This window comes from Bradyrhizobium sp. URHC0002 (genome assembly GCF_054059515.1).
In genome coordinates this window covers 3,070,619-3,126,587 of the sequence record NZ_JBSSCF010000001.1, presented here as the reverse complement: position 1 = coordinate 3,126,587, position 55,969 = coordinate 3,070,619, and the positions used below count along the sequence as shown (strand labels likewise).

General features: G+C 63.3%; 54 protein-coding genes and 2 pseudogenes (2 of these 56 cut by a window edge). 21 read left to right on the top strand and 35 right to left on the bottom strand.

Translation table 11 applies throughout. The features are described 5' to 3' along the window. On the bottom strand, nucleotides 1–1,390 hold the 5' portion of the coding sequence (locus tag ACVWVY_RS15095) for a methyl-accepting chemotaxis protein (RefSeq protein WP_456627099.1). 296 nt of this gene lie to the left of the window's left edge; the window shows 1,390 of its 1,686 coding nt (coding positions 1–1,390); it begins with the start codon at nucleotides 1,388–1,390; the stop codon falls past the left edge of the window. 252 nt (nucleotides 1,391–1,642) lie between these two features. Between ACVWVY_RS15095 and ACVWVY_RS15090 the strand changes: the two genes are divergently transcribed. The 5 genes from ACVWVY_RS15090 (at nucleotide 1,643) to ACVWVY_RS15070 (ending at nucleotide 7,165) form a co-directional block, all read left to right on the top strand. After that, a complete protein-coding gene (locus ACVWVY_RS15090; RefSeq protein WP_456627098.1) occupies nucleotides 1,643–2,686 on the top strand; it encodes a C-terminal binding protein in 1,044 nt (347 codons plus the stop codon). Between the two features lie 65 nt (nucleotides 2,687–2,751). Then, nucleotides 2,752–4,089 carry an ABC transporter substrate-binding protein gene (locus ACVWVY_RS15085; RefSeq protein ID WP_456627097.1) on the top strand — a complete coding sequence of 446 codons (1,338 nt, stop codon included), beginning with the start codon at nucleotides 2,752–2,754 and terminating at the stop codon, nucleotides 4,087–4,089. 144 nt (nucleotides 4,090–4,233) lie between these two features. Beyond that, the gene (locus ACVWVY_RS15080) at nucleotides 4,234–5,193 is read left to right on the top strand and encodes a carbohydrate ABC transporter permease (protein ID WP_456627096.1); all 960 of its coding nucleotides are present in this window, start codon (nucleotides 4,234–4,236) and stop codon (nucleotides 5,191–5,193) included. Then, nucleotides 5,186–6,085 carry a carbohydrate ABC transporter permease gene (locus tag ACVWVY_RS15075; protein ID WP_456627095.1) on the top strand — a complete coding sequence of 300 codons (900 nt, stop codon included), beginning with the start codon at nucleotides 5,186–5,188 and terminating at the stop codon, nucleotides 6,083–6,085. Before ACVWVY_RS15080 ends, ACVWVY_RS15075 begins: the two co-directional genes overlap by 8 nt. Before the next feature lie 111 nt (nucleotides 6,086–6,196). Further along, on the top strand, nucleotides 6,197–7,165 hold the full coding sequence (locus ACVWVY_RS15070) for an MBL fold metallo-hydrolase (RefSeq protein WP_456627094.1): 969 nt from the start codon (nucleotides 6,197–6,199) through the stop codon (nucleotides 7,163–7,165). Between the two features lie 7 nt (nucleotides 7,166–7,172). Here ACVWVY_RS15070 and ACVWVY_RS15065 read toward each other — a convergent pair whose 3' ends face one another. From ACVWVY_RS15065 to ACVWVY_RS15040, 6 genes are all read right to left on the bottom strand, one after another. Next, entirely contained in the window at nucleotides 7,173–8,000 is an 828-nt protein-coding gene (locus ACVWVY_RS15065) for a TonB family protein (RefSeq protein ID WP_456627093.1), read from the bottom strand. A 4-nt stretch (nucleotides 8,001–8,004) separates the two neighbouring features. Further along, complete coding sequence (exbD, locus tag ACVWVY_RS15060; protein ID WP_456627092.1) at nucleotides 8,005–8,442, bottom strand: TonB system transport protein ExbD; 438 nt, start codon at nucleotides 8,440–8,442, stop codon at nucleotides 8,005–8,007. 18 nt (nucleotides 8,443–8,460) lie between these two features. Further along, entirely contained in the window at nucleotides 8,461–9,225 is a 765-nt protein-coding gene (exbB, locus tag ACVWVY_RS15055; RefSeq protein WP_456632215.1) for a tonB-system energizer ExbB, read from the bottom strand. Nucleotides 9,226–9,280: 55 nt separating this feature from the next. Then, the gene (gene hutX, locus ACVWVY_RS15050; RefSeq protein ID WP_456627091.1) at nucleotides 9,281–9,796 is read right to left on the bottom strand and encodes a heme utilization cystosolic carrier protein HutX; all 516 of its coding nucleotides are present in this window, start codon (nucleotides 9,794–9,796) and stop codon (nucleotides 9,281–9,283) included. Between the two features lie 14 nt (nucleotides 9,797–9,810). Further along, nucleotides 9,811–10,146, bottom strand: a complete 336-nt coding sequence (locus tag ACVWVY_RS15045; RefSeq protein WP_108521446.1) for an antibiotic biosynthesis monooxygenase family protein — start codon at nucleotides 10,144–10,146, stop codon at nucleotides 9,811–9,813. Between the two features lie 137 nt (nucleotides 10,147–10,283). Then, nucleotides 10,284–12,656 carry a TonB-dependent hemoglobin/transferrin/lactoferrin family receptor gene (locus ACVWVY_RS15040; RefSeq protein WP_456627090.1) on the bottom strand — a complete coding sequence of 791 codons (2,373 nt, stop codon included), beginning with the start codon at nucleotides 12,654–12,656 and terminating at the stop codon, nucleotides 10,284–10,286. Nucleotides 12,657–12,913: 257 nt separating this feature from the next. Between ACVWVY_RS15040 and ACVWVY_RS15035 the strand changes: the two genes are divergently transcribed. The 5 genes from ACVWVY_RS15035 to ACVWVY_RS15015 all read left to right on the top strand — a co-directional run bounded on the left by ACVWVY_RS15035 (nucleotide 12,914) and on the right by ACVWVY_RS15015 (nucleotide 17,436). Further along, nucleotides 12,914–13,120 (top strand): hemin uptake protein HemP, encoded by a 207-nt coding sequence (locus ACVWVY_RS15035; RefSeq protein WP_456627089.1) that lies wholly within the window; start codon nucleotides 12,914–12,916, stop codon nucleotides 13,118–13,120. A 7-nt stretch (nucleotides 13,121–13,127) separates the two neighbouring features. Further along, nucleotides 13,128–14,078, top strand: a complete 951-nt coding sequence (locus ACVWVY_RS15030) for a heme/hemin ABC transporter substrate-binding protein (protein WP_456627088.1) — start codon at nucleotides 13,128–13,130, stop codon at nucleotides 14,076–14,078. Nucleotides 14,079–14,188: 110 nt separating this feature from the next. Continuing rightward, nucleotides 14,189–15,172 carry a FecCD family ABC transporter permease gene (locus ACVWVY_RS15025; protein WP_456632214.1) on the top strand — a complete coding sequence of 328 codons (984 nt, stop codon included), beginning with the start codon at nucleotides 14,189–14,191 and terminating at the stop codon, nucleotides 15,170–15,172. Further along, on the top strand, nucleotides 15,169–15,975 hold the full coding sequence (locus tag ACVWVY_RS15020) for a heme ABC transporter ATP-binding protein (RefSeq protein WP_456627087.1): 807 nt from the start codon (nucleotides 15,169–15,171) through the stop codon (nucleotides 15,973–15,975). The genes ACVWVY_RS15025 and ACVWVY_RS15020 overlap by 4 nt, the downstream gene beginning before the upstream one ends. Nucleotides 15,976–16,083: 108 nt before the next feature. Next, nucleotides 16,084–17,436 carry an esterase-like activity of phytase family protein gene (locus ACVWVY_RS15015; protein WP_456627086.1) on the top strand — a complete coding sequence of 451 codons (1,353 nt, stop codon included), beginning with the start codon at nucleotides 16,084–16,086 and terminating at the stop codon, nucleotides 17,434–17,436. Nucleotides 17,437–17,492: 56 nt separating this feature from the next. Here ACVWVY_RS15015 and ACVWVY_RS15010 read toward each other — a convergent pair whose 3' ends face one another. Further along, nucleotides 17,493–18,359 (bottom strand): hypothetical protein, encoded by an 867-nt coding sequence (locus tag ACVWVY_RS15010; RefSeq protein WP_456627085.1) that lies wholly within the window; start codon nucleotides 18,357–18,359, stop codon nucleotides 17,493–17,495. Between the two features lie 4 nt (nucleotides 18,360–18,363). On the opposite strand from ACVWVY_RS15010, the gene ACVWVY_RS15005 reads away from it, so the two are divergent. Further along, entirely contained in the window at nucleotides 18,364–18,576 is a 213-nt protein-coding gene (locus ACVWVY_RS15005) for a hypothetical protein (RefSeq protein ID WP_456627084.1), read from the top strand. 59 nt (nucleotides 18,577–18,635) lie between these two features. Further along, entirely contained in the window at nucleotides 18,636–19,211 is a 576-nt protein-coding gene (locus ACVWVY_RS15000) for an alpha-ketoglutarate-dependent dioxygenase AlkB (RefSeq protein WP_456627083.1), read from the top strand. A 139-nt stretch (nucleotides 19,212–19,350) separates the two neighbouring features. On the opposite strand, the gene ACVWVY_RS14995 is transcribed toward ACVWVY_RS15000, so the two are convergent. From ACVWVY_RS14995 to glmM, 11 genes are all read right to left on the bottom strand, one after another. Further along, nucleotides 19,351–21,036: a mucoidy inhibitor MuiA family protein gene (locus ACVWVY_RS14995; protein WP_456627082.1), complete on the bottom strand. Its 1,686-nt coding sequence runs from the start codon at nucleotides 21,034–21,036 to the stop codon at nucleotides 19,351–19,353. Between the two features lie 179 nt (nucleotides 21,037–21,215). Next, nucleotides 21,216–22,805, bottom strand: coding sequence for a phosphoglycerate dehydrogenase (gene serA / locus ACVWVY_RS14990; RefSeq protein WP_456627081.1), 1,590 nt, complete (start codon nucleotides 22,803–22,805; stop codon nucleotides 21,216–21,218). A gap of 17 nt (nucleotides 22,806–22,822) precedes the next feature. Further along, nucleotides 22,823–23,593, bottom strand: coding sequence for an enhanced serine sensitivity protein SseB C-terminal domain-containing protein (locus ACVWVY_RS14985; protein WP_456627080.1), 771 nt, complete (start codon nucleotides 23,591–23,593; stop codon nucleotides 22,823–22,825). A 67-nt stretch (nucleotides 23,594–23,660) separates the two neighbouring features. Further along, nucleotides 23,661–24,833 (bottom strand): phosphoserine transaminase, encoded by a 1,173-nt coding sequence (locus ACVWVY_RS14980; protein WP_456627079.1) that lies wholly within the window; start codon nucleotides 24,831–24,833, stop codon nucleotides 23,661–23,663. Nucleotides 24,834–24,912: 79 nt separating this feature from the next. Continuing rightward, nucleotides 24,913–25,149, bottom strand: a complete 237-nt coding sequence (locus tag ACVWVY_RS14975) for a hypothetical protein (protein ID WP_456627078.1) — start codon at nucleotides 25,147–25,149, stop codon at nucleotides 24,913–24,915. Between the two features lie 259 nt (nucleotides 25,150–25,408). Continuing rightward, nucleotides 25,409–25,879, bottom strand: coding sequence for a GNAT family N-acetyltransferase (locus tag ACVWVY_RS14970; RefSeq protein ID WP_456627077.1), 471 nt, complete (start codon nucleotides 25,877–25,879; stop codon nucleotides 25,409–25,411). A 17-nt stretch (nucleotides 25,880–25,896) separates the two neighbouring features. After that, a complete protein-coding gene (locus ACVWVY_RS14965) occupies nucleotides 25,897–26,487 on the bottom strand; it encodes a glutathione S-transferase family protein (RefSeq protein WP_456627076.1) in 591 nt (196 codons plus the stop codon). An 81-nt stretch (nucleotides 26,488–26,568) separates the two neighbouring features. Beyond that, on the bottom strand, nucleotides 26,569–27,333 hold the full coding sequence (locus ACVWVY_RS14960; protein ID WP_456627075.1) for an outer membrane protein: 765 nt from the start codon (nucleotides 27,331–27,333) through the stop codon (nucleotides 26,569–26,571). Between the two features lie 214 nt (nucleotides 27,334–27,547). Further along, the gene (locus ACVWVY_RS14955) at nucleotides 27,548–28,372 is read right to left on the bottom strand and encodes an outer membrane protein (RefSeq protein ID WP_456627074.1); all 825 of its coding nucleotides are present in this window, start codon (nucleotides 28,370–28,372) and stop codon (nucleotides 27,548–27,550) included. 289 nt (nucleotides 28,373–28,661) lie between these two features. Then, nucleotides 28,662–29,924 (bottom strand): MFS transporter, encoded by a 1,263-nt coding sequence (locus ACVWVY_RS14950; RefSeq protein WP_456627073.1) that lies wholly within the window; start codon nucleotides 29,922–29,924, stop codon nucleotides 28,662–28,664. Between the two features lie 150 nt (nucleotides 29,925–30,074). Next, nucleotides 30,075–31,421, bottom strand: coding sequence for a phosphoglucosamine mutase (glmM, locus tag ACVWVY_RS14945; RefSeq protein WP_456627072.1), 1,347 nt, complete (start codon nucleotides 31,419–31,421; stop codon nucleotides 30,075–30,077). A gap of 513 nt (nucleotides 31,422–31,934) precedes the next feature. Between glmM and ACVWVY_RS14940 the strand changes: the two genes are divergently transcribed. Next, complete coding sequence (locus tag ACVWVY_RS14940) at nucleotides 31,935–33,071, top strand: alpha-hydroxy acid oxidase (RefSeq protein WP_456627071.1); 1,137 nt, start codon at nucleotides 31,935–31,937, stop codon at nucleotides 33,069–33,071. A 216-nt stretch (nucleotides 33,072–33,287) separates the two neighbouring features. Here ACVWVY_RS14940 and ACVWVY_RS14935 read toward each other — a convergent pair whose 3' ends face one another. Beyond that, complete coding sequence (locus tag ACVWVY_RS14935; RefSeq protein ID WP_456627070.1) at nucleotides 33,288–34,238, bottom strand: AraC family transcriptional regulator ligand-binding domain-containing protein; 951 nt, start codon at nucleotides 34,236–34,238, stop codon at nucleotides 33,288–33,290. 296 nt (nucleotides 34,239–34,534) lie between these two features. On the opposite strand from ACVWVY_RS14935, the pseudogene ACVWVY_RS14930 reads away from it, so the two are divergent. After that, a pseudogene (locus tag ACVWVY_RS14930) lies at nucleotides 34,535–35,053 on the top strand (LabA-like NYN domain-containing protein); the annotation flags it as partial. Between the two features lie 97 nt (nucleotides 35,054–35,150). Here ACVWVY_RS14930 and ACVWVY_RS14925 read toward each other — a convergent pair. The 9 genes and pseudogenes from ACVWVY_RS14925 to ACVWVY_RS14885 all read right to left on the bottom strand — a co-directional run bounded on the left by ACVWVY_RS14925 (nucleotide 35,151) and on the right by ACVWVY_RS14885 (nucleotide 43,965). Then, nucleotides 35,151–35,777, bottom strand: coding sequence for a hypothetical protein (locus ACVWVY_RS14925; protein ID WP_456627069.1), 627 nt, complete (start codon nucleotides 35,775–35,777; stop codon nucleotides 35,151–35,153). 77 nt (nucleotides 35,778–35,854) lie between these two features. After that, entirely contained in the window at nucleotides 35,855–36,481 is a 627-nt protein-coding gene (locus ACVWVY_RS14920; protein WP_456627068.1) for a hypothetical protein, read from the bottom strand. A 78-nt stretch (nucleotides 36,482–36,559) separates the two neighbouring features. Continuing rightward, nucleotides 36,560–37,402: a shikimate dehydrogenase gene (locus ACVWVY_RS14915; protein WP_456627067.1), complete on the bottom strand. Its 843-nt coding sequence runs from the start codon at nucleotides 37,400–37,402 to the stop codon at nucleotides 36,560–36,562. A gap of 132 nt (nucleotides 37,403–37,534) precedes the next feature. Further along, a pseudogene (locus tag ACVWVY_RS14910) lies at nucleotides 37,535–39,584 on the bottom strand (elongation factor G). A gap of 195 nt (nucleotides 39,585–39,779) precedes the next feature. Continuing rightward, on the bottom strand, nucleotides 39,780–40,397 hold the full coding sequence (locus ACVWVY_RS14905; protein ID WP_456627066.1) for a TetR/AcrR family transcriptional regulator: 618 nt from the start codon (nucleotides 40,395–40,397) through the stop codon (nucleotides 39,780–39,782). Next, nucleotides 40,390–41,268, bottom strand: coding sequence for a class I SAM-dependent methyltransferase (locus ACVWVY_RS14900; RefSeq protein WP_456627065.1), 879 nt, complete (start codon nucleotides 41,266–41,268; stop codon nucleotides 40,390–40,392). The genes ACVWVY_RS14905 and ACVWVY_RS14900 overlap by 8 nt, the downstream gene beginning before the upstream one ends. 94 nt (nucleotides 41,269–41,362) lie before the next feature. Then, nucleotides 41,363–41,845 (bottom strand): DUF992 domain-containing protein, encoded by a 483-nt coding sequence (locus ACVWVY_RS14895; RefSeq protein WP_456627064.1) that lies wholly within the window; start codon nucleotides 41,843–41,845, stop codon nucleotides 41,363–41,365. Nucleotides 41,846–42,033: 188 nt separating this feature from the next. Next, nucleotides 42,034–42,549: a DUF992 domain-containing protein gene (locus ACVWVY_RS14890; protein WP_456627063.1), complete on the bottom strand. Its 516-nt coding sequence runs from the start codon at nucleotides 42,547–42,549 to the stop codon at nucleotides 42,034–42,036. Between the two features lie 213 nt (nucleotides 42,550–42,762). Continuing rightward, nucleotides 42,763–43,965 (bottom strand): pyridoxal phosphate-dependent aminotransferase, encoded by a 1,203-nt coding sequence (locus ACVWVY_RS14885; RefSeq protein ID WP_456627062.1) that lies wholly within the window; start codon nucleotides 43,963–43,965, stop codon nucleotides 42,763–42,765. A gap of 668 nt (nucleotides 43,966–44,633) precedes the next feature. Here ACVWVY_RS14885 and ACVWVY_RS14880 point away from each other — a divergent pair. The 3 genes from ACVWVY_RS14880 to ACVWVY_RS14870 all read left to right on the top strand — a co-directional run bounded on the left by ACVWVY_RS14880 (nucleotide 44,634) and on the right by ACVWVY_RS14870 (nucleotide 46,893). Beyond that, entirely contained in the window at nucleotides 44,634–45,287 is a 654-nt protein-coding gene (locus ACVWVY_RS14880; RefSeq protein WP_456632213.1) for a glutathione S-transferase family protein, read from the top strand. Nucleotides 45,288–45,493: 206 nt separating this feature from the next. Then, nucleotides 45,494–45,667, top strand: coding sequence for a hypothetical protein (locus ACVWVY_RS14875; RefSeq protein ID WP_247780862.1), 174 nt, complete (start codon nucleotides 45,494–45,496; stop codon nucleotides 45,665–45,667). A gap of 65 nt (nucleotides 45,668–45,732) precedes the next feature. Beyond that, on the top strand, nucleotides 45,733–46,893 hold the full coding sequence (locus ACVWVY_RS14870; protein ID WP_456627061.1) for a PQQ-dependent sugar dehydrogenase: 1,161 nt from the start codon (nucleotides 45,733–45,735) through the stop codon (nucleotides 46,891–46,893). Nucleotides 46,894–46,930: 37 nt separating this feature from the next. On the opposite strand, the gene ACVWVY_RS14865 is transcribed toward ACVWVY_RS14870, so the two are convergent. Beyond that, complete coding sequence (locus tag ACVWVY_RS14865; RefSeq protein ID WP_456627060.1) at nucleotides 46,931–47,284, bottom strand: DMT family protein; 354 nt, start codon at nucleotides 47,282–47,284, stop codon at nucleotides 46,931–46,933. Nucleotides 47,285–47,486: 202 nt separating this feature from the next. On the opposite strand from ACVWVY_RS14865, the gene ACVWVY_RS14860 reads away from it, so the two are divergent. From ACVWVY_RS14860 to ACVWVY_RS14850, 3 genes are all read left to right on the top strand, one after another. After that, the gene (locus ACVWVY_RS14860) at nucleotides 47,487–48,299 is read left to right on the top strand and encodes a PAS-domain containing protein (protein ID WP_456627059.1); all 813 of its coding nucleotides are present in this window, start codon (nucleotides 47,487–47,489) and stop codon (nucleotides 48,297–48,299) included. Between the two features lie 119 nt (nucleotides 48,300–48,418). After that, nucleotides 48,419–48,880 carry an N-acetyltransferase family protein gene (locus ACVWVY_RS14855; protein ID WP_456627058.1) on the top strand — a complete coding sequence of 154 codons (462 nt, stop codon included), beginning with the start codon at nucleotides 48,419–48,421 and terminating at the stop codon, nucleotides 48,878–48,880. A gap of 288 nt (nucleotides 48,881–49,168) precedes the next feature. Further along, nucleotides 49,169–50,107, top strand: coding sequence for an aldo/keto reductase (locus ACVWVY_RS14850; protein WP_456627057.1), 939 nt, complete (start codon nucleotides 49,169–49,171; stop codon nucleotides 50,105–50,107). Between the two features lie 36 nt (nucleotides 50,108–50,143). Here ACVWVY_RS14850 and ACVWVY_RS14845 read toward each other — a convergent pair whose 3' ends face one another. From ACVWVY_RS14845 to ACVWVY_RS14835, 3 genes are all read right to left on the bottom strand, one after another. Continuing rightward, complete coding sequence (locus ACVWVY_RS14845; protein WP_456627056.1) at nucleotides 50,144–50,395, bottom strand: hypothetical protein; 252 nt, start codon at nucleotides 50,393–50,395, stop codon at nucleotides 50,144–50,146. Nucleotides 50,396–50,536: 141 nt separating this feature from the next. Further along, on the bottom strand, nucleotides 50,537–52,129 hold the full coding sequence (locus tag ACVWVY_RS14840; RefSeq protein WP_456627055.1) for an arylsulfatase: 1,593 nt from the start codon (nucleotides 52,127–52,129) through the stop codon (nucleotides 50,537–50,539). 220 nt (nucleotides 52,130–52,349) lie between these two features. Then, nucleotides 52,350–52,715 carry an STAS/SEC14 domain-containing protein gene (locus tag ACVWVY_RS14835; protein ID WP_456627054.1) on the bottom strand — a complete coding sequence of 122 codons (366 nt, stop codon included), beginning with the start codon at nucleotides 52,713–52,715 and terminating at the stop codon, nucleotides 52,350–52,352. On the opposite strand from ACVWVY_RS14835, the gene ACVWVY_RS14830 reads away from it, so the two are divergent. Then, entirely contained in the window at nucleotides 52,636–53,847 is a 1,212-nt protein-coding gene (locus tag ACVWVY_RS14830; RefSeq protein ID WP_456627053.1) for an AraC family transcriptional regulator, read from the top strand. The two genes, ACVWVY_RS14835 and ACVWVY_RS14830, sit on opposite strands and share 80 nt — an antisense overlap. 63 nt (nucleotides 53,848–53,910) lie before the next feature. Here the strand turns inward: ACVWVY_RS14830 and ACVWVY_RS14825 are convergent, their stop codons facing one another. Both ACVWVY_RS14825 and ACVWVY_RS14820 read right to left on the bottom strand, forming a co-directional pair. Further along, on the bottom strand, nucleotides 53,911–55,143 hold the full coding sequence (locus tag ACVWVY_RS14825; protein WP_456627052.1) for a DUF1501 domain-containing protein: 1,233 nt from the start codon (nucleotides 55,141–55,143) through the stop codon (nucleotides 53,911–53,913). A 5-nt stretch (nucleotides 55,144–55,148) separates the two neighbouring features. Next, a protein-coding gene (locus tag ACVWVY_RS14820; protein WP_456627051.1) for a DUF1800 domain-containing protein crosses the window boundary here: on the bottom strand, nucleotides 55,149–55,969 show its 3' portion. It continues 748 nt past the right edge of the window; 821 of the gene's 1,569 nt are visible here — the last part of the coding sequence; its start codon lies beyond the right edge, outside the window — the gene reads right to left on this strand; the stop codon is at nucleotides 55,149–55,151.

Genomic DNA, 55,969 nt, shown 5'->3' with positions numbered 1-55,969 from the left:
CGGCTTCGCTGGTCGAAGCCTGCATGGCCGCGACCTGCGACGAGATTTCCTCGGTCGCCTTCGCGGTCTGGTTGGCGAGCGCCTTCACTTCCGACGCCACGACCGCAAAACCGCGGCCGGAATCGCCGGCGCGCGCCGCCTCGATGGTGGCGTTGAGCGCCAGCAAATTGGTTTGAGCTGCGATCGAGTGGATCAGCTTGACCACTTCGCCGATCTTCTCGGCGCCGGTCGAGAGCGCGCCGACGGTGGCGTTGGTGCGTTCGGCGTCGCTGACCGCCTTGCTGGCGATCTCGCTGGAGCGCGCCACCTGACGGGAAATCTCGGTCACCGAGCTGGAGAGCTCTTCGGCGGCGGAGGCCACCGTGCCGACATTGTCGGACGAACGCTGCGACGCCGCGCCGACGGTCGCAGCCCGCGCGCTGGCGTCGCTGGCGGTCGCCGTCATGGACTGCGCGGTGGTCTGCATGCCGGCGGCCGCCGTCGACACCGTGCGGACGATGCCGGTCACGCTGCGTTCGAAGTCGCTGGCGATGCTTTCCATCGCCGCCCGCCGTTCGGCCTCGGCGCGAGCCTGCACCTCGGCTTCCTTCTGTTCAAGCCCGCGGATACGAACCGCGTTGTCCTTGAAGATCTGGACGGTCGCGGCCATCGCGCCGATCTCGTCGCCGCGGCCGATGCCGGGAATTTCGCCGTCCAGCCTGCCCTCGGCCAGGTCCTGCATGCGGGTGCCGAGCTGGCTGAGCGGCTTCGATATGCTGCGGCCGATCGTCCAGGCGATGCTGCCTGCAACCAGCCCGATGCCGAGAATGGCGAGCCCGAGCACGGCCGCGATCGGCTTCATCTTGGTGTCGAGATCATCGAGATAGGCGCCGGTGCCGACGAACATGTTCCAGCCGGGAATCGGAACCGCGTAGGAGAATTTGCGGATCAGCGCTTCGTCGCCGGGTTTGCGGAATTCGTAGCGCAGCATGATTTCGCCGTTGGCGGCGATGCCGTCGCGCAGTTCACGCACGAGTTTTCTGCCGCCCGTGTCGATGTCCATGCGGTTCTGGCCGATCTGACCGGGAACCGGCGCCAGCACGGCGACGCCATCCATCGTGTAGGCGAACACGTAGCCGTTGCCCTTGTCGAAGGTCAGCGTGTTGCCGCGCTTGCTGAATTCGGCAATCGCCGCTTCCTTCGTTATCTGGCCGGCCTCGACCTGCTTCTGCAAGCCCAGCGCCATGTTGCGCGCCATGTCGACGATCGCCCTGGTCTGCTCGATCCGCGCATTCAGCATCTCACGCTGCATCAGATACCCCGCAAGTAGCCCTGCGACGCAGAGGCCGAGCAGGGTCACTCCCAACAGAATGCCGAGCTTGGGGGTGATCTTGAGATTGGTGAGCTTCACGGGGATCTCCGGAAATAGACGCCTGGCACGCGATTGGCCGATTGATTTGCCGCACAATATCGTGAGACCCTTTAGCGCTTTGTTACGAAGACCAGCGGAAAGCCGCCGGAGGCGGCTTGCTTCCAATCCAGCCAGCAACCGGCGATTGTAGCGGGCAGCAGTCAGGTCGCGTAAAAGACGAAGTCGCGTAAACGAAAGCGGCGACACTCGCCGCCTCAAACCAACACCGAAGAATAAAATCGGGAGCAGGAAATGCCGAAATACAGGGTGGTGACGCCGAAGGGCGCGAGCTTCACGGTCGCCGGCGGCGGCTACGATTATGAGAAGGAAGCACTCGACCCGATCGGGGCCGAAATCATCGAGGCGCCGGCCAACGAGGCGGAATTCATCGCCGCTGCAAAGACCGCGGACGCGATCTACGCCAAGGGCATGCCGATCACGAAAGCCGTCATCGACGCTCTCGAAAACTGCAAGGTGATCACGCTCGGCACCGTCGGCGTCGACTCGGTCGACATCAAGGCCGCCACCGCCCGCGGCATTCCCGTCACCAACGTCCCCGACACTTTCATCGAGGAGGTCGCCGACCATGCCATGATGCTGCTGTTGGCGGGTTTTCGGCGGCTGGTCGAGCAGGACAAGATGGTGCGCACCGGCCGCTGGTCGGAGGGCCGCCCTGCGCTTTTGAAGATCCCGCGGCTGATGGGCCAGACGCTTGGCTTCATCTCGTTCGGCCGGGTGGCGCGCGCGGTCGCCAAGCGCGCGGCGCCCTTTGGCTTGCGCATGATGGCCTACGATCCCTTCATCCAGGAAACGCTGATGTACGATCACGGCGTCGTCCCCTCGACGCTGAACGAGGTGCTGTCGCAATCGGACTTCGTCTCGATGCACGCGCCGGCGCGGCCCGAGGTGCATCACATGCTCACCGAGAAGCATTTCCGCCAGATGAAAAAATCCGCCGTCTTCATCAATACCGGCCGTGGCGCCACGGTGGACGAGGAATCGCTGATCAAGGCGCTGCAGGAGGGCTGGATCGCCCATGCGGCGCTCGACGTGCTGGAAAAGGAGCCGCCGTCGCACAACAACCCGATGCTTTCGATGGAAAACGTCACCCTGACCGCCCATGTCGCCTCGGCATCGGCACGTTTTGACGAGGCGCGCAAGCGCCGCGTGGGCTACGAATTGTCACTGGTCCTGCAGGGGATGTGGCCGGTAAGCTGCGTCAATCCGTCGGTGCTGCAAGACACCGCGCTCCGCCGCTGGCAGCCCGTCAGCATGGATCGCGGCCCGAACAGCTAGCTACGGAGTCGAACGACAGGGTTCACCGGCGATTCAACGCCGGGAACCGGCACAGGGAGAGAAGCATGAACGACATCACCCGTCGCGATGCGTTGGCTTTGGGCGCATCCGCCGCGGCGCTCGCCGTGACCGGCGCATCGGCGCAGACCGCATCGCTGATCAAGGCCGCCGACGTCCCCGCGCCATCGCTGCCGATCGAGAAGGGCGCGACCTTACGGATGCTGCGCCCGGTCCGGTTCGTGAAGCCGGACGAAGACGTGTTCCGCGCCAATGCGGCGAAATTCACCGAAAAGACCGGCGTGGAGGTCAAGGTCGACTTCGTCGGCTGGGAGGATATCAACCAGCAAACCGCGGTGACCTCGAACTCGGGCGCCGGGCCCGACATCATCATCGGTTTCACGGACGCCCCGCACATCTACGCCGACAAGCTGATCGAGCTGACCGACGTCGCCGACTATCTCGGCAAGCGCTATGGCGGCTGGATGTGGCTCGCCGAGAAATACGGCAAGCGCCACAAGGGCGATGCCTGGATCGGACTGCCGTTCGGCGCAACCGCAGGCCCGCTGATCTATCGCAAGTCGATCATCAAAGCCGCCGGCTTCGACAAGGTTCCGGAAGACCATGCCGGGCTTCTGGACCTGTGCCAGAAGCTGCAAAAGGCCGGCAAGCCCGCCGGCTTCGCGCTTGGTAACGCCGTCGGCGACGGCAACGGCTTTGCCAACTGGCTGTTGTGGTCGCACAACGCCGCCCTTCTCGACGAGGCCGGCAACGTCACCATCAACAGCAAGGAAACGGTGGCGGCACTCAAATATCTCAAGGAGCTTTACCCGACCTTCATCGCCGGCACGCCTTCCTGGAACGACGTCAGCAACAACCGCGCCTACTCGTCGCAGGAAATCTCGCTGACGGCGAACGGCGTATCGCTGTATTTCTCGCTAAAGAACGACCCGGCCACGGCGGCGATCGCGGAGGACAGCGAGCACCAGTTCCTCCCGAAGGGGCTTGCAAAGAGCCCGCCGATGGGCGGCCTTTGCCTGAACGCCATGGTGTTCAAGCACAGCCCCTATCCCAATGCGGCGAAAGCGTTCCTGCAGTTCATGATGGAAAGGGAACAGTACGATCCCTGGCTCACCGCCAATAGCGGCTACTGGGCACATCCGCTTACTGCCTATACGGACAGCGCGGTGTGGTCGAGCGATCCCAAGATCAAGATCTTCCGGGATACGATGGCCAACAAATACTACACCGGATACGCCGGCCCGATTTCAGCGGCCAGCGGCGCCGTCAACGCCGACTATGTGCTGGTGCAGATGTGCGCTTCGGTCGCGACCGACGCCGCAACACCGGAAGCCGCCGCCGCCGAAGCGGACCGGCGCGCCAAGCGCTATTTCCGCCGTTCTTAGCAGGGTGGCAGCCGCTCATTCCGGGCGCTGAAAAGCATCGAACTATGGTGCGCAATTGCGCACCTGAGAATCTCGAGATTCCGGGTCTGGTGCCTGCGCACCATCCCGGAATGACTGCTCCGAATCGGACCAGGACAATCTCCAATGTCTGTGACGACCCTGCCTTCTCGACGCGTGATACAGCAACGGCAACCGGGCTGGATCGTCCGGCTGTTCGACTACAAGCCGTTCCTGATCGTCATGTGCCTGACGCCGGCGATCGGCCTGCTCGCGGTATTCCTCACCTATCCGCTCGGCCTCGGCGTCTGGCTCGCCTTCACCGACACCACCATCGGCCGGCGCGGCATCTTCGTAGGCCTGGAGAATTTCCAGTATCTGTGGACTGATCCGCTGTGGTGGGGCGCGGTGTTCTACAGCGTGTTCTATACCGCGGTCGCGACCTTCGGGAAATTCGCGCTCGGCTTCTGGCTGGCGCTCCTGCTCAACAACCACTTCCCGCTCAAGAGCCTGCTGCGCGCCATCGTACTGCTGCCTTGGATCGTGCCGACGGTGCTGTCGGCGCTGGCGTTCTGGTGGATCTACGATCCGCAGTTCTCGATCATTTCCTATCTGCTGGTCGAGGTGCTGCACATCCGCACCACCAATATCGATTTCCTCGGCACGCCCTGGCCGGCGCGCTTCTCGCTGATCGCAGCCAACATCTGGCGCGGCATCCCCTTCGTCGCGATCTCGCTGTTGGCGGGACTGCAGACCATTTCGCCCTCGCTCTATGAGGCGGCGATGCTGGACGGCGCCAGCGCCTGGCAGCGCTTCCGCTACATCACCTTCCCGATGATGCTGCCGATTCTAGCGATCGTGATGACGTTCTCGATCATCTTCACCTTCACCGACTTCCAGCTGGTTTACGCCATTACGCGCGGCGGGCCGGTCAACTCCACGCATCTGCTCGCAACGCTCGCCTTCCAGCGCGGCATCGCCGGCGGCGAACTCGGCGAGGGTGCGGCAATCGCAGTGTCGATGATCCCGTTCCTCGTGTTCGCGACGCTGTTCAGCTACTTCGGCCTCGCCCGCCGCAAATGGCAGCAGGGAGAAGCCAATGACTGACGCAGTCGCCCAGCAATCATCCAATGTCGCCAGCGCCACGCCTGACACGATGGCGTGGGATTCCCGCGCGCGGCGGGTGATGATGATCTATCTGCCGCTGTCGTGCTTCGTGCTGATCCTGCTGTTCCCGTTCTACTGGATGGTGATCACCTCGTTCAAACCGAACGCCGAGCTTCTGAACTTCAAGGAGCACAATCCGTTCTGGATCTCCTCGCCGACGCTCGCCCATATCAAGCATCTGCTGTTCAACACCGCCTACCCGACCTGGCTGAAGACCACGATGTTCGTGGCGGTCGGCTCGACCACCCTGTCGCTGTTCGCGTCGACGCTCGCGGCTTACGCGATCGAGCGGCTGCGCTTCCGTGGTAGCCCTTATGTGGGGCTCGGCATCTACCTCGCCTATCTGGTGCCGCCCTCGATCCTGTTCATTCCGCTGGCCACCGTGATCGTGCAGTTCGGCCTGTTCGACTCGCCGATGGCGCTGATCCTGGTGTATCCGACCTTCCTGGTGCCGTTCTGCACCTGGCTCCTGATCGGCTATTTCAAGTCGATCCCGTATGAGCTGGAGGAATGCGCGCTGGTCGACGGCGCCACGCGGCTGCAGATCCTGCGGCGGATCACGCTGCCACTCGCTGTGCCCGGCCTGATCTCGGCCGGCATCTTCTCCTTCACGCTGTCGTGGAACGAGTTCATCTACGCGCTCGCCTTCATCCAGAGCGGCGCCAACAAGACCGTGCCGGTCGCGATCCTGACAGAGCTCGTCACTGGCGACGTCTACCAGTGGGGCGCGCTGATGGCAGGCTCCCTGCTCGGCTCGCTGCCGGTCGCGCTGTTTTATTCGCTGTTCGTGGATTACTACGTGTCGTCGCTGACCGGTGCGGTAAAGGAATAGCTCCCCCGTCCTGCGCGATGGTACTGCCTTTATTCAGGCCTGATAGTGTGATGACGGGAGACCGCCCCGTCCGGGCCGTCGATCCCTTGCTGGCAGTTGAGCGAGGACGTCATGAGATATTCAGATAAGCGTTTGTTATCGCGACGAAGCTTTTGCTTGTGCTGTGTGGGTGCGGCTTACGCCGCAACGGGAGGATGGTTTACCCCCCGTCAGGCGTATGCGGAAGCGCGAGGTCTCGTCAGCCTGATCAAGGACAGCGCCGCAGCGGCGCCCATCAAGACATTCAAGCTCCGTAATAATATCAGCGTGCTCGAAGGCTCCGGCGGCAACATCGCCGTGCTGACCGGCTCCGACGGCAAGGTTCTGGTCGACGGCGGCATCGGAGTATCGCGCGCCAGGGTGACGGAAGCGCTCGCCGCACTCAGCCCCGAACCGGTCACGCATCTGATCAACACGCATTGGCATTTCGATCATGCCGACGGCAACGATTGGCTGCATTCGGCTGGTGCGAAGATCATCGCCCAGGAAAACACCCGCAAACATCTTTCCGGTATTCAGCGGGTTGAAGACTGGGACTACAATTTTCTTCCCTCGCCGGCCGGCGCAATCCCAAGCGAAGTGTTTGCCAAAGAGCACAGCCTGAAGCTCAATGGCGCGTCGATCGGCCTCAAATATTACGGGCCGGCGCACACCGACGGCGACATCTCGGTGATGTTTGCGGAAGCCAATGTCATTCATGTCGGCGATACCTACTGGAACGGCATCTATCCGTTCATCGACTATTCGACCGGCGGCAGCATCGGCGGCACGATCGCGGCGTGCGATGCCAGCCTCGCGGCTGCCACGGGCGATACAATCATTATTCCCGGCCACGGCAAGCCCGTGAGCAACAAGGCGGAACTGCAGGAATTTCGCGACATGCTGGTTGCGATCAGGGACAACGTCGCAAACCTCAAGAAGCAGGGACGAACGCGGGATGAGACAGTCGCGGCCAAGCCGACCGCGGCGTTCGACGCGAAATGGGGCCAGTTCGTGATCGATCCCGGCTTCTTCACGCGATTGGTCTATGAGGGCGTGTGAGCGCCTGCTACCGGATATAGAACGCCACCGGCGCGCTGAACGGCATCGAGGCCTGCTTCACATCGGCAGGGAATGCGGGAAACGGCTGGGCGCGGCGCACCATTGCGAGCGTCTCGGCGTCCAGCGCCGGATGGCCCGATGAGCCACCGAGACCGACGGAAAGCACCGCACCGCTTCGGCTGAGCGTGAAGCTGACCCGCGAGGTGCCCTGCTGGCCCGAGGCTTTGGCGGCGGGCGGGTATTGCTTGAAGCGTTGCAGATGGGCTGCGACCATCTGCCGGTAGGAGACAAGAGCCGCCGCCGACGCGCCGGCGCTGACGGCGGACGCGGCCGGCGCCTGGCGCTCCGCCTTGGGCGAGGCCGTCGTTCGCGGCGCAGGCGGCGCGTCGCTCGGCTTCTTCGCGTCCAGGCGAACCACCTTCGGCTTGACCGGCGTCGCCTTGGCCTCCGGGACCGGCTTGGCGGGCTCCGTCACCGGCTTCATTTCCACCTTCTGCTCCGGCGGCGCGACGACTTCGGGCTTCTCCTGCGGCGGGGTCGGCGCGATCTGTTCCTGCACGGCTTCCGTAACCGCGGGCTCCGGCGGCGAGGCATCGGCCTGCTGCATGACGGGTCCCGGCGCGAGATCCATCTGCGTCGGTTGCGGCGCGGAGGAAACCGGCGCCATGTCGACCATGATCGCAGGCAAGGTGACGCCAGGCACCGGCCGCTGCGTGTACCAGTTCAAGGCCAACGCGATCAGCGCGGCATGCGCGACAACGATCGCCGTAGCCGATGCTCCCCAGCGCCGGACGGCGACCTGGTCGGAGATATCGTGCAGCGCGAACGCGTTCACGGCGCTAGCTCCGGCCGTCGAGGCCGACCAGCGCGATCTTGAGATAGCCGGCGTTGCGCAACAGGTTCATCACCTCCATCAGGTCGCCATAGCTGACGGCCTTGTCGGCGCGCAGATAGATGCGTTCGTCCTTCTTGCCATGCGTGGCGCTGTCGAGCGTGGCGGTCAGTGTGTCGCGCGCAATGACGTCCTCGCCGACCGCGACGGAAAGATCAGGCTTCACCGTGACGAACACCGGCTTGTCCGGGCGTGGCTGTGGCTCGACCGCGCTGGCCGGAAGATCGACGCCGAGATCGACGGTTGCGAGCGGGGCTGCGACCATGAAGATGATCAGCAGCACCAGCATCACGTCGATGAACGGTGTCACGTTGATCTCGTGAGCCTCGACGAGATCATCGCCGCCGCGCGCCCTTCCGATTGCTTGACCGAGCTTCGCGCCCATCGCTTTACACTCTGTCGTTTACTCGGCGGCGCGTGCCAACCGGAACGAATCGCGGTCGCCCTCGCGGCTGATCAGCAGCAACACCATCGCCGAGGCGTCGCCGAGCAGCGCGCGGTGGGCCGCGATCGTGCTGCGGGTGAGATGGTTGTAGATCACTACCGCCGGGATCGCGGCCACGAGGCCGAGCGCAGTCGCCAGCAATGCTTCGGCGATGCCGGGCGCGACGACGGCGAGATTGGTGGTGTGGGCTTCGGAAATGCCGATGAACGAATTCATGATGCCCCAGACCGTCCCGAACAGGCCGACGAACGGCGCGGTGGCGCCGATGGTCGCGAGCACGCCGGTGCCGCGCGCGATCTGCCGCGACATCGCGGCCTCCACCCGCTCCAGCCGCAGCGCCACCCGCTCCTTCAGGCCGTCGTCGAAATGACCGCCGGAGAGAGAGGCCTCGCGCGCGGCGGACTGGATGATCTGCGCCACGGCGTCGTGGCCGCCACGGCTTTCCTGCTCGGCCTCGGCCAGCACCGTATCGGCTTCCAGCATGCTGAGGCGCCGCCTGGCGGTGGCCGTCTTGCGGCGGACTTCAATGGTCTTGGCAAGCCAGATCGTCCACGTCACCAGCGAGGCAAAGGCGAGCCCCACCATGACCGCCTGCACCACGATGTCCGCATTCACGAACATGTTCCATGGCGACAGGTTGCGCGGCAGCAGCGCAACGTCGGTAGCGGCGAGCGCCGCACCCGGGAAGGCGGCCACGCCGGCCGCGCCACACCAACGGATCATAATGTTCAGCACTGTTCGCTGCATGATCGTCTCCCCGGCTAACAATGCGGATCCGCTACGCCGCGCGGGCGGGCGCGATCCTCTCGCTAAGCGCGTGAAAGCGCTGCAACTGGTCGCCGCGCAGCGCGCGCGTCTCGTCACGGCCGACGAACACCTTGAACATGATGCCGCCGTCCACATTGATGAAGGCGATGAAGGCCGACGATTTGCCCATGAAGGGACGCTCGACAAAAGCCACAGCCGCGCAGCGCTCGTGCCGGAGATGGCCGTGAAGCCCCTTCGGCTGCATCAGGTTGAAATATCCGCGGCCGACCTCGCCCGCCGGGATCGAGCCGGTGAACTCGAAGATCGCGTCGTCGGTGTGGACGATCAGCGTCACCTCGCCCCATTGCGCGACATCGTTCATGGCGGCGCCAAACTCGCCGCCGGCGCCGATACGCACCATCGCTTCCGGCAGCGCCTCGAGCACGGCGCGCGGGGTGACTTTCCGCTCCCGCGCCACGTCCTCGATGACAGCGCCGGGATTCTCGGCCATATAGGCCTTGAGCTCAGCAAGGTCCGTGCTCAACATGGGCACCCTCCCCGTCACGCGGCGGCGCTGGATTTGCGCTCGCTCAGGATCACGTCGAATCCTTCGAACTTGGGATGGCCGAGGTAGAGGCTTTCGCCGGTCTTGTTGTCGGCGCGGGCGTGCGCCCGGCGGAATTCATCGGATTTGGTCCAGGCTTCGAAGGCTGCCTTGTCGGCCCAGACCGTATGCGACGAATACAGCGTGTGGTCCTCGGCGACGGGGCCCTTGAGCAGATGAAACTCGACGAAGCCGGCCATGCTGCTGAGATAGGACTCGCGCGTGCGCCAGACGGTCTCGAAGGCCGCTTCAGAGCCAATCTTCACCTGGAACCGGTTCATTGCGATAAACATTTCAAAAATCTCCTTGGCTGGGTTGCTGGGGTGCGCCTGGCATACCGTTTGAGTTGGTTGGAAACATGGATGCACCGAAGCCGCGCTGGAACATCAGCGCGGCCCGGTGCAACTTTATTGGTTGTCAGCTCGTCGAACTACGCTCCGCCAAAATGGATCTTCAAGCCGGCCTTGTAGACCCTGCCCGGTCCGGGGCTCGACCACAACACGTCGTTCTGCGTGGTGCCGTCGCCCGAAACGCCGGGGATCGCGTAGGGCCGGTAGTATTGGTTCAACAGATTGTCGATCGACGCCGAGAAGACAATGTCCTTGGTCGCATTCCAGGTCAGATACAGATTGACCAGCTCATACCCGGTGGAGGGCAGATAGCCGACGGGCACGTCGTTGTTGGCGCCGAACGAGGACCATTGCGCGGCCAGGATCAGCCTGCGGTCGAGCAGCCGCACGCCGCCGGTCGTGGTGATCTTGCGCGGCGTGATGGTCGCGAGCCCGATATTGGTCGCGACATTCTTGCCGCGGATCAGGTGGCCGGCGACGCCCACATACCACAGGCCTGCGTCATACACCGTCTCGGCCTCGACGCCTTCGATCCGGGCCTGCGTGATGTTCTGGTACTGAAAGAACTGGCTGAAGAGGCCCGGAACAGGGACGAGGATGGCCGTCCGCGGCGTCGATCCAACGAGATCGATGTAATCAGAGATATCGTTGCGGAACACGTTGAACTTGCCGCGGAAGCTGTCGCCGGATGTGAACACGTCATTGTACTTGAGGTTAAGCCCCGCTTCCTTGTTCTTGCCGACCTCCGGCCGCAAATTCGGGTTGGGCAGGAAACAGAACAGCCCCGCAGTGCCGCCCGGACAGGGAAAGAGCGGCGGACCACCGCCAGTGGCATGCTCGCCGGCGATCAGCGTTTCGGTGATCGCGGGCGCGCGGTAGCCTTCGGCATAGCTGACATAGGGCGTAAAACCCGCCACCGGCGTCACGCCGATGGTGATCTTCGGCGAGAAACGGTCGCCGCCGCCGCCGGTCGCCACCGTCGGCGAATGAAGGTCGTAGCGATCGTAGCGGATCGCGCTGACGGCCTCGAACCAGGTCGAGTAATTCTGCTTCAACTGCGCGAAGCCGCCGGACACGGTGCGCAAGCCGCCGGGCGTGGTAATGTTGGAATTGCCGCGGCTGTCGGAGGTTCTCACGTCATCCTGAAACGCATCGACGCCCAGCGTAACCGCGTTGCGCCAGTCGCCGACATTGAACCGCGTCGTATTGTAGACGTCGATTCCGAGCGTATCGAGCACGTAGCCGCGGCGATCGCCGACGCAGCCCGAAATGTTGTTACCGGGATTGGAGAGCGAGCAAACGCCGCCACCGGTGGTGATGCGATTGTTGTAGGTCTTGACCTGGTCGTTCTCGGTCCGGTTGCCGTAGAGGGACATATTCCAGTCCCACAGATTGTCATCGGGCTTGTTGTACTTCCACGTCACCGTTCCCGTGTAGTTCTTGGCATCCGACGCATAGACCGATGTACCAGCAATCGCCGCCAGTGGCGCCAACGTGGTGGTCGGCCCGCGGTTGAGCTGGCCGATGCTGTATTGGTAATCCTGGAAAATGCCACCGAACTTGATCTCGTGTCCTTCGGCGGGGCGAACGGTGACCTTCATCAGGCCGGCCGCGATCTGGTTGCCGGTATTGCCGATCTCGGTGCCGTTGCCGTCCTTGTAATTGCCCTGCGTGCGGTAGACCGCGCCACCAAAGACATCGACATTGGGGTCAGCACGCAGGCCACCAAAGATCGAGCCGAGGCCACGAGCGCTGTTGGTGCCGCCGGCGCCGGTCATGTCGACGCCCCAGCGTTCGCCCGGGCGCACCACGTCGTTGATGTCCTTGGTGCGGAACGAGACCACGCCGCCGATCGCGCCGGAGCCGTAGATGTTCGCGGTCGGGCCGCGCACCACGTCGACGCTGCCGACCAGTTCGGGGTCGAGGAAGAACGAGCCGTTGGCGTTGTGGCCGGTGCGCTGGTAGTTCTGCCGCGCACCGTCGACGACGACGGCGACGCGGCCGAAATCCTGCAGGCCGCGGATGTTGATGACGGTCGAAGGATCGTCGCCGCGCTCCTGGACCGACACGCCAGGTATTTGGTAGAGGATGCCGGACAGCCGGTTCGGCTGCAGGCCCTGGATCTGTTCGAGCGTCACCACGCTGACGGGCGCCAGTGCGTCGATCGCGCGCTCCTCGGTCTTCGAGGCCGCCACCGTGATCGTATCGAGCGACTGCACCGCCGTGGCGCCAGCCTGCGCGCGCGCATTCATCGCCGCCGCCGTAGCCTGCGCATCCTGCTGCGGTTTGGCTTGCTGGCGTTTGGCCTGCTTCTGTTTCTTCTGCTCGGGAGAGCGCGTGACGACCTCCCCTTCGAGCGCCTGCGTGAACGCTGCGCCTGACGACATCAACGCGAACGAAAATGCCGACGCGCCCAAAACCAAGGCGCGCGAATGCCTGACCCCGAAAGCCATACTGCCCCAACCTGTTATTTATGTCTTGGGTTTGGCTGGCGGGCGCCGCTGGTGATGAGCGGCTGCTTGCTGGCTAACAATTTTCGCGACCGGGCACCCCCGCTCGTATCGCGTTCATCTTGGTTACGCCGCGTTGCGGGACCGGTCAATAACGGCACGGCGCACTTTATATCGATTGTAAAGTGCAGCAGTTGGATTGCGCGTCGATCAAATTATACAAGCAGCTGGTCGGGAACATCGGGGGCACAACAGCAATTATGACGGCACCTTCAGGAGATAATGTCGGAGGCGCCGGAAAACACGCCGAAAATCCGCCGTCTGCGACACGCCTTCTCACCATGAACGGCAGCCGAATCGACAGCCGCGAGCTGTTCGCGACCGAGCGCGAAATCATCATCGCGCATGGCGGGGACAATTATCGCCTGCGGCTGACGTCGCAGAACAAGCTGATCCTGACCAAGTGAACCGGCAATGACAATTTGTCGCACGCTCGCACTATCGGCCGTCACCTGCGGCTTTCTGCTCGGCGGCGCGGCCATCGCTGCAGGCATTACCGTGCATGACGCACGCAATCGCGATATCACGATCTCAGATCCGGCACGGATCGTGTCGATCGGCGGCGCGATCACCGAAATTCTCTACGCGCTGGGTTTCGAAGACCGCCTCGCCGGCGTCGACACCACAAGCCTCTATCCGGCCGCGGCCCGCGACAAACCGAATGTCGGCTATATGCGCCAGCTCTCGGCCGAAGGCGTGCTCGGGCTCAATCCCTCGCTGGTGCTCGCCGTGCAGGGCTCGGGGCCAAAGGAAACCATGGACGTGCTGGAGGCGGCCAAGGTGCCGCTGGTGCTGGTGCCCGAAACCTTTTCCGAACAAGGGCTGCTCGACAAGATCAAGCTGGTCGGCCACGCCATGGGCGCGGACAAGCGGGCCGAGTGCCTGACGGCAGTCGTGACGGACGACCTGGCGCAACTGCGCGAACTGCGCGGCAGGGTGACGAAGCCGGTGCGCGTGATGTTCGTGATGTCGCTGTTGAACGGCCGCGCGATGGCCGCCGGGAAGAACACCGCGGCGAACGAGATCATCGCGCTTGCCGGCGCCGTCAACGCGATCGACGGCTATGACGGCTACAAGATCATCAACGACGAGGCGATCGTTGCTGCAAAGCCCGATGTGGTGCTCTCGATCCAGCGCGGCAAGGATTCGGTGGACGCGGAGACGGTGTATCTTCATCCGGCCTTCGCGCTGACCTCCGTCGCGGCGAGCAAGACCTTCATCTCGATGGAAGGCCTTTATCTGCTCGGCTTCGGGCCGCGCACGGCGGCCGCAGCGCGCGACCTCTCGATCAAGCTCTATCCGGCGCTGGCGCCGCAGGCTGAGACATTCAAGCCGGCGGCAGTCACCGCAAACTGCCGCCTGTGACGGCCCTCTCCGACAGCGCGGCACGTGCGAAGCAGCGCGGCGGGTATGCATTGCGTCCACCCGCTTCGCTGACCCTCATCTGTCTGTTCGCCGCACTTGCCGGTGCAGCGATGGTGGCACTCACGATGGGCGCCGCCGGAATTCCACTGGCGCGGCTGCCGGCCGCGCTCGGCCTGTGGGGCGACGCGGCAGCGGGTCCAACGCTTGCGCGCGACCAACTCGTGCTGTGGTCGATCCGGATTCCTCGAATCGCGGCAGCCGCGATGGTCGGCGCCCTGCTCGCCGCATCGGGCGCCATCATGCAGGGGCTGTTTCGCAATCCCCTCGCCGACCCCGCTTTGGTCGGCGTTTCCTCCGGCGGCGCGTTGGCCGCGGCCGCCGCGATCGTGTTCACCGACAGCCAGATCGGGCAAAGCTTGCGCTTCATGCAGCATCATTTGCTGCCAATCGCGGCGTTTGCGGGTTCGCTGGTCACGACGGTTATCCTCTATTCGATCGCGAGCCGCTCGGGGCGGACGTCGATCGCGATCTTCCTGCTGGCCGGCATTGCGATTGCCGCCATCGCCAATGCCGGTGTCGGACTTCTGGTATTCATCGCCGACGATCGCCAGTTGCGCGATATCACATTCTGGATGCTGGGTTCACTGAGCGGCGCGACCTGGCCCAAGCTCGCCACGCTGGCGCCGGTGCTGGGGCTCGCTTTGATTGCCTGCGTCTCGATCGCGCGCGGCCTCGATGTCCTCGTGCTCGGCGAGGCCGAGGCCTTTCACAGCGGCGTCGATGTCGAGCGACTGAAGCGGATTTCGATCGTGCTGGTATCGGCGATGACGGGCGTTGCGGTCTCGGTCTGCGGCGTGGTCGGCTTTGTCGGCATCGTGGTGCCGCATCTGTTGCGGCTGGTGATCGGGCCGGCGCACCGGCTGCTGCTGCCGGCCTCGATGCTGTTGGGCGCGGTGCTGCTGGTGGGCGCCGATACGCTGGCCCGCACCATCGTGGCGCCCGCGGAAATGCCGATCGGCATCCTGACCGCGGCGATCGGCGCGCCGTTCTTTCTGGGCATGCTGTTGCGCCAGCGCGGGTTGGTCTCGCTATGACCGCCGTTCTCGAAGCGCAATCGATCTCGATGACGATCGGCGGCGCCACGCTGGTCGACGGCATCGACCTGCGCATCAAGGCCGGCGAGATGGTCGCGATCGTCGGCCCCAACGGCGCCGGCAAATCGACGCTGCTGCGGATGTTGTCCGGCGATCTTCGCCCGACGCGCGGGCAGATCAGGTTGAAGCAGCGCGAAATCCGCGCCTATCCGCCGCGCCAACTCGCCCACCACCGCGCGATGCTGTCGCAGCATGTCAACGTCACCTTCCCGTTCACGGTCGAGGAAATCGTCCATATGGGCGCGGGCGATACTGGCCGCGCCGCCGCGCAAAGGCTGGTCGATGCCGCGCTGGGCGAGGTAGGGCTCACGCATTTCAGTCACCGGCAATTGCCGACGCTCTCGGGCGGCGAACAGCAGCGCGCGCATTTTGCCCGCGTGCTGGTGCAGCTCGCCTGCGGCGAACAACAGCACGGCCCTGGCCTGCTGCTGCTGGACGAGCCGACCTCCAGCCTCGACATGCGCCATCAGATCGACCTGGTGGAGACGGCAAGAGGGCGCGCGCAGAATGGCACGGCCGTGATCGCCGTGCTGCACGACCTCAACCTCGCGATGCGCTTCGCCGACCGGATCGTGCTGCTGCATCGCGGCAAGCTCGCCGTCGACGGCGGCTGCGCCGAGGCGATCACGGCCGAAACCATCCGCCGGATTTTCGAGGTGGACGTCACGATCGACTATACCGATCAGGGCGTGCCGTTCCTGCTGCCGCAGACGATGCGGCCCGCAGGCCCGCCAACGGCATAACGCCGCGGGGCTTATCCCACGGCGTTACAGGTTCTTCACAGAACTGTCAGCTAACTGTAACAGCCGCTCCGCAAGACACAGCGCATCGTCATCATGAGGAGATCCGCCATGCGCGTGTCATTGCTCTGCTCCGTCGTATCAGTCTTTCTGGCCAGTGCTGCATTTGCGCAAGGCGAAGGCGAATTTCCGGCCACGCTGAAGGGCCACGCCGTGCTGCCGGCGCAGACCTTCATCGATGCGCCCGCGGACGCGCCTGATGATCTCAAGACCGCGGGCAAATACACCACCGGCAAGCGCGTCGACGCCGTCGGCAGCGTGATGGGCAAATCCTACGAGCGGCCGACTGGCGTGTCGCTGCCGTTCAAGGGCCAGCCGCTGCAGGGCCATTCCGGCATCAAGGTGATGCCGGACGGTTCGTTCTGGGTGCTCACCGACAACGGCATGGGCTCGCGCTACAACTCGGCGGATTCGATGCTCTATCTCAATCGCCACAAGATCGACTGGGCGACCGGCAAGATCGAGCGGCAGGAAACCATCTTCCTGCACGATCCCGACAGGAAGGTGCCGTTCCGCATCTTGCATGAGGATACTGCAAAACGTTATCTCACCGGCGCCGATTTCGACACCGAAGGTTTTCAGATCATCGGCGACGCCTTCTGGATCGGCGATGAGTTCGGTCCCTATGTGCTGAAGGCCGACAGGTTCGGCAAGATCCTGGCCGTGTTCGAGACCACCGCCGACGGCAAGCCGGTGCGCTCGCCCGACCATTGGTCGGTGCAGTCGCCGGGCGCACCCGGTGCGACCTACACCACGGTCAATCTGCGCCGCTCCAAGGGCTATGAAGGTTTTGCGTCGTCGAAGGATGGCAAGTTCCTCTACGGCCTGCTCGAAGGCCCGCTGTGGGACGCCGAGAAGAAGGACTTTGAAAAGGTCGACGGCAAGGAAGCCTCGCGGATTCTCGAATTCGACGTCATGAACGAAAAATTCACCGGCCGCTACTGGCAATATGTGTTCGAGCAGAACGGCAACGCCATCGGCGACTTCAACATGATCGATGCCTCCAGCGGCCTGATCATCGAGCGCGACAATGGCGAAGGCACCGCGGACAAGGCTTGTCCGGCCGGCCAGCGCGCCGAGAACTGCTTTCCGGATCTGGCGAAATTCAAGCGCGTCTACAAGGTCGAGCTCAGCGATGCCAACGTCGGCAAGCCGGTGCGCAAGATCGCCTATATCGACTTGATGAAGATCAAGGATCCCGACAACAAGGCTCGCAAGCCGCTCAACGACGGCGTGCTAACGTTCCCGTTCTTCACCATCGAGAACGTCGACCGCGTCGACGACACCCATATCATCGTCGGTAACGACAACAATTTGCCGTTCTCCTCGAGCCGCGAGCCCAACAAGGCGGACGACAATGAGTTCGTGCTGCTGGAAGTCGGCGAGTTTTTGAAGGCGAAGTGATGCCGTCGCTTCTCCCTCTTTCCGCCCTACGCGGGAGAGGGAGAGGAGAGAAAGCTCTACGGCAGCACGGTCACTCGCCGTCGATCGAGCGCCTTCGACCGCGCCATCCACTCCGGCAGGGACGCGCCGTCGCGATGCCGTCCGCCGGCGCATGCCGCGGCCCAGGCGGCTACAGCGCCGAGCAGGATCGCGGTCGCGACCGAAAAGGCGAGAATGATGGTGCCGCGCCGTGCCCGCGCAATGGCTGTCCTGGCGCTGGCAATCGCATTGTCGACCCGTCGTTCGGCATCCGGCGCCGAAAGGCCCGTCAGCGCACCAACCTGCTGAATGAGATAAATGCGGTCGTCCGCGCTCAAGCCGCTGTGACTTGAGGTGGTGAGAAGGATACGGCCAGCTTCCGCGCGCTCGGCGCTGAGATCGACATTGGGTGCGCGGCGGCCAGCGCGAAGCAGCCGGTCCAGTTCATAGCTCAGCAGCGGTTCGGCCGCGCTGGCCTGCGCTGGGCCACGCATCGACGATGTCCGAGTGACGCTGGCCGCGCCAATCCAGGTGGCGAGGATGGCGCCCATGACCACGGCGAGCGCCCAGGTGCCCAGCCCATGGGCGCCGTCAACGTGTTCTGTTTCCTCCACCGAAGCCGGACTGATTGAGGTGCGGGTATGTCCGGCGATGTAGCCACCAAGGCCAAAGCTAAGCACGGCCTGGATGATCAGATAGAGGCCCGACAGGATCGCCAGCGCGGCTGAAGCATCGCGCCACGTTGGCGCCGTCGACGTGACGCCGAGGCCAATCGTGACCGCGAACGTCAGCAGTACGGAAGAAAGCGCGGTCGCCGCGAGCGCTCCGAGCACGATCGGCGACCATTGCAGGAAGCGCGGCGCGATATCGCTTCGCGCCACCGGCGTGACGTTTTCCATCGACATCTCCATGGCGTCAGCGAAGGCCGAAGAAGGACAAGACCGCCAGAATCACAACAATCAGGCCGACGAGATAGATAAGACCGTGCATGGTTTCCTCCTTATGTCCCGCCCATTTTCTCAATCGACAATCGACCGCAACTGGCAAAGTTCCTCATGCCAGCAGGAAAAAATGGTAACCGGCGCAGCGCGACGGCCGGCTCATGCCGTTGCTGTCCTTTGATTTGGTCGCGCCGGTCCCCATATTCGGGCGATGCGCAACCCCTGTTTGAGGACGCCGGTTTGAGCGAGCAGCTCGCCCTTTTCCCGCAAGCTACAGGCCTGCCGGACGGGCTTCAGTACGTGGCCGAGTTTGTTTCGCCGGCGCTTGAGCGCAAGCTCATTGGCGATGTCTCGGCGTTGCCGCTGCAGCCGTTTCAGTTCGGTGCCTTCGAAGGCAAGCGCCGGGTGGCCTCGTTCGGGTTCCGCTACGATTACACGCTGCAGCGGTTACAGCCGGCTGATGCGATTCCCGATTGGCTTCTTCCGCTGATCGAAAAGGTCGAGGCCTATGGCGGGCCATCGACGCAAATCGCGCAGGTTCTCTGCACCGAATACGACGTCGGCGTTGGAATCGGCTGGCACCGCGACAAGCCGCATTTCGACCGGATCTTCGGCCTCTCGCTCGGCTCGCCGTGCAAGTTCCGGTTTCGGCGCGCCGTTGGCGAAAAGTGGCAGCGCTACGCGCTCGAGGCCGCGCCGCGCTCACTTTACATGATGTCGGGCGAATCCCGGCGGATCTGGGAACACAGCATTCCCGCCGTCGAGGCGCCTCGTTACTCCATCACCTTTCGCACGATGGCTGACCGAAAGACCTAAGAGCGCGAACGTTCAGCTCGAGCATCCACGTTCTTGGCAGTCACACGCAAAGAAAGACGTGGATGGCCGGGACATCTGGCGCGAAGACGCGCTTCGCGCTTCTGCCCGGCCATGCCGGCAACAGGCACGCGCTCGGCGCTCAGCCCGCCGGCACCATCACGACGCCCTTGTCCTTGGGCCAGCGTATCCGCCAGGCGAAGTTGATGTCGCGGACTTCGCCCGCCTTCGCCTCAAACGCCCATTCCAGTACGCCGCGCTTGTCACGCAGATTGGTCGCGGTCGGAGCCGTCGTCGACGGCAGCATCTCGACCACGATGTCCTCGTTCTCGCTGACCGGCAACTGGTCCTCGATCGCGATCCGGATCGGGAAATCGTGACCGTTGCGCACGGTGGTCTTGAACGAACGCTCGTCGGTCTTCGAGGTCGTTACGATCAGGCCGGCAGAGCCTTCGTTGCGTTTGACGACGGTGCGCTCGATCTTGATCTTGTCGTCGGCGCCGAAGCCGAGCCGCACGGTCTCGTCCTTGGCCGCAGCCGCCATCAGCCCACGGCCGACGAAGACGCCGTCGCGATAGATCGCGACCCGGCCCGGCAGCAATGGCGCGTCCTCGGTCTGCTTGAAGCTCGCTTCGAGGAACCCGGTCGGGTCCAGCACCGGCACGGCGCGGACCGTGAGGTCAGGCGCAATGCCCGCACTGGAGATGCGCAGGCTCTTGGCGCCTTCGCTGGCGCCGAGGCTGACACGCCCGGGAATCTTGAACACCACCTGGAAGCCGCTGACATCAGCCACGGCCTGTTGCTCGGCCGCCTTCTCCATCGCGGGCTCATCGCTCTTCCCCCCGCTAGCGCGGAGCTGCCTCTGCCGGTCCGGGGGTGGTGCAGCCAAGGGCATTGCATAATCCGATGCGGACGCCGCGGCCACCGGACGCGGTACTTGCGGGTATTGAACGACGAGCGACTTCAGGTCGGGCGCGCTGCCGCCACGCGCAGTTCGCACGGTGGAAACCGCGAGCGCGACATTCGACCAATCCTCGCCGGTGTTTTGCGTGATCTCGGCGCGGCGCACCAGCTCGAGCGCGGGCTTCCGGTCTTTCGCGCCGGTGTCGAGGCGGGCGTCGTAGAGCGGAATCCAGCGTGCGTTGCGCACGGCATAAGTTACGCGAAGCGTCGCCTTGGTCGCGGCCGCGGCCGCAAGCTCGATCCGGACTTCCAGTCTGCTCGGCGGCTTCTGCGCCCGGTCCTGTTCGAGACGCGCGATTTCGCGGTCGAGTTCGCGCTGCTTGCGTTCGGCATCGCGGACCGCGGCGTCGGCGCTGGCGACTTCCTCGCCGACCGCGGCAAAAGCCGCCCGCCATTCGGCGATCGGCCGCGCCTCACCCTTGTCGCCGATTCCTGCCGGAGAAGTATCCGCAAAGCGCTCGGCGAATTTGCGCCGGGCGGTCGCCGCATCGATCGCGCCCTGCAGATTGACGCGCTCGTCCTTCAGCGCCTCGATGCGCTTGTCGAGTTCGGGCAAATTGACCGGCGGGGCCGCACGCGGCGGTTTTGCGTCGATCGCGCCGATGGTTAGTTTCGCGCCCGCCTCGCCCTCGACGCGCAGCGAGGACGGATCGAGCGTCAGCGGAAAATCCTTGAGAACGGCCGAATTCTCGCCCGCCGGCAGATCGAGCGAGATGACCCGCGTGACGCTCGCGCCATCGGGATAGACGGTGACGGCATCGACCGCCGAGCTGGCGGCCACCTCCGCCGCGCGCACCGGGCCGGCGACAAGCGCCGTGAACACGGCGAGGCTCGTCGTCAAAAAACCGTTCGTAATCAATCGCATGGATACCCTCCTGAACCGGTCGCCTGACGGCAACGCGAGAAAACCGCCCACCACTCCCGGTCATGAGACGCAGCGAGGGAGAAACCGGTTCGATCGGAATTTCCATGTGGCTTCGCCGCGGCGGGACCGCGGCGAAGGGTAAGCAATCCGCCCTCTGAGGGGAAAAGAGCGACGCGCGGTTAGAACACCAGCGCCTTGGCCTGCTTCACCTGGGGCAAGGCTTGCACCTTGGCCAGCACGTCAGCGGGCACAGGGCCGTCGATCTCGACCAGCGCGATGGCGTCGCCGCCCTGCTTGACGCGGCCGAGATGGAAGGTGGCGATGTTGATCTTGGCGGCGCCGAGCAGGCCGGCGAAGCTGCCGATGAAGCCGGGCTTGTCCTCGTTTGTGACATAGATCATCGACTTGCCGAACTCGGCATCGACCCGGATACCCTTGATGTCGACCAGCCGCGGCTTGCCGTCGTGATAAACCGTGCCGGACACCGAGCGTCCCTGCCGTTCGGTGGTCACGGTGACCGTGATCAGGCTTTCGTAATCGCTCTGCGCCGCGCGCACGATCTCGTCCACCACCATGCCGCGCTCTTTCGCGACGACCGGCGCGGAGACCACGTTGACGTCGCCGAGCATCGGCCGCAGCAGGCCCGACAGCACCGCCGAGGTGATCGCCTTGATCTTCATCCCGGCGACATTTCCCTCGTAGGTGATCTCCACCTTGAGAATTCCGCTTTCGGTAAGCTGGCCCGCGAACGAGCCGAGCTTTTCGGCGAGTTCGATGAAGGGCTTCAGCTTCGGCGCTTCCTCGGCCGTGATCGAGGGGAAATTCACAGCGTTCGAGATCGCGCCGGTCAAGAGATAATCCGACATCTGTTCGGCGACCTGCAGGGCGACGTTCTCCTGCGCTTCCGTGGTGGAGGCGCCGAGATGCGGGGTGCAGATCACGTTGGGATGGCCGAACAGCACGTTCTTGGTGGCGGGCTCCTCGACGAACACGTCGAAGGCCGCGCCCGCGACATGCTTGGAATTCAGCGCGTCGACCAGCGCCTGCTCGTCGACCAGGCCGCCCCGCGCGCAGTTGATGATGCGTACGCCCTTCTTCATTTTTGCAATGGCCGCTGCGTCGATGATGTTCCTGGTCTTCTCGGTCAGCGGCGTGTGCAGCGTGATGAAATCGGCGCGCTTGAACAATTCGTCGAGCTCGACCTTCTCGACCCCGATGTCCTTGGCGCGCTCCGGTGACAGGAACGGATCGAACGCGACCACCTTCATTTTCAGGCCGAGCGCGCGGTCGGCGGCGATCGCGCCGATATTGCCGCAGCCGATAACGCCCAGCGTCTTGCCGGTGATCTCGACACCCATGAATCGGTTCTTCTCCCACTTGCCGGCCTGGGTCGAGGTGTCGGCCTGCGGAATTTCACGCGCCAGCGCCAGCATCAGCGTGATGGCGTGCTCGGCGGTCGTGATCGAATTGCCGAACGGCGTGTTCATCACGATGATGCCCTTGGCGGTCGCCGCAGGAATTTCGACATTGTCGACGCCGATGCCGGCGCGGCCGATCACCTTGAGTCTCGTGGCCTTGTCGATGATTTTCGCGGTCGCCTTGGTCGCGGAGCGGATCGCAAGCCCGTCGTAATTGCCGATGATCTCGGCGAGCTTTTCCTTGTCCTTGCCGAGATTGGGCTGGAAGTCGACTTCGACGCCGCGATCCCTGAAGATCTGCACGGCGGCGGGAGAGAGCGCGTCGGAAATGAGGACTTTGGGTTTTGTCATTTGGTTTACCTGAAGAGCTAATGGAGAAAGCCGTGCTTGGCGGCGGTGACGGGAATTCCGGAACGCAAGGTGACGGCGAGTGAACTGCTGTCGAGTGGCATGGCATCGAGCACGCGGCCGCCGAGGATATCGCCAACGATGGCGCGGCCGATCGCATCGCGAACTTCCTGCCAGGCCCCCTCGTGATCGACGCCCAGCATCCAGCTCTGTTCGGCCTCGCCGCCGCGCATCGCCAGCATCAGCCAGGCGCCGCGGACGGATTTGAGGCCCGCGAATTCGCGCGCGAGCGCCTCGATCAGTGCGGTTGGGATTTCCTTGGGATGCGTCAGCAAGATCTGCTGCGGCGCCCGCGTCGTGACAGCCTGCAGGCCGCTCAAGTCGAAATCGCCCGCCAGCATCCGTGCCACCTCGCCCGGCGTATAATCCTTGCCGTAGTCGGAGCCGGGATTGAGCACGAACGGCGCGCCGGGATAGCGGGCAAACAGATCGCGGGTCCGCTCCGGCACCACGACGTGGTCATTCCTGTACCAGGCTTGCGCCCGCGATCGCGCGGTGAAGAACGGAATCAGCCTTTCCTCGCCGCGCACCGCGCTCGGCAAGACCATCTTGGTATCCTCAGGGATAACGGCGTGTCCGTCGGGCCCGGGGATGATCGGATCACCGCCTTCGGGAACCAGCACCAGGACAATTTCTGCATCCATCAACGCGCGGGCGAAAGCCGGCCGTTCAGCCGGCTCCGCCGATGCACGGATCAGCAAGCGCTCGATGTCGTTCTCAGGTTCGAACATGGGATGGCCTGTGAAAGGTATTGCCGTGCGGAAAATCCGCACGGCCGAACTTCACGCTGCCTTAACGTCAAGCCGCCTTCGGCAGCGCGGCCTTGGTCTCGGCGAACGCCCAGTCGATCCACTGCGTCAGCAGCGCGACGTCGGAGGCTTCCACGGTGGCGCCGCACCAGATCCGCAGGCCCGCCGGCGCATCGCGGTAATAGGCGAAGTCGTAACCGGCGCCTTCCTTCTCCACGAGAGCGACGAGCTTCTTGGAGAACTCGGCCTGCGCATCCGCCGTCAGGGAAGTGATCGCGGGATCTGTGAACTTCAGGCACACCGAAGTGTTGGAACGGATCGAGGGTTCCTTTGCCAGGAAATCGATCCACGGCGTCTTCGCCTTCCAGTCGGCCAGCGCCTTGGTGTTGGCGTCGGCGCGCGCGATCAGGGCCTTGAGGCCGCCGATCGATTTCGCCCAGTTCAGCGCATCGAGATAGTCCTCGACGCACAGCATCGACGGCGTGTTGATGGTCTCGCCCTCGAAGATGCCCTGGTTGAGCTTGCCGCCCTTGGTCAGGCGGAAAATCTTCGGCAGCGGCCATGCCGGCTTGTAGGTCTCAAGCCGCTCCACCGCGCGCGGGCTAAGGATCAGCATGCCGTGCGCGGCTTCGCCGCCCAGCGCCTTCTGCCAGGAGAACGTCACCACATCGAGCTTTGCAAAATCGAGCGGCTGCGCGAAAGCGGCCGACGTCGCGTCGCAAATGGTGAGGCCTTCGCGGCTCGCGCTGATCCAGTCGGCGTTCGGCACGCGCACGCCAGACGTCGTGCCGTTCCAGGTGAAGACGATGTCGGACGCCGGATCGACCTTGGAGAGATCCGGAAGATCGCCATAGCCGGCATGCAGCTTGGTGACGTCCTTCAGCTTCAATTCCTTGATGATATCGCTGACCCAGCCCTCGCCGAAGGATTCCCAGGCGATGGTGGTGACGGGACGCGCGCCGAGCAGCGACCACAGCGCCATTTCGACCGCGCCGGTATCGGACGCCGGCACGATGCCGATCTTGTAGTCGGCGGGCACTTCAAGCACTTCGCGCGTCAGTTCGATCGCGAGCTTGAGCTTGGTCTTGCCGACCTTCGCGCGATGCGAGCGGCCGAGGGCTGCGTCCTTGAGATTTTGGGGGTTCCAGCCGGGGCGCTTGGCACAGGGGCCGGAGGAAAAATGCGGCACGTTCGGCCGCGAAGCGGGCTTCGCTACGGTCATGATCTATCCTTCCAGATAGTAAGCCTCCCGTTGGGGGGAGGTGTCCCGCGGCGGTGATTAAGGGAATCGCGCCCGATCGTCAAGGAAGTTCGGCGGCGGGATCAGGGACGTCTCCCGGGGGATCGGGTATGTCCCGGGAATCGCAGCCGATTGATGCGCCTTCGGTCGCAGGCTCGGCCGGCTCCTGCTCCAGCAATTCGGCTGCATCGGTGACCAATTTGGCGGCCTCCCGCCGGCTTGAGACCTTCAGAATGCTCGCTGCGCCGGCCTGCACGACATACTCGTGTCCGATCCGGACTATCGAATAATTTTTCATCGGAAATCCCCCAAGCTGCCCTAAGCCCCATGGGAGACGCTGGCATAGCGGAGACGTTCCGGTCCGTAAAATCACGTACGCACGCGTAGTTTACCGGTTGTTAACCGGATCGCACAGTGACGACTACCTCAGGCATTCGTCGCAAATACACTTCAACCGCAGTTGGCTGACTTTCATTCAGATGCGTCTTCCTTACGCGAACCTGATTCCACCCCCGGATCAAGTTCGAGGGCACGCTTCGTGCGAAAGCGTATGGCGATCAAAATCGCAAGGTCATGCCGACATGGCTGCGCGCAAAGCCCAGCCGCTCGTAAAATCGCTGCGCATCGACGCGGGTGTGATGGGTCAGCAATTCGACCAGCTTGCATCCCTTGGCCCGCGCTTCCACGGCCGCCCACTGCACCATCTGCTCGCCGATGCCGCGGCTGCGGCAATGTTTGGCGACACGGACATCCTCGATCAGGCCGCGCGAGGCGCCCTGTGAGCTCAGCCCCGGCAAGATGCAGAGTTGCAGGCACCCGACCACGGCGCCCTCGCCGTCCTCGGCGACGACAAGCTGAATGTTCAGGTCGCGGTCGACCGCTTCAAATGCCCTGAAATAGGACTGCGGCAGCGGATGTTCGATCCGCTCACGGCCGCCGCCGAGCGGATCGTCCGCCAGCATGGCAACGATGAGGCCTACGTCCTCGCGGCGGGCACGGCGGATGGTGACCTCAGAGATAGCAGACATGACGATTTCCGGTGAGATCAGCGCGCCGGCGGCAGGCCGAGGAATTTTTCGGTCGCGCCGATCCAGCGGCGCAACGCGGCATAGCCGTCGAGATGAAAGCCGCCTTCATGCGCCACGCGGGTATAGGCCAGCAGCGATATGTCGGCGAGCGTGACGGCGTCGCCGGCCAGAAATGGCGTGATGGCGAGCTGGTGCTCCATCCGTGCCAGCGCCGTATAGCCGCGCTTGACCTTGTCGGGATCGAGGTCGGAAGCCGGCTTGCCCAGATAGAACATCTGGAAGCGGCAGACGGCAATGTACGGCTCATGGCTGTACTGTTCCCAGAACAGCCATTCGTCCATCTTGCCTTCCGCGAACGCATCCTGCGGGATGAGGCGAGAACCACGGGCGAGATAACGGATGATGGCGTTGGATTGCGCCAGTGAACGGCCGTCATCGAGTTCGATCGCGGGCACCTGGCCGGCGCCGTTGAGCTTCAGGAACTCCGCGGTGCGCGTCTCGCCCTTGAGGGTGTCGACCGCTATCCAGGTGTAGGGCAGCGCGAGGTGGTCGCACACCCACTTCACCTTCAGGCAGTTGCCGGAATTGGTATCGCCGTAGACCTTCATGTGCCGCCCTCTTTACGGCGGCACTGCAACAGGCGGCGGCGAATCTGTCAACGGTGCCGGATCGGCGCCGTCGCGACGGGATCAGAATTTATAGCCGAGGCCGGCGCGGACCGTGTTGATGTTGGATTCGATATCCGACGTCACCCGGCGATATTCGTATTCGGCGCGCATGAACAGGCCGCCCACCAGCATCACGTCGAAGCCAGCGCCGACGCTGTAGCCATAGACCAGCTTGGTCTTGCTGGCGGCGCTCGTCCCCGGCAGCACCGGATACGGGAAGGCCGAAATGGTGCGGTCGACGGTCTGGCTGCCGAAGCCGGTGCCGGCAAACAGATAAGGCAGGAAGCATCCCATGACGTAGCCGCCGCGGACGCGCAGCGAGCCGAAATCCGAGAGTTTTACGACCGCGTTCGAATGGGCCAGGCTTTGGATCGAGAGGTCGGCATTATGCCGCACCCCAAACGAATCTGAAATCGAACGGATTCCATCATGAATGTAATTCGCCTCGACGCCGACGACGACGTCTTCCCACTGCGAATTGTATCCGACAAAGCCGCCAAAGCCGGTGGTGTTGCTGTGGGCGTTGGGCAGCGGTTGCCAGTTGTAGCCGACATTATTCGGCGGAATGAAGCTCGATTGCAGGTCGCCGTTGGCGCCGGGCGCTACCTTTGAAGTGACCGAGCCGTAGCTCACCTGGCCGCCGACATAGTAGCCCTGCCAGTTGACCCTGGTGCTGGTCAGGCCATCGGTGAAGCTGCCGCGCAGAAACGGCAGGTCCGGCATATCGGCCGCCTGGGCGACACTCGCCGCTCCGCACATCACCGCCACCAACAAAAATCGACGCATTGCAACGCTCCATCCGAAACTCTGAACTTGGCGTTGATCATCGCCTGTTAACCTTAACCAATCGTTGTCGCGGCGTGCGATTGGCGAGATCTTGTCGGAAAGCTGACGCAAATTCTGCGTCGGCCGCCGCGCGCACGATGCCACGCGCCAAAAGCAAAACGGCGCGGGAAGTGCCCCGCGCCGTTCGGCAACCGTTAACGAATGGAAGCTGCAATTAACCTTTGCGGATGATCGGCGGCGGTGCGTAGACCTGCGGGCTGGTGAGATCCCAGCGCACGCCGAGCTTCAGGTCATGCGAGGTGATGTTCTTGAAGGTCATCGGATTGTTGCGCAGGTTAACGCCGTCGAAGGTGCGGAGATCGCCGGTCAGACCGTCGCCCATGTCGAGATAGCGATAGGCGAGTTCGACGGTGAAGTTCGGCGTGACCTTGTAGGCGAGACCGGCATGGGCCGCCCAGGCAAAATTCCACTTCGCGACGCTGTCGCCGAAGGCGAGACCGGGCAGCGCACCGCCGCCATTATTGGCGATGCCCTGATCGGTGAAGCCATTGATCGCAACCCGCGCGCCACCGACGCCGGCGCCGATGAACGGGGTGATGCACCACCAGGTACCGAGATCGACATAGGCGTTGGCGAGCACGACCCACTCGTTCTTTGTCGCGTGATAGGTGTCGGTGCCGACGCCGCCGACATAGGTGATGCGATCGGTGCCGAAGAACTGCGAGTTGCCGCGATATTCACCGGTGACGTCAGCGCGGAACCAGTTGTTGACCCTGTAACCGACGCCGAGGCCGAAGATGCCGGCGGTGTTGAAGTTGTTGGTCTGCACCGACGAGGTAAGCCTGGCGTCATCCAGGTTGTTCAGACGACCGACACGCTGATTAGAGAAGCCGATGTCGCCGCGCAGATACCAGCCGCCGAAATCCTCGACCACGGGGGGCGCATAAGGCGGAGGCGCGATCGCCATGTCGGCAGCAAACGCCGCTTGGGATAACAATGTGGCCGCACCGGCGGCAATGAAAGACTTAACGCTACGCATGGGCTTCGTCCTTTTGTCCGGTGAGGCCGACTGCAATGGGCCCCACTTCAAAAACTCACGGACGGACGATCGCATTAAATGTTTAAGCGGCGCTTAACCCTAATTATTAAGGTTGACAATCTCTGACCATTATTCTGACGCGCCTGTTCGCGACGCGCTAGACGCTGCATTCGCAGCACGAGGAATGGCGAAAATCGCCACACGTCCTAACGATGTATTGAAGCAAGCCGCTCGCTATCGCGTGCTGTTAAGGTTTTGTTGACGCGACCGCAGCGCCGACGACGCACGCCTAACACAAGGAGGGCTGATGCATCTTCGGCAGGAACACCGCGAGCAGCCCGAGCGCCGGCAGGAACGAGCAGAGGTGATAGACGAAAGCGATGCTGGTGTGATCGGCAAGCCTGCCGAGCACGGCTGCGCCAAGTCCGCCGATGCCGAAGGCGACGCCGAAGAACACGCCGGAGATCATCCCGAAACGGTGCGGCACCAGTTCCTGCGCGAACACGATGATCGACGACGTCGCCGACGAAAGGATCAGGCCGATGAACACGGTCAGCACTGCGCTTCCGACCAGGCCGGCGTAGGGCAGCGCCAGCGTGAACGGCAGCGCGCCGAGGATCGAGAACCAGAGGACGTATTTGCGGCCGTAGCGGTCACCGAGTGGCCCGCCAAAGAACGCCCCCGCCGCATTGGCGGCAAGGAAGATGAAGAGATAGAGCTGGGCCGCCTGCGTCGACACCTGAAACCTGTCGATCAGATAGAAGATGTAATAACTCGACAGGCTCGACACGTAGAGCTGCTTTGAAAACAGCAGTGCGACCAGCACCGCGAGCGCGATTTTGACGCGCCGCGAATCCGGGTGGTCCGGATGCCGCTCGACCGCCACGGATTTCTTGGTCGCGATCTGCGGCTTGTACCAGACGCCGATCCGCCACAGGATCACGATCGCCAGAAACGCGATCGATGAAAACCAGGCGATCGAGGGCTGGCCGAACGGCACCACGATCAGCGCCGCCAGCACCGGCCCCATCGACGTGCCAAAACTGCCGCCGAGCTGAAACACCGATTGCGCAAAACCATAACGCCCGCCCGAAGCGAGACGCGCGATCCGCGCCGACTCCGGATGGAACACTGCCGAGCCGAGGCCGACCAAGGCGGCTGCGATCAGGATGACGGGATAGCGCGCCGCGACGCTGAGCAGCAGCAATCCGAAAAACGTAAAACCCATGCCGATCGCAAGCGAGAACGGCTGCGCCTTCTTGTCGGTGAAATGCCCGACGACGGGCTGCAGCAGCGACGCAGTGAACTGGAACGCCAGCGTGATCATGCCGATCTGCCCGTAATCCAGAGCGTAAGCGTCTTTCAGGATCGGATAGACCGAGGCGATCAACGATTGCATGGTGTCGTTGAGGAAATGCGAGAAGCTGATGCCGGTCAGCACGACATAGGCCGGCCCTGCGACAGCCGCTTTGGCGGCAAGGCCCGGCGCAGCATCCGGCACAACCACCGGCGCAGTCAGCGTTTCCTCTGAGACGATGACGGGTTTGTTCAAGGGGCGCAGTCCCGGAAAAAGATTCGTTGACGGCAACTCTTCGAGTTCTACGTCGCGCACGCAAACGCGACCAGCACCAATAGCCGATGGCTGCGATGCATTGCCGCCCACGAGCGATCAGGAATCACGCGCCCTCAGAATAAAGCAGGCTTATGCCGCCGCGGCGTGGCCGAGCGCGGTGACGATCTGATCGACGACGTCCTCGACCAGGATGCGATCGTCGCCCTCGCCCATCACGCGGATTACGGGCTCGGTGCCGGACGAACGGACCAGGAGCCGCCCGTGGCCGTTGAGGCGATTCTCGCCGTCCAGGATCGCCGATTTCACCTCGGCATGGTCGAGCGGTTTGCCGCTGCGGTAGCGCACGTTCTTCAGAATCTGCGGCAGCGGATCGAAACGGTGGCAGACTTCCGACACCGGACGGCGAAGCTTTTGCACCACGGCCAGCACCTGAAGCGCTGCGACGAAGCCGTCGCCCGTGGTGGCGTAGTCGGAGAGAATGATATGACCCGAAGGCTCGCCGCCGAGATTGTAGCCCTGCTTGAGCATTTGCTCGAGCACGTAGCGGTCGCCGACCGGCGTGCGCACCATGCCGATGCCCTGCCCTTCAAGGAAGCGCTCGAGCCCAAGATTGGACATCACGGTGGCGACGATGCCGGGCTTGGCGAGACGGCCGTCGTCCTTCCAGCTTTGCGCGATCACTGCGAGCAACTGGTCGCCGTCGACCACATGGCCGCGCTCATCGACCAGGATGACGCGATCGGCGTCGCCGTCGAGCGCGATGCCGATGTCGGCGCGCATCTCGCGCACCTTCTTGGCAAGGGCTTCCGGCGCGGTCGAACCGCATTCCTTGTTGATGTTGAATCCATCGGGTTCGACCCCGATCGCAATCACGTCCGCGCCCAGTTCCCACAGCGCTTCCGGCACCACCTTGTAGGCCGCACCGTGCGCGCAATCGATCACGACGCGCAGGCCGTCGAGCGAGAGCTCGCGCGGCAGCGTGCGCTTGGCGAATTCGATGTAGCGGTCATGAACGCCGTCGATACGGCGGGCGCGCCCGAGGCTGGCGCTCTGCGCCAGACGGCGGTCGATCGGCTCGTCGAGCAGCTGCTCGATCTGCTTTTCGACATCGTCGGAAAGCTTGAAGCCCTGCGGACCGAACAGCTTGATGCCGTTGTCCTCGAACAGATTGTGGGAAGCTGAAATCATCACGCCGAGATCGGCGCGCATCGACTTGGTCAGCATCGCGACCGCCGGCGTCGGCATCGGACCGAGCAGCAGCACATCCATGCCGACGGAAGTAAAGCCGGCCACCATGGCGTATTCGATCATGTAGCCGGAGAGCCGGGTGTCCTTGCCGATCACGACGCGGTGGCGGTGATCGCCACGCTGAAACACCAGCCCAGCCGCCTGCCCCACCTTGAGCGCAAGCTCAGGCGTAATCAGACCATTGGCACGGCCCCGAATTCCGTCGGTACCGAAATATTTGCGGCTCATGTGACCCCCAGCGATTCCAGGTCTTCGTTCAAGGCCATCACGGCCACGAATCCCCGAACGCCCTCCATCGTAGCGTGCATGGGTTATAATCCCTCGGTGGCTAAAATGGCTTCAAAAAATATGATGAATCATTACCGCCGGAAGCGGCCACGATCAACACATAAGCTTCTGTTATTATTGGAAATTATAGCCACTCACCCGCCCGGGATCACGACCGCCGGCCGCCCCGCTTGACGTGGCTGTCCCCCTTCGAGGCCGCTGGCTGGGTGACATTGACCGGGCCGGACCCCGGAAAGGTCTCTTACAGCCCTCCTCCGCAGCGTTGTCGAGCCGCCCGTTTTCCTCGCGATCGGCCGAGCCGGTCTCGGCAGGGCAACACTGCGCGGTCTGGTCATGGGATGTCCTCCGGTCAGAATGGCGCCCAAGAGATGCGGTGAGATGAGATTTGGCTTGCCAATTAACCGTGCTAGATGACGACCAGCGAAGAAAATTCAACGAGGGCCGGGGACGTCCATGAAGCACATCACCTGCATTGAGGATCTGCGCCAGTTGCACAAGCGCAGGGTTCCCAAGGCGTTTTTCGACTACGCCGACCGCGGCTCCTACACCGAGGACACGCTGCGCGCCAATTCCGAGGACCTTGCGCAGATCAAGTTCCGCCAGCGCATCCTGGTCGACGTCTCCAGGCGCGACCTCTCCACCACGATCCTCGGCGAGCCGGCTGCGATGCCGTTGATCCTCGCGCCGGTCGGCCTGCTCGGCATGCAGCACGTTGACGGCGAGATTCACGCCTGCCGCGCCGCGCAGGCCGCCGGCATTCCCTTTACCCAGAGCACGATGTCGATCTGCTCGATCGAGGATATCGCAGCCGCCGTCGACAAGCCGTTCTGGTTCCAGCTCTACGTGATGAAGGACCGCGGCTTCATCAAGGCGCTGATCGAGCGCGCGATCGCGGCGAAATGCTCGGCGCTGGTGCTGACCGTCGATTTGCAGGTGATCGGGCAGCGCCACCAGGACATCAAGAACGGCATGACGGTGCCGCCGGAATGGTCGCTGTCGAAACTGCTCGACTTCGCCAGCAAGCCGTCATGGGTTGCCGGCGTGCTGCGCGGCAAGCGCCGCAGCTTCGGCAACATCGTCGGCCACGTCAAAGGCACCGAGGATCTCACCAAGCTGTCGGAATGGACGGCGTCGCAGTTCGACACCTCGCTGAACTGGAAGGACATCGACTGGATCCGCTCGATCTGGCCGGGCAAGCTGATCCTCAAAGGCATTCTCGACGTCGAGGACGCCGAGGAAGCCGCCAAGACCGGCGCGCAGGCGCTTGTCGTGTCCAACCATGGCGGTCGCCAGCTCGACGGCGCGCCGTCGTCGATCGAGGTGCTTCCCGAAATCGTCGACACCGTCGGCTCGAAGATGGAGATCATGTTCGACAGTGGCATCCGCTCCGGCCAGGACGTCGTGCGCGCGCTCGCGCTCGGCGCCAAATCCTGCATGATCGGCCGCGCCTATGCCTATGGCCTGGGCGCCGGCGGACAGGCCGGCGTCGCCAAGGCGCTCGACATCATCGCCAAGGAAATGCTCACCACCATGGGATTGTGCGGCGTCAACACCATTGCCGAGATCGACGATAATTTGCTGGCGGTGTGAGGCTGCGGCGAAGCAAACTCTATCGTCGTCCCCGCGAAAGCGGGGACCCATACGCCGCGGTCCATCGGTTTAAGCGATGTGGTAGACGCCTTTCCTCCACAATGAACAGTTGTGGTTATGGGTCCCCGCGTTCGCGGGGACGACCCGTTGAGAGATTTGCACGGACAGCCCTCACATCGGCGGTGTAATCCCGTCGCGACCGACATCGATCTGCAGCTAGTTTGCAGACGGAAGATCAGCCAGACGCAACCGTCTCGGCGTCATTCCGGTCCATCGCTTGCAGGCATGGGTGAACGAGCTCATTTCCCGATAGCCGAGAAGCCACGCTATTTGGGAAACCGGCAATTCCCTTTCCCGCAGATAGCGTTTGGCAAGAGCTTCCCGCAGCTGCTCCAGCACCTCCGAGAATGAAGTCCCCTCGCCCGAAAGCGCACGCGTCAGCGTTCGACGGCTCATTCCAAGCTGCCGCGCGACTTCGAGGGCGCTGGCGCGCCCATGGGGCAACGACTTGATCAGCGCGTCTTCCACCTTTGATCGAGCACCGACAGCACTTAGTGCCGACCGGCGCGCAAGCACTTCGTTCGCATAACCAACGAGAAGGTTGTGCAGATGGGGATCGCCGCCGACGACAGGCAGAGAAAAAATAGTTTTTGAAAGAACGATTTCGTCGGCATTGCTCCGGAAATCGACTTCACATCCCAGGAACGCGTTGAATTCCGGCGGTGCGCTCTTTCGCGAATGCCTGAGACCGACGCGAAGCGGCGCCAACCGGCAATCGGTTATTTTCCGGCAGATCCGGACCAGCGCCACCATCCAGAATTCGATCTGATGGCGATCGGAACTCCGATCAACATTGGCGTACTCAATTTCGATAACCGCGTCGCGATCCTCCCGAACTTTCAGGCGAACGCCTTCATTGGCAACTGCGCTGTATCGCTCGGCGTTGCGCAGAGCCTCCGCGAGAGATTCCGATGATGCCATCACATAGTAGGGCAAGCCGATTTCGCCGAGCTCAAAGTCGCGCGCCAGATGAAATCCAAGAAGATCGTCACCGACCGCCTCCGCCGCCAGCTCAAGCACCTTGATCTGGGCCTTCACCTCCAGCCGTCGGCTCGCATCATTTATCTCGGCGGTCGTGAGGCCCGCGGCCGCCAGCAGAGGCGCCAAGGGTTTTTCCGCCTTGGACAGGACCGTACATGCCAGCCGCGCGATACCGCCAGTTGCGCTCGGTATCGAAGCGAAGCGATTTCGCTCATCAGGACGCATCGGCCCTCGGCGTTTGTTCGGTCAGAATGCTCGTTGCGATCACGAAAGTTGGCCTCAAGAGCCAAATCGTTGGCCAGCAATCACAAGACCTGCTGTTTGGCGTCCAATATAACCTGATGCTCGCATCAACGACGTCATTAGCCTAGCCGCAGTTCGCGACCAGTTCCAGTTGATTTGAATCAAAGCAGTTTTTTCGCATGCCTTCTCGCCACAACAGAATAGCACTCTTCATCGACGGCTCGAATCTGCACGCGACCGCAAGGACGCTCGGTTTTGACATCGACTATCGGCGATTGCGGAATGAGTTCGAAGGCCGCGGCGAGCTTCTGCGCGCCTTTTATTACACCTGCCTCATCGAGGGCCAGAACACCTCCGTCGTCAAGCCATTGATCGACTGGCTGGATTACAACGGATACACCGTCGTCACCAAGGCAACGAAGGAGTTCATCGATGGCAATGGCCGTCGCCGCGCCAAAGGCAAAATGGAAATTGAACTGACCGTCGACGCCATGGAGATGGCGGAGCAGATCGACGAGATGGTGCTCTTCTCCGGCGACGGCGATTATCGGAGGCTGGTTGAAGCGATCCAGCGCCGCGGTGTTCGGGTAACAGTCGTCTCGACGATATCGAGCCAACCGTCAATGATAGCCGACGAGCTGCGGCGGCAAGCCGACGCCTTCACCGATCTGCTGACACTAAAGCCCCATATCACTCGCACGTTGCCGAATTGAGGCGCGTTATCGCCGGCCAGGCGAAGCTTCCTTTCTCCCTTCTCCCCCTTGGGGGAGAAGGGACGTAAGGAAGGGCTCCGCCTCACATCGGTGGCGTGATCCCGTCGCGGCCGACGTTGACGCGATTGGCTTCCAGCGTGCCGTCGTCCTTCTTCACCGCCCCGAAGATGATGATCTTCGCGCCCGGCTTCAGTTCGGACTTGTCGCCGGCGACGAAGGTAACGACAGGCGTACCCTCCGGCACCACGACCTTCTTCTCGCCGTCCTTGTATTTGACCAGGATGTTCTGGCCGTCGGTGCCCTTCACCGTCTGGGCGACGGTGGCATTGGTCATGGTCGAGTTCGGCCGCTGATCCCAAGGCCTAAAACCTTCCGCCGCGCCGCGCTGGTTTTCCGGGAAAATATGCACCGCGACCGCCTTCTGGGTGCCGTCCGGCTCCGGCATCGCGGTGACGCCGATATAGGAGCCTTCCTTGATCTCAGACAATTCGGTCTTGGCCACGCCGAACACCGCGACATTGTCGGTGACACGCACCTTCATGTCGGTGCCTTCGCGCGATTTGACCGACAGCATGGGCCCGTCGACGGCCTCGATGGTGCCACGAATGCGGACCGCCGGCGGCTGCTGCGCCCACACCTCCGTTGCAAACAGAGCGGCAAGGCCGAGCGAGGCCGCGAGCAGGCGCGGCCGTGAAGAAGATTTCAGCATGGTATTCCTCCCGAGATGTATTTGGCGCCCAACTCAACTCAAACACCGCAAGTGAGCAGCTATTCCAGGCGGCTAATTCACATCGGCGGGGTCAGCCCGTCGCGGCCGACGCTGACGCGGTTGGTCTCGAACGAGCCGTCCGGCAGCTTCTTCATGAAGGCGATCACCTTGGCGCCGGGCTTGAGGTCGGACTTGTCGGCGGGAACGTAGGTCACGACAGGTGTCTCCGGGGAGACCACGACTTTCTTCTCGCCGTCCTTGTATTTGATCATCAGGGTATGACCGTCATTGCCGACCACCGATTCCGCCACTGTTGCGTTGGTCATGGTGGAGTTGGGGCGGAGATCATAGGGCCGCGACCCCTCGCCGGTGCCGCGCATGGCTTCCGGAAATACATGCACCTCCACCGCGTTCTGGCTGCCGTCCGGTCCCGGCACCGTGGTGGTGCCGATGAAGGAACCGACCTTGATGTCCGACAGCGAGATTTTGCTGATCCCCACGATTCTGAGATCGCCGGTCATATGCAGCCTGACGTCCTCGCCGCCGCGCGACTTCACGGCGAGCACGTCGCCCTCGACGGCCTCGATGGTGCCGCGAACGCGCGTCGGCGTGGGCGGCTGCTGGGCGATCGCGTAAAGCGTGGAGCCGGCAACCATCGCAACGGCGGCAAGCAAGCGAACGAGCTGAAGGCGATTGACGGACATGCTGGAGTCTCCCGTGGCGGCAGTGACGTAACCATTGACCCCGGCGTTTCAAAAAAATTCCGGCTCAAGTCTCTGCGATCAACCGATCATGTATTTCGTGAGATCGGCCTCGACCAGCGCGCGAAGTTCCGGCGTCACCTCGGGGCGCCGGCCGAACCACAATTCGAAGCCGCGCACCGCCTGGTGCAGCAGCATGCCGAGCCCGTCGGCGGTCTTGAGGCCGCGGGCGCGTGAAGCCGTCAGCAATGGCGTGTCGAGCGGCACATATACGAGATCGGCGACGATGGCGTATGACGGCAACTGCCCGACATCGAGTTGGAGCGGCGGCTGACCCTTCATGCCGAGCGATGTCGTATTCACCACCAGACCGGCGCGCGGCAGCAGATCGCCGAGCGCATCCCACGCCACCGGCAGAACGCTCGCGCCGAACTGATCCGCGAGCGACCGGGCGCGCGCGATCGTGCGATTAGCCAGATGCACGCGCTTGATGCCGCGGTCGAGCAATCCGAACACCACCGCGCGCGCCGCACCGCCGGCGCCGAGCACCAGCGCCTCTTCGCTTGTGTCCCAGCCGGGCGCGCTGGCGTCGAGATTGTTGATAAAGCCTTCGACGTCGGTATTGGTCGAGCGCAACTCGCCATCGGCGAACCACAGCGTATTGGCGGCGCCGACCGCGCAGGCGCGCTCATCCGGCTTCGACAACGAAAGCGCGCGTTCCTTGTGCGGAATGGTGACGTTGGCGCCGGCGAAGCCGCGCAGCGACAGCCGGAAGATGAAATCCTTAAACTCGTCGGGCGGCACCGCCTCGATGACATAGCCGCCCGCGATGCCGAGCGTCCGCAGCCAGTAATGATGGATCAGCGGCGAGCGCGAATGAGCAGCCGGCCATCCGATCAGGCACGCGGCGGGGGGTTTGGGCACGGCAACAACTCCTCAAAGACGTCGATGGCCGGGATCAACCCGGCCACGACGATCAATTTATCTTCCCTTGGAGTGTGTCAAGCCGAACGCGAACCACCGCGGCCGGCCAAGGCCGCGGTGTCCCGCCGTTAACTACGCCGCGACGCGATGCGCGGCGATGATCTGGTCGGCGGCGCGGCCGGTGACTTCGGCCATGCGGTCGAACTGCCGCGTGAAACCGCCGGCGCCAGCGGTGGCCGAGCGCAACTCCACGATCAGGTCGCCGATTTCCGCCTCCGGCATGGTGGCACGGACGCAGTCCCAGCCCGGCCAGTTCTCGCGGGTGTCGAAGCCCAGGATCTGGCCGCGCCGCGCCGACAGGATGGCGTTGATCTTCGCCGTTGCCTCCGTCGGGCAGACGATCTCCACCATGTGGATCGGCTCCAGCAGCACTGGCTGGCACTGCGGCAGCGCTTCGCTCATGCCGATCCGCGCTGCGGTGCGGAAGGCGAGATCGGAGGAATCGACGCTGTGATAGGAGCCGTCGGTCAGCGTGACGTGAAGATCGATGACCGGGAAGCCGAGCGGCCCGCGCACGAGGCTGTCGACCACGCCCTCCTCGACCGCGCCGATATAATTGCGCGGCACCGCGCCGCCGACCACCTTCTCGTGGAACTCGAAGCCGCTTCCGCGCGGCATCGGCTTGATCTCCAGCACCACGTCGCCGAACTGGCCATGACCGCCGGATTGCTTCTTGTGACGGCCGCGCTGGGTGGCCGATTTGCGGATGGTCTCCTGATAACCGATCGCGGGTGGTTGCGATTTGACGTTGACGCCGAAGCGGTCCTTGAGCCGCTCGAGCGCGACGCGCAGATGCATCTCGCCCTGCCCCCACAGCACGATGTCGTGGGTCTGCTGGTTCTGGATCATCGTCAGCGACGGGTCCTCCTCGTTCAGCCGCAGCAGCGCCTGACCGAGCTTGACGTCGTCCTTGCGGTCCATCGCCGCGAGCGACATCGCCAGCACCGGCGGTGTGGGCTCGACGTGGACCAGCGCCGGCGGCGCGGTCTTGCCGCTCGACAGCGAGTCGCCGGTCTTGATCGCGTCGAGCTTGCCGAGCGCGATCGTGTCTCCGACCTCGGCCGCGGCCCGCTTGGTGTCGTGTCCGCCGCTCACCGCGAGAATACCGGAAACCCAGCCCGGCCTCACCGGAGGAAGATTGCAGCGTCGCGCCGTCATCGAGATGGCCGGCGAGCAGCCGCGTCAGCGACAGCTTGCCGCCGTGCTGCAGATGCAGCGTCTTGAACACATAGGCCAACGCTTCCTTTTGCGCTGATACGCCGAGCCGCTTCGCCGTCTCGGCAACGCCGGGCGCTTCATGCCGCAGCGCCTTCATCAGCCGCAGTACGCCGTTTTCGCGCGCGGCTGCGCCCAGCAGCACCGGGCAGATCAGGCCTTCGCGCAATTCGCGGGCGAGATCGTCGAACACCGCGTCGCGCGGCGGCTGGATGTCCTCCAGCAACTGCTCCATCAGGGCGTCGTCGTGGTCGGCGAGCTTTTCCAGCATCGAGAAGCGAGCTTCCTTCTCGCGGTCGAGATTGCCGCCTTCCAATGCGATGACTTCGGACGGCTTGTGTTCGCGATAGACGAAGGCGCGCTCCAGCGCGAGATCGACAAAGCCTTCGATCAAATCGCCGTTCCAGATCGGGATCTGCCGCAGCACCAGCGGCACGCGCGAGGCCGGCTGCAGCGTCGCCAGCGTTTCGCGAATGCGCTTGTTGGCGCGGTCGATCTTGTTCAGAAACAGAAACCGGGGAATGCCGAGTTCCTCGAGCTCACGCAGAATGATCTGCAGTTGCGGCAACTTCTTCTCGTCCGCCTCGCAGACCACGACCGCGGCATCGACCGCGGGCAGCGCGGCGCGCATGTCATGCGCGAACTCGATCGAGCCGGGACAATCGATAAAGGTGTAGCTGTCGCCCATGAAAGTGGTGGTGGCGGCGGAGAGGCCGACGCCCATCTTGTGGCGGCGCGCTTCGGGGCTGGCGTCGCCGACGGAAGTTCCGGCATCGACGCTGCCGGCATTTTTAATGGCCCCGGTTCGGGCCAATATGGCTTCTAGGAGTGTCGTTTTACCGCTTTGGAAAGGGCCCACCAGCGCAATGCACCGTGGACCGCGGGGACTTCTGACGTCTTGTCCCATTGCCGCCTCCTTGTCTGGAGCTCGGCCCATGATTGGGTCGGCGACTTCTGATGCTCCGCCTGTCCTGAGGTTTTGGCAAGCGGGAAAAATTCGCTGCAGTGCATCCAGTTGATTTTTCGACGTCGGACCTCGGCACACTGGGTCTTGGCCCCGCTCACCCGTCTCCCCGATCCGGAACTCAAAGTTAATTCTCGCTCAGCCGGTGGCACCCGATCCGTCCGAACTTGGATCGAGCATGATCCGGAGCGCGACGGCGAAGCGCTCGATATCGACGCGCTCATCCCAGGCAAGCTGCAGCGAAATGCCTTGCAGGACTGCGACCATGACACGGGCGGCCGAAGCTGGATCGAGATGCCGCGGCCAACGCCCCTGTCGTTGCGCCTGTGCGATCATCTGCGCCAGCACGTCCACGGCCTGGGAAACCCCCGCAAGCGCTTCGCGCTTCAATCGTGGATTGGAAAGGCTCTCCGCCCAAAGCTGCACGGCCAGATGGCGCCATCGTCTTTCCTTAGGGTTACGCAATTCGAGCACGAACCCTTCGACGAGCCGCCGCAGGCCGGTGTCGATGTCAGGCGCGGCCAGCGCAAATTCCATGCGCCGGCGTTCCATGGCGTGGCGTTCGGCAGCGATCGCCATCGCGATCTCCGTCTTGCCTTTGAAATAACCGTAGATCGCGCCGGGACTAAGCCCGGACTCCTCGACGATGTCCTGCACGGTTGCCGCATGAAAGCCTTCGCGCGCAAAGCATGTCAGCGCGGCATCCAGGATGCGCCCGCGCTGCTCGTTGGCGCGTGCCGCCGATATCCTAGGCATCGCCTGTTTCCGCAAGCACCGTGTGGTAGAAGCTGTAGCCCTGCATGTGGCGGCCGGCCTGCCCCATCACCCGCTCCCGGTATTGATCGGCGCCGAGGTCGCTTAGCAGTCTCAGTCCGCGCTCGCGCAGGAAGTCCGGCAGCTCGCCCGGCAGCAAGCCGAACCGCCAGGGTTCGCCCGAGCCGTCGACCTTGGCGATGACCTTGTCCGCACCATCGAACGCGACGCTGCCGTCGATCGCGCCCTCATGAACATAGGTGAAGATGAACCGGCTGCGTGGCGCAAGCCGGCCCGCCCAGCGCATCACTTCGCAGACCGCGTCGCCGGTCAGATACTGGCTGACGCCTTCCCACACCACGATCGTGCGCCGCGCGGGATCGAAGCCGGCATCGCGCAGACGCTGTTCGAAATCGTCGATTTCGAAATCGACTGCGACAAAGGTCACCCGGTTCAGATCGGCGCCGGCAGCCCGCAGTCGCTCCCGTTTCACCTTTGCCGTTGCAGGGTGATCCACTTCGAAAACCCTGATGGAATCGAGCGCGGCGAGCCGCCAGGCCCGCGTATCGAAGCCGGCACCCAGCAATACGACCTGCTTGGCCTGCCCGATCGATTCCTCGATCCAGTCGTCGATCAGCCGCGTGCGGGCGATGCCGGAGGTTCGCGCGCCCGGCCATTGCCGGTCGATGTAGCGGGTCAGCATTTCGCCGACGGGACGTACCGCGAGCAGTTTGGCTGGTAGCCGCAGGCTTCTCGGCAACAATGCTGCGGCCAGCGGATCGGTAAACACGCGTTGTCCGGCACCTTTGGCATGCTCGGACGCCCGGAACATGGCCATGTATTCGGCGGTCCGGCTTGGCTGATGCTGCAGCATTTCGCGACCTCCTCAAAAAGAACGTTCATTCTTTTTAAGGCCAATCACGGTCGCAGGTCAAGATGCCCCGTGGTGAAAATGAAGTGCGGTTGATTCAGCGTCCCGGCCGCAGTTCCAGGCTTTCCAATCCGGCAGCAATGCTGACGCCGACCTGGCCCTGCACGCTCAGCGGCTGCAGCGCGATCGAATTGGCGGAGCCGCCGACCAGCACGTTGCCGCCGACGCCGACGCCGAGCGTGGCGCTGCCTTGCGCGCCGACATAGTTGCCGGAGAGGTCGCCCGGCCCGAGCCGAGCTACGGGTGCGAACACGCCCCAGGCCAGCGCCGATTCCTGGGTGATGCCGAGATCGAGCCCGACCTTTCGGATGGTCGCGATATAGCGATCCTCCGGCATCCCTTCCGCGCGCAGCACACAGCCGAGATTGGTGACGGAACCGACGATAAAGCCAACGCTGGCGCCGCCGCGGCACTCCAGCACGCCGACCTGCACGCGCTGCACCTGCTGCGCACTGGCGCCGCTGATCGACGAAGCCAGCCCGGCGAGCGCGGCCGCGGCAAGGATAAGGGAACGACGCATGAAGAAATCTCCGGCTGAAAAACTGTGATGCGAGCAGAGAAACAAAAAAAAGCGCGCCGTGCCCGCGGCGCGCCCGATTCTATGCCACAACGCCTCGGGCGGTGCCAGAATTTGCCACCGGGGCGTGCCGCGCCCCGAAACAAAAAAGGCCCGCGTGAGCGGGCCTTTTCCGGAAATCACGGCAACCGTCAGCCGCGACGATGATTCCGGCGATGGTGGTGCCAGCGCGGGCCGAACTCGACCGGCTGCAGTTCGAGGCCGGCGATACCGGCGGCGACATTCAGGCCGGTCTGTCCCTGCAGGCTGATCGGCTGCAGCGCGTAGGCGTTGGCGGGACCGCCAACCAGGAAGTTGCCGCCGCCGCCGACGCCGATCGATGCATTGGCGCCGACGCCGCCATAGCTGCCGGCGAGTTCGCCGCGCCCGAGCCGGATGTTCGGCGCATTGACGGCCCAGGACAACTGGGTCTGCTCGGTGACGCCGAGGTCGAGACCGATGCGCTGCACCTTGGCGAGGTAGGGCTCAGGCCGGCGGCCTTCGCTGCGGAACACGCATTCGAGACTCGTCACCGAGCCAACGACGAAGCCGACATTCTGGCCACCCTGGCATTGCAGGATACCGGCGCGAACCGGCGGCGCAGCATTGGCGCTTGCGATCGGCGCGATCAGCGCCGCCGTGGCGATAGTCAAAGTCAGAAGTCGCATGTGTCCCAGTCTCCGCATGAAAAATTAAATTGCGGGCGGACAGGAGGGAAGCGCCGTGTCCAAAACATGGCGCTTCCTCAAGAAGCCGTCAAAACATCGCGCTGTAGTTTACGCGCGATATGATTTGACAGCCTTTTTTCTGACGCGTTGTCTTCGACAGAAACCGGAAAACCATCCCGCATCACGTGCGGGACAGGCTTCGCGCGAAAACGCTTATCTCAAATTGCCACAAAAGCGCTGGATGCGCTTGCAGGCCTCTTCGAGATCGGAGGTTTTGGTCGCGTAGGAAATCCGGAACGCCGGTCCAAGCCCGAACGCAGAACCCTGCACGACGGCAACGCCTTCGCTCTCCAGCAGCTCGGTGACGAAGTCCTCGTCATTGGCGATCACCTTGCCTGACGGGGAAGTCTTGCCGATGGTACCGGAGCAGGACGGATAGACGTAGAACGCACCCTCGGGCCGCGGGCATTCGATGCCCTTGGCCTGGTTCAGCATCGAGACCACGAGGTCGCGACGCTCCTTGAACACCTTGTTGTGCACAGGGATGAAGTCCTGCGGACCGTTCAGCGCTTCCACCGATGCCCACTGTGCGATCGATGACGGGTTCGAGGTCGACTGCGACTGAATGGTCGCCATCGCCTTGATCAGGTCGGCGGGACCGCCGGCATAGCCGATGCGCCAGCCGGTCATGCAGTACGCCTTCGACACGCCGTTCACCGTCAGCGTGCGCTCGTACAATTTCGGTTCGACCTGCGCGGGCGTTGCGAACTGGAAGTCGTCATAGACCAGGTGCTCGTACATGTCGTCGGTCATCACCCAGACATGCGGATGCTTCACCAGCACGTCGGTGATCCCCTTCAGCTCGGCGCGCGTATACGCAGCGCCGGTCGGGTTCGACGGCGAACACAGAATGATCCACTTGGTTTTCGCTGTGATCGCCTTTTCGAGGTCTTCAGGCCGCAGCTTGAAGCCGCTCGACGCCGGGCACACCACCGGTACCGTTTCGCCGCCAGCCAACGCCACCATCTCGGGATAGCTAACCCAGTACGGCGCGGGAATGATGACCTCGTCGCCGGGATTAAGCGTCGCCATCAGTGCGTTGTAGAGCACCTGCTTGCCGCCGGTGCCGACGATGATCTGGTTCGGCTTGTAGGTGAGGCCGTTCTCGCGCTGGAATTTCGCGATGATGGCTTCCTTCAGCTCGGGAATGCCGCCGACATCGGTATACTTGGTCTTGCCGGCCTCGATGGCATGGATCGCCGCCAGCTTGATGTTGGCGGGCGTGTCGAAGTCCGGCTCGCCGGCGCCGAGGCCGATGACGTTGCGGCCCGCCGCTTTCAGCGCGCGTGCTTTATCCGTGACCGCGATCGTCGCGGACGGCTTCACACGGGCGAGCGAGGCGGACAGGAAGGGCATCATCATCTCCTGGCAAACGTCGTGAGCTCTGGATTTCACGACTCTTTTTGATGGGAACGCCGCACCCTAAGGCGCTGCGCGCTGCATCGCAAGAAGCTTGGCCGGATAGGGCGCAAACTTTAGGGAACGCCGTGCAGGCTCGGTACGATCGGAGCAATATCGGCGCAATATTCGCAAAGTTCCGCGGCGAATTGACTCATATCTGACAACGGCTGGGCAAGGCTGACGCTCCGACACTGACCCGCGATGCCGCGCGGCTGATGGCCCCCGGGAGCCAACCATCCTTGCATGGCGCCGCGGGAGGCCGCGCCGCTCCGACTTCCCCACCACGCGGAGATGGCGGATGCGCACGCCTCTTCGGCGGCCAATGTGGATTCAACGCCAGGGCGTCTCGCCCGCGATTTTCACCCTCGCTCAAGCCGGATGTTGACGCGGACTTCGTCGCGAAGGCTTGAACGGTTTGCTCCTCCGCTCTCGTCCGCGTGATCCATGCACGGTGGCATGACATGCTGCGCGCGTGCAGTGCAGTAGAGGTTTTCGACTTTTTCCATTCCGCGGGCCTTGCGACGCATTCGTATCGGCATCATTGTTTAGCCGCGTTGCGGCGGGAGAGCTTTCCGCAGTTCGCCTACCGCGTGCGCGATTCGACCCGAGTGAACCCAACGACGATGTACAAACTCTATTCGATGCAGCGCTCCGGAAACAGCTACAAGGTCCGCCTTGCGCTGGCGCTGCTCAACGCGCCGTATCAGGCGATCGAAGTCGACATTCTCCGAGGCGAAAGCCGCACGCCGGATTTTCTGGAGAAGAATCCCAGCGGACAAGTGCCGCTGCTGGAGGTCGCCGACGGACGCTATCTCGCCGAGTCCAACGCCATCCTCTGGTATGTCTGCGGCGGCACGTCGCTGGCTCCGGAGTCACGCGTCGAACGCGCGGAAGCGCTGCAATGGATGTTCTTCGAGCAGCATGCGCTCGAGCCTAATATCGGCGCCGCCTATTTCTGGCTGTCGCTGGTCAAGGGCGGCCGTGATCTGCAGACGCACGCGCTGGAAGACTGGATGGAGCGTGGCTACGCCGCACTTCAGGTGATGGAAAATCATCTCAAGACCTGCAGCTATTTCGCCGCCGGGCAACTGACGGTCGCCGATATCGCGCTGTACGGCTACACCCATGTCGCCGACCGCTGCGATTATGATCTTGCGACCTTCCCCGCCATCCGCGCCTGGCTGCGGCGGGTCGAGCAGACCCCCGGCTTCGTCACCATGGACTGGCGGCCGAAGGCCGAGGTCGACGACCAGGCCGGCATCGCCGCCGGCGCATAACCGCCGCCACGCCTGCGGCCGGCCTCCTCACTTTCGCGCGAGCACGCCGCCAAAGGTTAACAATAGCGGGTACAATATTAACCCTTGCCGCGATTCAGCCATTTTCAGGGAAAGAACGCCGCAATGTTGCCGGTGATCCTTGCAACATTTTCCTGACGTCGCGTGAGTCGCGGGTGATTCGTCCCGCGTTACAAGGATTTAGGCCAATGATACGGTCCCCCGGCGCGGTCGGCTTCGAGAGTAGCCGAGCGCCCGTCGCCTCTTCCCGATTGCTTGGTGCCATCGCCACTTCGCTCGCGATCGGCACGCTGTCGCTTTGCCTTATGGTCACCCTGACGGTGCTATCGATCAAGGCCACCGTCGCGATGCCCTTTCCGTGACAGCCGCGGCTTTTTATTAGCATCATTAGCGAACGCGCGATGACCGGCATCGCGATTGGACGAGCATGAAGACACCTGTCGGCCTCGTGACCGCCACCTTGGCAGTCGCGATCCTGCTTGCCGTCTCGTTCCTGATCGCCACCGGCACCCGCGGCGAAACGCCGGCGTTCGGCTCGTCGGCGGGCGAACTCGAGGTTCGCACCGTCGCCAGAGGCCTGGTCAATCCGTGGGCGCTGGCGTTTCTGTCAGACGGCACGATGCTGGTGACCGAGCGTCAGGGCCGCATGCGCATCGTGACGAGCGAAGGACAGGTCTCGCCGCCGCTCAAGGGCGTGCCCGAGGTGTGGGCGTCCGGCCAGGGCGGCCTGCTCGACGTCGTCACCGACAAATCCTTTGCGCAGAACAGAACCCTCTATTTCTGCTTTGCCGAGCGGACGGAGGGCGGCGGACGCACCGCGGTCGCGCGCGCCAAACTCAACGACGGCAAGGGCCGGCTCGACGACGTCAAGATCATCTTCCGCCAGCAGGGGCCGCTGTCTTCAGGGAATCATTACGGCTGCCGCATCGCGCAGGCCGACGACGGCAATCTGTTCGTCACGCTGGGCGAGCATTTCGCCTTCCGCGATCGGGCGCAAAGTCTCGACAATCATCTCGGCAAGGTGATCCGGATCGCGCCGGACGGTTCGGTGCCGTCCGGCAACCCGTTCGCCGGCCGCGCCGGCGCCAAGCCGGAGATCTGGAGCTACGGCCATCGCAATCCCCAGTCGCTCGCGATCCATCCGGCCTCCGGCGAGCTCTGGGAAATCGAGCACGGCCCGCGCGGCGGCGACGAGGTCAATTTGATCGGCAAGGGCAAGAACTACGGCTGGCCGGTGATCGGCTACGGCATCGATTACTCCGGCGCCAAGATCCACGATGCTACGGCCAAGGACGGCATGGAGCAGCCGCTCAAATATTGGGTGCCGTCGATTGCCCCCTCAGGCATCGCCTTCTATACCGGAAAGCTGTTTCCGAAATGGAACGGCAGCCTGTTCACCGGCGCGCTGCGCGGCGCGATGCTGGTGCGGCTGACGCTGAACGGCAACGCGGTGACGTCGGAGGAACGCCTGCTGCAGAACCTGCACGAGCGTATCAGGGACGTCCGCCAGGGGCCGGACGGCGCGCTGTGGCTGCTGACGGACAGTTCGAACGGACGCGTGTTGCGGGTGGCGCCGGCCGCGAATTGATCGAGGCGTCCGTTGCCGTCATCGCCGGGCGCGCATGTCACGCCCATTTGTGGAAGATCAAAAACGCGCCAATGGCGATGAAGAGAAAACCGAGCGCGTGATTCCATCCCAGCGGCTCCTTCAGATAGAGCACCGAGAAGCAGGCGAATACCACCAGCGTGATCACCTCCTGTATGGTCTTGAGCTGCGCCGCCGAATACACCGCGCTGCCCCAGCGGTTGGCCGGCACCGCCAGCCAGTACTCCACGAAGGCGATGCCCCAGCTCACCAGCACGACCGTGGGCAGCGGGCTTTCCTTGAATTTCAAATGGCCATACCAGGCGAACGTCATGAAGACGTTGGAGGCGAACAGCATCAGGATCGGTAGCAGCGTCGGCGAAATAGTGGGCATCGATGTCCTCTTGCAAAATGTCATGCGGCTCAAGCGTCGGGTGGGGTAGCCCGTTCCTTAACTCGATATCATTTGATTTCAAAACTGCGAAAACCCGCCGCATCGGCGCAACGCTCTCTTAAGACTGGCGGCAGAAAGGCGTGCACAATCGCAACAATCAGGCATGCTTGCGTCTTATTCCCGGCAAGTGGCGAGAACGGGCATGCAGTTAAACTGGCGCGCAATCTCCGGTCCGGCCCTTACGACAGCGACGGCGCTGCTCGCCTTCCTGGTCGACCGGCATTTCTTTCCCATCCCCAATCCCGCGCCGCTGTTCGTCTGCATCGTCGCACTCGCCGCGTCCGTCAACGGCATCGTCTCCGGCATGGCCAGCGCCGTCATTGCCGTGGCGGCTTCAGCGCTGTTCTTCCTCAACCACCGCGCCGCGCCCGGTTACGACCCGTCGGACCTCGCGCGCATGCTGCTGCTGGCGGCGACCGCCGGCGGCACCGCGCTCATCACCGGCCTGCTGCGGCAGAAATGGGTCGACACGTTCGCATGGGAGAAGAAGCATCATGCCACCGCCGACCGCCTGTCGGCGGCGCTCGATCAGGTCGACATCGGCATCGTGCTGCTCGATTCCGATACTCGCGCCGAATTCATCAACCGCGCCTTCCGCCATTACTTCGCGCTGTCCGACGAGCAGGCCGACAGCAAACCACCCTTCATCGCGCTGATGTATCACGGCCGCGACACGGGCGCCTGGCAACTGCCCGAAGACGAGTTGAGCGCGTTCATCGCCAAGCGCACCGAAATGATCCGGACCGGCGATTCCACGCCGATCAACATCAATCTCGCGGATGGACAGGTGCTGCGCTTCATTTGCACGGCGCTGCCCGATGGCGGACGCATGCTGAGCTACACGCCGGTCACCGACCTCGTTCGCCACAGCGACGATCCCGGCAGCGCCGAATACTATCAGGCGTTGCGCGGCAGCGATCGCAGCCTCGCCCACCACCTCGGCGCCGCGGAATAGCTGCGACGGCACTGCGCTCGCTGCGACATTGATCCCCTCCTGCCCTGCCTGTAGTAATGAACGCGCATCCCTGCTGCGCGTCCCGACGCGTCATCTCCCAGCAAAACAGGAACCGCTTGATGTCCGGCGACCTCACCATCCGCTTCGTCACCCGTCAGGACTACGCGCAATGGCTTCCGCTGTGGGATGGCTACAACGCCTTCTACGGCCGCTCCGGTCCGACCGCGCTTGCGCCCGAAATCACGGCGATGACGTGGGCGCGCTTCTTCGACGCCTACGAGCCGGTGCACGCACTGGTGGCCGAGAGCGGCGGCGAACTGCTCGGGCTGACGCATTATCTATTTCACCGCTCTACGACCATGATCGAGCCGAATTGTTATCTGCAGGACCTGTTCACGAGCGCCGCCATGCGCGTCAAGGGCGTCGGCCGCGCCTTGATCAACGGCGTGTACGAACAGGCAAAACTCGCGGGGTCTTCCCGCGTCTATTGGCAGACGCATGAGACCAACCACACCGCGATGCTGCTGTACGACAAGGTGGCGGAGCGCTCCGGCTTCGTCGTTTACCGCAAGCTGCTCTGACACGGTTTCGTGAAGACGGTCCCACCCGGCCGCCTGTGGATAAATCCTGATGTCACGGCTGCGTAACAAAGCGCGGCTAGGTTGCGCCTGCGTCTGATCAGGCCCCCCGTCTCAGATCACGCGCCCCAAGCGGCCCCCGTCAGTCGCCGCGTCTGACCGGGGCCGCATCTTTTTGCACCGCATAGCTGCCAAGCGTGGCGGCCGATAGTGCCGCTGCTTGCAGGTCGAAGCAGCGCGGGTCACAATACCGCCCTCCTCTCCCCCGCGTACTTCCCACAGGATCGATCCATGCAAATTCGCAACCTCGGCGGCTCCGGCCTGCGTGTTTCCGCCGTCGGCCTCGGCTGCAACAATTTCGGCCAGCGCACCGATCTCGAAACCTCGCGCAAGGTCATCCACAAGGCGATCGACCTCGGCATCACCCTGTTCGACACCGCCGACATCTATGCCGGCATGGGCGGCTCCGAGACCGTGCTCGGCACCGTGCTCGGCGACCGCCGCAAAGACATCGTGCTGGCGACGAAATATTCCAAGCCGATGAGCAATGACGGCACCAAGCAGGGCGCCTCGCGCCGCTACATCATGTCCGCCGTCGAGGCCAGCCTGACGCGGCTGAAGACCGACTACATCGATCTCTACCAGCAGCATGATTACGATCCGCTGACCCCGATGGAAGAGACGCTGCGCGCGCTCGACGATCTCGTCCGCCAGGGCAAGGTCCGCTACATCGGCAATTCGAATTTTCCGGCGTGGCGGATCGCCGAAGCCGAGATGATGGCGCGGCAGATGAATGTCAGCCGCTTCGTCTCCTGCCAAGACGAATACAGCCTCGTGGTGCGCGGCATCGAAAAGGACCTGCTGCCGGCGGCAACGGAATACAAGCTCGGTCTGCTGCCGTTCTTCCCGCTGGCTAGCGGCCTCCTCACCGGCAAATACAAGCGCGGCTCCGCCGCCCCCGACGACACCCGCTTCGCCAAGGCACCCGCCTTGAAGGACCGCTACGTCACGGCGCGTAACGAGGACATCGTCGAAAAGCTGCAGGCGTTCGCGCAAGCCCGCGGCCACACCATGCTCGAACTCGCCTTCTCCTGGCTGGCCGCGCGCCCGCAAGTCGCAAGCGTCATCGCCGGCGCCACCCGCGTCGAACAGGTCGAGCAGAACGTGAAAGCGGTCGGCTGGACACTCAGCGCGGAGGAGATAGCGGAAGTGGATCAGATTACGAAGTGAGTGTCTCCTGGCGGCTGCGGTCACGCCATTGAAACGTCAGTACCTGCCGACGCGATTGACTGGCCCACCCCGATTCATGGGTGTTCCAGGGCGCACCGCCTCGCGCGCGGCGGCTCGTGCAACCGGCCTTGGCCGAAGTACGACGCCGGGCCTTACAACGCAGCCGGCGGGATAGCTGACGTACTGGCAGTAGACGACAGCACTGGCTTCCTTGGTGCCTGCGGCTACAAATCCTGAAACCAGGACGAATGCCGCAAGAGCTGTTGCAAGTTTCGTTTTCATCGTCATTCCTCCCAATTGGCGTTGGACTCAACAACGAAAGAGAGCGCTTTCTGCCGCCTCCGACATTCCTGCTCATCGGAGAAACGTTCCCCCCGCGGTACGACGATGACGCGCCAATCGTCGGACCGCAGAGGGTGAGACGACGAGTTAGTTCGCCTCCTTCATCTTCGCCATGACTTCGTCCAGATTGAAGCTGGCTGCCTTCTGCCGCTGCGGGTATTCCCGGAACGATGCCAGGAACTGGCCCACATAATCCTGCGCCGGCACGAGCAGGAACACGTGATCGAATATCCAATCATAGTAGGTGTTGGAGGTCACGTCCGCCCGCTCATAGGGATCGGTACGAAGATTGAAGATCTTCGGAAGGCGCAGGCCGGTGAAGGGATTGGCCCAGAGCAACAGCTGTCCGTTGGCCCGCTGCTCCATGAACACGAACTTCCAGTTGTCATACCGCAATGCGACCACTTGCTGATCGTCGTTGACATAGATGAACGACTCTCGCGGACTCTTTGCGGTCTGCCCGGTCAGGTACGGGACGAGATTGTATCCATCGAGATGTACCTTGTAGGTCATGTCACCAATTTTGTGTCCGGCGCGCAGCTTTTCGGTCACCTGCGGGTCACCGGCAACCCCCAGAATGGTCGGAAGCATGTCGTGGTGCGCGGTCATTTCATTCGACACCTGGCCTGCCTTGATCTTGCCGGGCCATCGGAGGATCGCCGGCACCCGGTAGGCTCCTTCCCAGTTGGTATTCTTTTCGCTGCGGAAGGGCGTCATCCCGGCATCCGGCCAGCTGTTCATGTGCGGACCGTTGTCGGTCGAATACATGACAAAGGTGTCTTGGGCGATGCCGAGGTCATCCAGGGCCTTGAGCACCGTCCCCACGTTCTTGTCGTGATCGATCATCGTGTCGTGGTAAGAACTCTGCCAGCGGCCGGCTTGGCCCACGCTTTCCGGCTTCGTGTGCGTGCGCAGGTGCATGTGGGTGAAATTCACCCAGACGAAAAATGGCTTGTTCGCATTCTTCTGCCTCTTGATAAAATCCACGGCTCGATCCGCCGTGTCGTCGTCGATGGTCTCCATCCGCTTCTTGGTCAACGGGCCGGTGTCTTTGCAGACTTGCTTGCCGATCTTGCCGAAGCGCGGATCAACCGTCGGATCGTCCTTGTCGGAAGCCTTACAGTCCAAAACGCCTCGTGGCCCATACTTGGCTTTGAAGGCGGGGTCCTTCGGGTAATCAGGCAGTTCCGGCTCTTCTTCCGCATTCAGGTGGTAGAGATTGCCGTAGAATTCGTCGAAGCCATGTACCGTCGGCAAGAATTCGTTGCGATCGCCCAGGTGGTTCTTGCCGAATTGGCCTGTGGCATAGCCGAGCGGCTTGAGCAACTCCGCTACGGTGGGATCTTCTTTCTGCAGTCCAAGGGTGGCGCCAGGCAGCCCGACCTTGGTCATTCCAGTCCGCAAGCCGGACTGACCCGTGAGGAACGAGGCGCGTCCCGCAGTACAACTCTGCTCCGCATAGTGGTCCGTGAACATCATGCCCTCGCTTGCGAGGCGGTCGATATTGGGTGTTTGATAGCCCATCATCCCCCGTGAATAGGCGCTCACGTTCGACTGTCCGATGTCATCGCCCCAGATGATAACGATGTTGGGTCTTTGCTGCTGTGCGACTACCGGTGCGGAGGTTATCGCTGCAACGGATATGGTCGTAAGCAAGAACAGCGCCTTGGTGATCTTCATGATGAATGCCTCGTTGCTACAACGACAGTAGTAGTGACGTATCGCAAGATTCCGGTCAGACCGGCTCGGCCATGCCGACTTCAACATGCGAGAGCCTGCAGGCGATTCAATCGAGAGCGCTACTCAGCGAATGCAGTGGCCGGCCTGAAACTGCAAGAAATCGCGGTACATTCTCGAAAAAGATGGATCGGTCCGATCACGTCAGAGGTGGGCGGCGGCGCTAGAGGATGCGCAACCATGCCGCGGCGGCGTCGGCATTCTGTGGCCGCCAGGAGCGGACTTGGACGCCTTCCTTGCGCAAGAATGCAGCCAGCCACGCCGCCTGGCGATTCAGGCGAGGTTGATGAACCAGAGCGGCGCGCGCGATCATTTTGCGAGCCCTGCGCCACGCGGTTACACCACCGGCAGTCGGGACTGAGAACGCCCAGCGGTCGATCCCAACCCAGTCGAGGTACACTAGAACCCCGTCCGCTGATCCGAAATTGGCGATCGTTGCCGCCAGGTCAATGAATTCGCGGTTTGTCACTGCTCCGCGAAAGCGGACTGTGACAACCCCTTCCTCCAGATTGGCATCGACCTCGATCATTGAAATTGGTCCGCGCCGGACCGCGACATTTTGTTACGTTGAATTGCCGACCAAGAGTTTCACCCGATGGCCGGCTTGCGCTACTCTGTTACTGCAACGTTCGGCCCAATCGTGCCAAACCTTTTTCAGTTTGCGAGACGCAGGGGTGAAAACCATGCGGACCGAGCCGTTAAGCCGATTTCCGGCGCTCCGCACACGCGACGTTGACGAACTCCGCCAACGCATGTCGGGCCTTTTTTCTGTGTGGTCGATGGACCTGGGAAGCGGGGGCCAAACGAGTTTCGAGGGATGCCTCAACCATCGGCAAATGCAGGATGTTGGCGTGACTTACGCCCGCTATGGGTCCCCGATGGCAGTCTGTCTTTCGCACGGCGATACCTACCTCCAGGGCTTTCCGGTTCGCGGTCGCGGCTCCGTTGTTAATGACGGGACCGAGGGAGAAGTATCGCCCGGCCATGGGACCGCCTGCGGGCCGAACACAGATTTGCGGCTCAAATATTCAAGCGATTTTGAACACCTAATCGTCCGAATTAGACCGCAGAAGCTGATCAAGGTGCTGAGCGGACTCATTGATCGACCCGTCGATCCGCCGCGGATGGCGACGAACGTGAGACCCATTCCAGAAATGGCGGTTGCTCAGCGACGCCTGGTGGAGTTTGTGGTTGGCGAATTGGATCGTGTCGATGCTCCGCTTCCCGACCTCGTATTGGCCGAGCTCGAGCAGGCCCTTGTCGTCTCTTACCTTAATTGCAATCTACACAATTATAGTCATTTGCTTGACGAGGACCCGATTCGCCCGGTCGCACCCTGGCACGTGCGTCTTGCAGAAGAATACGTTGAGCAGAACTGGGATCAGCCGTTGACGATTGAAGCGCTCGCCCATGTCGCGAACGCAAGTGCCCGCAGCTTGTTCTTCACGTTCAAGAAGAGCCGCGGCGTGTCGCCGATGACCTTCGTCAGGCAGGTTCGGCTGCGGCACGCAAGGCATATGCTCCAGCATGCAACCCCCGAAACGACCGTGACCTCGGTGGCGTACGATTGTGGATTTAGCAATCTCGGACACTTCGCGAAATATTATCATGCGGCTTTCGGCGAGTATCCCTCGGCAACTTTGAAAACGGCGCTCAAATAACTACCAGCCGAATCGGATCAGAGCGCTGCCGGCCGGGACGACACCATGGGTGGGGTTAGCCCCTCACCCCACCAGCCCCTGTATCGGCTTCACGGCGCTGCTGTCGGGAAACACGCTCTCTGCCAGCACCCGTTCCGCAATCCCGAACTGGTCCTTCAGCACGCCCTTCATCACCGCGCGCAGATCGGTGGTCGGCGCAAGATCGCGGCCCTGATAGAGATTGGCCGGCTTCAACCCTGGCCAGTCCGCAATCACCCGGCCCCCCTTCACTGCGCCACCAGCGAGCAAGGCAATCGTGCCGGTGCCGTGATCCGTCCCTTGCGTGCCGTTGATGCGCGCGGTGCGGCCGAATTCGGTGGCGACCACGATCACGGTGTCGCGCCAGCGCGGGCCCAAGCCGGTTTCGAATTCCGCCAGCGCGCCGTCGAGCCCGCCGAGCAATTGTGCGAGCCGCCCGACCGGTCCGCCTTCGTTGGCATGGGTGTCCCAGCCGTCGAAGGCGAGCGCGGCGATCCGCGGGCCGTCGTCGGCAGCCATCAGTTTGGCGGCACCGCGGGCCACCAGCCGCATCGCGCCGGCGCCGTTGGTGCCGGGTTTTGGCTTCATGTCATCGCCTTGCGCGGCCTTGTCGAGCGCGAGGCCCTGCTTCAGCGCGCTCGCCAGCGCGGGATCGCGATGAGAATAGAGTTCGACGAGCCGCATCGCGGTATCTTCTGCCGCCTGCGGCACCGCGACCGGCGCCCAGCCGACGGTCGGCGCCGCGCCGCGCAGCACCAATGGCGTGGTCGGACCGACCGCCAGCGCGCTCATCACCCGCTCGCCCTTCGGCAGGCCTTCCAGCGCGCGGTTGAGCCAACCGGACTGCACCCTGCCGGGACCGGCAAAGCCGCTTTCGAGCACGTCCTGCCCATCGAAATGCGAACGGTCGCGGTACGACGTCGCCACCGCGTGAATCACGGCAGCCTTCTTCTCGCGATACATCCGCGCAAATTCCGGCATCGCCGGATGCAGCGAAAAAAAATTGTCGAGCGGCAGAGCCGCGTTCGGCCCGCTCGACGCGAGCGCGATCGAACCGTGCAAGCCGGCATAGTCAGGGTCGCCTATCGGCGCGACGGTGGCGAGCCCATCCAGCGCGCCGCGCAGGATGACGACCACCAGCCGCGGATCGCGCCCGTCGGCGGCGCGGGCGAATTTCGGCAAATAGGCCCACGCCGCAAAGGAGGCGCCGCCGAGCAGGATTGCGCGTCGCGAAACGATCGATGATCTCAGGCTTTCGCAATCCACTATCGTTTCCATGGATGTCATCTCCTCTGGAATTCCGGTGACATCAGCAACAGCGCCAGCGCCTGCTGCCGCGATTCCGCGCGCTCGATGGTCCGCCGCGTCTCTGATGATGCCGCATCCGCCGCAACGAGTTCGAGCAGGTCGCGCGGGTCGACGCCGTCGGCCAGCCGCGAGGCGATCTGCGCTGATATATCGAGCCGCAGCTTGATGCCTTCCGGCGCCGCCCAGGCCGCGTTGCTATCGGGAAAACCGTTCGGTCCGGCGGGCGCCCACAGCGGCTGGCCCAATGTGTTGAGGGCGCCGAGATAGCGGCCGGGATCGTTCGGGATCTGCGCCAGCAATCTTCCCGACGCCACCAGGAATTCGTAAGGCGAGCGCATTTTTGCAAGCGGCGCCTTCCAGGCATCGTCGGAATCCACCAGCGCCAGCGCCAGCGCCTTGAGGTCGCCGTCGGTTCGCGTGAAGACATCGGCAAGCCGCGCCACCAAAGCGGGCGGCGGATCGTCGGCCACGAAGTGACGCGCGAACTTGGCCGCGATGAATTTCGCCGTCGACGGATGGCGCGCGATGTCTGCCAGCACCGCCTCGCCCTGCCTTACGTCTGACGCGTCGTAGATTTTTCCCATCACCCGCTGCGCACCAGGCTGGTGCGCATTGGCGTTGAACACGAAGGTGCCGGGCGCACCCAACTGGCCCAGCCTGCCCGCATAGGTCCACCCCGTGATGATGTTCGCCAGCGCCGTCACGTCGTCCTGCGAATAGCCGCCGCCGACGCCGAGCGTATGCAGCTCGAGGATTTCACGGGCGAGATTTTCGTTCAGTCCGCGGTTGCGGTTTT

Coding starts and splice junctions, on each gene's coding strand:
- glmM (WP_456627072.1), bottom strand. CDS start 31,421: ATGAGCCGCAAATATTTCGGTACCGACGGAATTCGGGGCCGTGCCAAT.
- ACVWVY_RS14885 (WP_456627062.1), bottom strand. CDS start 43,965: ATGCCCTTCCTGTCCGCCTCGCTCGCCCGTGTGAAGCCGTCCGCGACG.
- ACVWVY_RS14925 (WP_456627069.1), bottom strand. CDS start 35,777: ATGCTGAAATCTTCTTCACGGCCGCGCCTGCTCGCGGCCTCGCTCGGC.
- ACVWVY_RS14980 (WP_456627079.1), bottom strand. CDS start 24,833: ATGACCGTAGCGAAGCCCGCTTCGCGGCCGAACGTGCCGCATTTTTCC.
- exbB (WP_456632215.1), bottom strand. CDS start 9,225: ATGATCCGTTGGTGTGGCGCGGCCGGCGTGGCCGCCTTCCCGGGTGCG.
- exbD (WP_456627092.1), bottom strand. CDS start 8,442: ATGGGCGCGAAGCTCGGTCAAGCAATCGGAAGGGCGCGCGGCGGCGAT.
- ACVWVY_RS15090 (WP_456627098.1), top strand. CDS start 1,643: ATGCCGAAATACAGGGTGGTGACGCCGAAGGGCGCGAGCTTCACGGTC.
- ACVWVY_RS15015 (WP_456627086.1), top strand. CDS start 16,084: ATGCGCGTGTCATTGCTCTGCTCCGTCGTATCAGTCTTTCTGGCCAGT.
- ACVWVY_RS14995 (WP_456627082.1), bottom strand. CDS start 21,036: ATGCGATTGATTACGAACGGTTTTTTGACGACGAGCCTCGCCGTGTTC.
- ACVWVY_RS15080 (WP_456627096.1), top strand. CDS start 4,234: ATGTCTGTGACGACCCTGCCTTCTCGACGCGTGATACAGCAACGGCAA.
- ACVWVY_RS14845 (WP_456627056.1), bottom strand. CDS start 50,395: ATGACGATGAAAACGAAACTTGCAACAGCTCTTGCGGCATTCGTCCTG.
- ACVWVY_RS14835 (WP_456627054.1), bottom strand. CDS start 52,715: ATGATCGAGGTCGATGCCAATCTGGAGGAAGGGGTTGTCACAGTCCGC.
- hutX (WP_456627091.1), bottom strand. CDS start 9,796: ATGTTGAGCACGGACCTTGCTGAGCTCAAGGCCTATATGGCCGAGAAT.
- ACVWVY_RS14865 (WP_456627060.1), bottom strand. CDS start 47,284: ATGCCCACTATTTCGCCGACGCTGCTACCGATCCTGATGCTGTTCGCC.
- ACVWVY_RS14985 (WP_456627080.1), bottom strand. CDS start 23,593: ATGTTCGAACCTGAGAACGACATCGAGCGCTTGCTGATCCGTGCATCG.
- ACVWVY_RS14960 (WP_456627075.1), bottom strand. CDS start 27,333: ATGCGTCGATTTTTGTTGGTGGCGGTGATGTGCGGAGCGGCGAGTGTC.
- ACVWVY_RS15020 (WP_456627087.1), top strand. CDS start 15,169: ATGACCGCCGTTCTCGAAGCGCAATCGATCTCGATGACGATCGGCGGC.
- ACVWVY_RS14880 (WP_456632213.1), top strand. CDS start 44,634: ATGTACAAACTCTATTCGATGCAGCGCTCCGGAAACAGCTACAAGGTC.
- ACVWVY_RS14825 (WP_456627052.1), bottom strand. CDS start 55,143: ATGGAAACGATAGTGGATTGCGAAAGCCTGAGATCATCGATCGTTTCG.
- ACVWVY_RS14900 (WP_456627065.1), bottom strand. CDS start 41,268: ATGCTGCAGCATCAGCCAAGCCGGACCGCCGAATACATGGCCATGTTC.
- ACVWVY_RS14975 (WP_456627078.1), bottom strand. CDS start 25,149: ATGAAAAATTATTCGATAGTCCGGATCGGACACGAGTATGTCGTGCAG.
- ACVWVY_RS15045 (WP_108521446.1), bottom strand. CDS start 10,146: ATGTTTATCGCAATGAACCGGTTCCAGGTGAAGATTGGCTCTGAAGCG.
- ACVWVY_RS14905 (WP_456627066.1), bottom strand. CDS start 40,397: ATGCCTAGGATATCGGCGGCACGCGCCAACGAGCAGCGCGGGCGCATC.
- serA (WP_456627081.1), bottom strand. CDS start 22,805: ATGACAAAACCCAAAGTCCTCATTTCCGACGCGCTCTCTCCCGCCGCC.
- ACVWVY_RS15010 (WP_456627085.1), bottom strand. CDS start 18,359: ATGTCGATGGAAAACGTCACGCCGGTGGCGCGAAGCGATATCGCGCCG.
- ACVWVY_RS15040 (WP_456627090.1), bottom strand. CDS start 12,656: ATGGCTTTCGGGGTCAGGCATTCGCGCGCCTTGGTTTTGGGCGCGTCG.
- ACVWVY_RS15030 (WP_456627088.1), top strand. CDS start 13,128: ATGACAATTTGTCGCACGCTCGCACTATCGGCCGTCACCTGCGGCTTT.
- ACVWVY_RS14860 (WP_456627059.1), top strand. CDS start 47,487: ATGCAGTTAAACTGGCGCGCAATCTCCGGTCCGGCCCTTACGACAGCG.
- ACVWVY_RS14855 (WP_456627058.1), top strand. CDS start 48,419: ATGTCCGGCGACCTCACCATCCGCTTCGTCACCCGTCAGGACTACGCG.
- ACVWVY_RS14955 (WP_456627074.1), bottom strand. CDS start 28,372: ATGCGTAGCGTTAAGTCTTTCATTGCCGCCGGTGCGGCCACATTGTTA.
- ACVWVY_RS15085 (WP_456627097.1), top strand. CDS start 2,752: ATGAACGACATCACCCGTCGCGATGCGTTGGCTTTGGGCGCATCCGCC.
- ACVWVY_RS14830 (WP_456627053.1), top strand. CDS start 52,636: ATGAATTCGCGGTTTGTCACTGCTCCGCGAAAGCGGACTGTGACAACC.
- ACVWVY_RS15005 (WP_456627084.1), top strand. CDS start 18,364: ATGGCGTCAGCGAAGGCCGAAGAAGGACAAGACCGCCAGAATCACAAC.
- ACVWVY_RS14895 (WP_456627064.1), bottom strand. CDS start 41,845: ATGCGTCGTTCCCTTATCCTTGCCGCGGCCGCGCTCGCCGGGCTGGCT.
- ACVWVY_RS14965 (WP_456627076.1), bottom strand. CDS start 26,487: ATGAAGGTCTACGGCGATACCAATTCCGGCAACTGCCTGAAGGTGAAG.
- ACVWVY_RS14970 (WP_456627077.1), bottom strand. CDS start 25,879: ATGTCTGCTATCTCTGAGGTCACCATCCGCCGTGCCCGCCGCGAGGAC.
- ACVWVY_RS15035 (WP_456627089.1), top strand. CDS start 12,914: ATGACGGCACCTTCAGGAGATAATGTCGGAGGCGCCGGAAAACACGCC.
- ACVWVY_RS14940 (WP_456627071.1), top strand. CDS start 31,935: ATGAAGCACATCACCTGCATTGAGGATCTGCGCCAGTTGCACAAGCGC.
- ACVWVY_RS14840 (WP_456627055.1), bottom strand. CDS start 52,129: ATGAAGATCACCAAGGCGCTGTTCTTGCTTACGACCATATCCGTTGCA.
- ACVWVY_RS14890 (WP_456627063.1), bottom strand. CDS start 42,549: ATGCGACTTCTGACTTTGACTATCGCCACGGCGGCGCTGATCGCGCCG.
- ACVWVY_RS14920 (WP_456627068.1), bottom strand. CDS start 36,481: ATGTCCGTCAATCGCCTTCAGCTCGTTCGCTTGCTTGCCGCCGTTGCG.
- ACVWVY_RS14870 (WP_456627061.1), top strand. CDS start 45,733: ATGAAGACACCTGTCGGCCTCGTGACCGCCACCTTGGCAGTCGCGATC.
- ACVWVY_RS15070 (WP_456627094.1), top strand. CDS start 6,197: ATGAGATATTCAGATAAGCGTTTGTTATCGCGACGAAGCTTTTGCTTG.
- ACVWVY_RS14850 (WP_456627057.1), top strand. CDS start 49,169: ATGCAAATTCGCAACCTCGGCGGCTCCGGCCTGCGTGTTTCCGCCGTC.
- ACVWVY_RS15025 (WP_456632214.1), top strand. CDS start 14,189: ATGGTGGCACTCACGATGGGCGCCGCCGGAATTCCACTGGCGCGGCTG.
- ACVWVY_RS15075 (WP_456627095.1), top strand. CDS start 5,186: ATGACTGACGCAGTCGCCCAGCAATCATCCAATGTCGCCAGCGCCACG.
- ACVWVY_RS14875 (WP_247780862.1), top strand. CDS start 45,494: ATGATACGGTCCCCCGGCGCGGTCGGCTTCGAGAGTAGCCGAGCGCCC.